The sequence below is a fragment of the Mycobacterium sp. genome (assembly GCF_035570115.1).
In the GTDB taxonomy this organism is placed as follows: domain Bacteria; phylum Actinomycetota; class Actinomycetes; order Mycobacteriales; family Mycobacteriaceae; genus Mycobacterium.
In genome coordinates this window covers 1-48,622 of record NZ_DATMLH010000134.1, presented here as the reverse complement: position 1 = coordinate 48,622, position 48,622 = coordinate 1, and the positions used below count along the sequence as shown (strand labels likewise).

Sequence of the window (48,622 nt, the reverse complement as noted above, 5' to 3'; positions counted from 1 at the left end):
GACAGCCAGTCGCGCAGTTCGGAGCGGAACTGTTCCAATTCCGCCGGGTATGAGAAATCCACTGTTCTAGGCGGTCCCTTATCGACTGTGGCCAAGGCGGACTTTACGTTGGAGCAGATATTTGGTCAACAAGCGCTGATGCGATTGACTGCAGCGACACCGGACTCTACGTTGGAACAGATATTTGGTCAACGGAGTCCCTGGGGGTTCGGTGGCAGACGACGCTCGTGACGACCGGTTGCAGGGACTCGGCATGTTTGCCTCTGCGCTTGCCGGCCGATCGGTGGCGGTCGCCGAGTTGCAAGCGGGTGAGCCTTCGTGGACGGACGGCCAGACGATTTATATCGATACTGCGGCGCGAGCCCGTGCGAGACTCGAGGCGGTTGCGGTACAGGCATCGATGATCGCCGCCGGCAGCCTGGACCCCGAGGTCGTGCGTTCCCTTCTGCGCCGTCCCCGGATGGCCAGGCGCTACCTCGCGGTCGAGGGCCATCGCGCATTGGTCAGCAATGCCGAGCTGCTACCACGCATCCTGGCGTCGGTCGGCGACCGCGATATCGCCGGGCGCACCGATTCGCCCGCCGCTTCGCTGAGCATTGCCGCCGGACGGGCTGCCATCGATGACCCGGCGCCGCAGTTCGGTGTGATACGCGCGGCGAAGCTGGTCGCGGCATCCTCCCGGGCGGCCGAACAACAGGACCAGCCGAACCCCCGGCACGTCCCGCGAGGCCGCGGCGCGCAGGAACTAGCGGAACTCGACGATGGCGAGATCGACGATTCCGACGATCCCGACCTGTTCACCAGCCCGGTTGGCGGGGGCGGCTTCATCGGCAAATGGTTGAAGAAGATGCTGTCGTCGGCGCGGAAGACCGGCAGCGGCGGCGGCCCACCTGGCGCGGACACCCCGACGCACCGCACGAACTCCGCGAACCGCGGTCCGCACGCGGTGTCGTCGCTGGCCTCAACCTCGAGCGAGGACGTCACGGGTGGTCAAGACCTCGAGACCAAAACCGCCGCGGACGGCGTGAGCTATCCGGAATGGGACTTCACGCGAAAAAGCTACCGGCCCGCGTGGTGCACCGTGCGGGAGGTCGAGCCGAAGATCAAGGCTTCTGCGACCCAGGCGATCGACGACGCAATCGCCGTGCGAAGGCCTTTATCGCGACTTGGAATGGGTCTTCACCGCCGCCATCGCCAGTACCAGGGCGACGACATCGACCTCGACGCGGCCGTTGAAGCCCGCGTCGAGGTGCGGGCCGGGTCGGTGCCCGACGAGGCGGTCTACCTCGACAGCCTTCGGCGCCGGCGCGACCTGTCGGTGCTGCTCCTCCTCGATGTGTCGGGCTCCGCGGCGGAGCCCGGAACCCTTGGGCGCACGGTGCACGAACAACAGCGCACGGCGGTCGCCAACCTGACCGTCGCATTGCACGACTTGGGTGACCGGGTTGCGCTCTACGCTTATTACTCACAGGGACGCAAAGCGGTGAACATGGTGCCGGTCAAGCGTTTTGACGACCATTTCGACGCCCGGGTCATGAGGCGATTGAACAGCCTGGAGCCCGGGGCGTTCTCGCGGCTCGGCGCGGCCATCCGCCATGGCTCGGCGGTCTTGGAGACGCGCGGAGGTACGTCACGCCGGCTGTTGGTGGTGCTTTCCGACGGACTCGCGTACGACCATGGATACGAACGGGCCTATGGTGCCGCTGATGCGCGCCGTGCTTTGACCGAAGCCCGCCGCGGGGGCATTGGCTGCGTGTGCCTGACGATCGGCGCGGGAACCGACGTGCAATCGCTGCGCAGGGTGTTCGGCAACACCGCACACGCGACGATTGCGCGCCCAGATCAACTCGCGGGTGTGATTGGACCACTATTCCGGTCCGCGCTGCGCTCGGCAGAGGTCCGCAGGAAGGTGTCGTGACGAACACGGTGATCGAGCCAAACTCTGCCCTGTTGCAAAGTCCCAGAACGCAGTTGGCGCCCCATTGGCTCGCGCCGGCCCCGTCAGGGCACTTGAAACAAACATCTGTTCCGGTTACGCTCCAATCGCCGGGAGTATCAGAAGGGAAGCTATGCCCAACGAGTCCGGGGTTGCTTGCCGGAACGGCGTGACCCCCGAGGCGGAGATGGTGCGGCCCTATTACCAGGCGATCGGCGGCGAAGAGGCCATTTTCAAGGCGGCATATCGCCAAGGCCTGGCGCTCGTCCTGAAGGGGCCGACGGGTTGCGGCAAGACTCGATTCGTCGAGGCGATGGCCTACGATCTCGGTCGGCCGCTGATCACCGTTGCCTGCCATGACGACCTCACCACCGCGGACCTTGTCGGACGGTATCTTCTGCGCGGCGACGAGACAGTATGGGTGGACGGTCCGCTGACGCGCGCGGTGCGCGAGGGTGCGATCTGTTACCTCGACGAAGTGGTGGAAGCCCGACAAGACACGACCGTGGTGCTGCACCCGCTGGCCGACCACCGGCGACAGCTGCCCATCGAGCGTCTTGGTGTCACGCTGGACGCGGCGCCCGGATTCGGCCTTGTGGTGTCCTACAACCCCGGCTATCAAAGCGTGCTCAAGGACCTCAAGGATTCGACACGTCAGCGGATGGTCGCGATCGAATTCGGTTTTCCGGCAGCTGATGTCGAAGAGGGGATCGTTGCACACGAGGCCGGCGTGGACGGTGCCACCGCCGCTGAGCTGGTGCGCTTCGGGCAGGCCATCCGCCGCCTGGAAGCCGGCGGGCTGCGTGAGGTCGCATCGACTCGCGTGCTCATCGCGGCTGCCCAGCTTGTCGCGGAGGGCCTGACCATGCGTGAGGCGGCCCGGGCCGCGATCGCCGGGCCGCTCACCGACGACGTGGCAGTGGGCAGGGCGCTGGGCGAGATGGTCGAGGTGTATCTGGGCGGAGCGGATGGATCCGATGTTTGACGCGGTATTGCGCCGCCGCTACGGTCTGAACAAATATTAGGTCAGCAGTAGATCCGTGCGAGTGAGTGCGTCACCCGGGAGGTCAGATGTCCTACGAAAGCACAGCAGAGCCGTTCAAGGTCGGCTACCTGATGGACTTCACTCTTCCTCCTGGGTTCCCCGAGGAGATGAAGGCGGACTTCACCCGATGTTTTGATCTCGTCTTCGAGGAGGCCGTTGAGCAGGCCTTGGTCGACCGGCCGGTGCAGATGATCTACCGCGAAGTGGAGGGGCTGCCCAAGGGATCGGTCAAAGCGGTGATCGATGCCTACGGCGAACTTGTCGACGAAGGGTGTCTGGTCGTTTTCGGACCGCATATCACCGACAACTGCGTGCCTACCCGGGAAGCGATCGAAGAGCGGTTCAAGGTGCCGGGCATCAGCGTCACCGGCACCGACGACTGGCTGGGTGAATGGACATTCGCCTTCCCGCAGGGATCGATGACCGACGAGCCGATCTTCATCGCGGACCTGGTCGCCAAACGTGGGCTCACCGAAATCGGCGTTCTCGTCGAGCAGAATCTCATCGGCGAGAGCTACCTCAAGAATCTGCGAAACGCGTGTCGGCGCAAAGGCATTCGGATCGTCGCGGAGGCGGCGATCGCCCAGACCGCCCAGGACATCAACGAAGCGGTGCGCACCCTGCACGACGCCAAGGCGGAAGCGATCGTGCACCTGGGCTTCGGTTTCGGGATCGTGTTCATCAACCCGGCGTTGGAAGCTGTCGATTGGGATCCGCCAAGGTTCACCACCACGGCTTTCCAGAACGCGTGGGTCAACCCGATCATGTGGAAAGCGTTCATGGGATGGATCGGGGTCGACCAGTACGACGAGGCGAACCAGATCGGCCAGGACTTTCTCGACCGCTACGCCAAGAAGTACAACGGACGGCGCCCGGAATATTGTGTGCCGCCGGTCAACCGCGACGTCGCTGCGACGTTGGTGCGGGCGTTCGCTGACGCCCACCCGCTCAGCCCACGCGGCGTGAAAGAGGCGCTGGAGCGGGTCAAGATGATGCCCGCCGCGGCGGGCGCGCCCGGCACCCGGGTGTCATTCGGCAAGTGGACCCGCCGGGCGTGGATGGGCGCCGGTTATCTGGTGGCGCGGACCCTCGACGCCGATGGCATCAACTCGCATCTGGTCGATCGCTTCGGAGAGGAAGGCTGACTCTTGAAAACGGAAAGGTCTACGGAACAATCCGCACCTCTGAAAGCAGACGAGAAGCCCGCGCGGCCCGGCGGCGAGCGCAAGGGGTGGGGCGGTTGGATCGCCGGCGCTGCCCTGGCGGCGTTCGTGCTCTTCTTCATCGCGAATTGCCGCGTCGCCCTGGACCCGCGGGTCGCCAACCCCAACGTGCACGGTCGGCCACGCCCCGTCCGTTTCCTGTTCGGGCTGGACTACATCACTTTCTTGCACATTTCCACGATCATCATGTTGCTGGTGCTGCTGGTGGTATTCATCAGGGGCTGGCGGCGGAACCCGGGCAGTCCGGTGATGCTGATGTTCCTGTGCACCACGCTGATCGTGTGGCAGGACCCGATCATGAACTGGGCGCCATTCGCGGTCTACAACCCCGATCTGATCCACTGGCCGGAGTCCTGGCCGCTGGTGTCGTTATCACCGACCGTCGAACCGTTCGTCGTATTCGGCTACGTGACTTTCTATTTCGGTCCCTACTTCCCGGCGGTCTGGGTCCTGCGCAAGCTGCAGGCCAAATACGGACCGGAGAGTTTCGTATCGCGACACCCGTTGGTCAGCCTGGGTCTGCTGACGTGTGCGATCGGCTTCGTCTTTGACGCGTGGCTTGAGATCCAGCTGGTGCACGCCGGCATGTACATCTACTCGCAGGTGATTCCCTGGGGCTCGGTATTTACCGGCACGACATTCCAATTCCCGCTGATCTGGGAGTCGTTCTCGGTGACGTTCGTGATGGTGCCCGCGGCCATACTCTGCTATCGCGACGACACCGGGAAGTCGGTGGCAGAGAAGCTGGCCGCGAAAGCGAAGATCTTCCCCAGCCGTCCGGTACTCGGCACCTTCCTGGTGATGTTCGCGATCATCAACGTGTCCTACATCGCCTACGGGGCCTGGTTCGCGGCCATCAAGGTCAGCAAAGCGGCGACCTCGGTGGCCTGCCCGTGGCCCTACCCGGAGGCCAAAGTCTATGACCCGCAGGGTTTTTACGAGAAGGCAGGCGCTCAAGGCCCGTACTCGGTCGGCATCTGGTCGACCTGGATGAGCGGGGAGCCCAATGGAAGGCCCCACGTCGATCCGCCGCCGTCGGGTACTGGCCCCTGTGCGAGCAAGAATGGTTGATCCGCGCACCGTCGTCATCACCGGTGCGTCCCGGGGACTGGGTTTCGCATCGGCCGTCCGCCTGTACCGCGAGGGTTGGCGCGTGGTCGCGGCTATGCGCACGCCCGACCACGGGGTTCCACTCCTACGGGACGCGGCAGGCGCTGGTGCAGACGACGACCGGCTGATCGGTGTGCAGCTCGACCTTTTGGACGCCGCGTCAATCACCGCGGCGGCCAAGACAATCGAAGAGGCCGTTGGCGCACCCTATGCGGTGGTGCACAACGCCGGGATTTCCGCCGCCGGAATGGTGGAGGAGACCGATACGGCGCTGTGGCAGAAGATGTTCGCCACTAGTGTCCTCGGCCCCGTCGCGCTGACCCAGGCTCTGCTGCCGTCGATGCGGGCGGCGGGTGAGGGGCGCATCGTGTTGGTATCCAGCGCGGCCGGGGTGCGCGGTCAGCCGGGCACCGCGCCGTACTCGGCGGCCAAGGGAGCGTTGGAGCGCTGGGGTGAGTCCATGGCGTGCGAGATCGCGCCCTTCGGTCTCGGTGTCACCGTCTTGGTCGCCGGCACGTATGACACCGAGATCATCACCGACGCGGGCACCACCGATGATCGTAATTTCGACGGCCCCTACGCCCGGCTGCACAACACCATGAACACCCGCGGGCGATTCGCGGTCAGTTTTGCCAGACCAGCGGAGCGGTTCACCGACGGACTGCTCAAGGCGCTGGCTGACCAGAAGTCGTTCCGCCGCCGCGGCGTCGGCCCGGACGCTTCGATGCTGTTGGCTTTCAACAGAATTCTCCCGTCTTCGGGCATGCACCACATGTCGCGGATCGTGCTCGGCATACCCAGGCAAGGTTCGATGCGGGGTGGGGCGTATCCGTCGACCGCGGGTCAACGGGCGATGGTCTTGGTCGCGCGCGTTCTGCCGCGGCCGGTGTTGCAGCGCTTGGCGTCGTTGGCGGCCAAGCGACGCCAAAGAACTGAAGGGGACTGAGAGGTAAGCATGGAACAGCTATTTGACGATCTCGAGGATTTCGGCTCTTTCGACGACGCGATATCCGGGGACGTGCGCGACCCGTACACCGAGCTGGCACGGTTGCGCCGCGAGGAACCGGTGCAGCGACTCGAGACGTCCGGAGCGCTTCCACACGAGGAATCGCTGCCGATGTTCATCGTGTATCGCCACGAGGATGTCCAGCAGATGCTGCGTGACAACGAGACGTTCTCCTCGGCGGCTGTGATCGCGGCGTTCGGCCCGGTGTTGGGTGAAGGTGTGATGCTCGGTATGGACGAGCCGGTCCACGGGCGGCTGCGTTCGCTGATATCGAAGGCGTTCACGCAGAAGTCTTTGGCGCGCTGGCAGGACGAGTTGGTCGGCCGTGTGGCAAATAGTCTGATCGACAAGTTTGCGCCCAATGGCAAGGCAGATCTGGTGAAGGAGTTCACCTTCGACTATCCGAGCCAGATCATCGCGGGCCTGTTGGGCTTGCCGGAAAAGGATTACCCACAGTTCCAGCGGTGGTCGATCTCGCTGCTGAGTTGGCTGATGAACCCGGAACGCGGGCTTGCGGCATCGGCGGCCCTATGCGACTACTTCGCCCCGATCCTCGAGGCCCGCCGGGCCGAGCCCACGGATGACTTGATCAGCGCGCTCGGTGCGGCCGAGATCGACGGCGAGAAGCTCGACAATGAGGAGATCTTCTCGTTCCTTCGACTGCTGCTACCCGCGGGCGTGGAGACGACCTACCGGTCGCTGGGCAGCCTGCTCTTCGGTCTGTTGTCGGATCCGCCGCAATTGGACGCGATCCGGGCCGACCGGTCCCTCCTTCCGCAGGCGATCGAAGAGGGTGTGCGGTGGGAACCACCCCTGCTGACCATCACCCGGGTGACAACCCGCGACACCGAACTCGGCGGGGTGGCGATCCCGGCCGGGGCAACGGTGATGCCGATGCTGGGTTCGGCGAACCGGCAAGAGGATCGCTACCCGGACCCCGACACGTTCAACATTCATCGACAAGCCAAGGCAAACCTGGGCTGGGGGCACGGCGTGCACGTCTGCCTCGGTATGCATCTGGCGCGACTCGAGATGCGCACCGCCATCAACCTTTTGCTGGATCGGTTGCCGAATCTTCGGCTGGACCCAGACGGGGACGACCCGCACATTCGCGGGCAGGTTTTCCGGTCACCGACTTCGCTGCCGGTGCTGTTCGATGCCCAGTAGCCAACCCCCCGCAGAAATTGGACGTTGCCAATCGGCTAGTTTCCAGTAAGGCTCTCCGTAGGGTGATCAGTGCCCCGCGGGCCGCCCTCTAACGAGTCAAAAGAGAGTGACAGATATGAGTGACACCGTAAAGGTCCGGTTCGAGCCGAAGATGATGATCGACGGCAAGCTGGTCGACGGCCAGGCCGGCACCTTCACCAACATCAACCCGGCAACCGAGGAGTCGCTCGGCGAAGTCGCCGACGCATCGAAAGAGGACATGCTGCGGGCGATCGACGCCGCCCGGCGCGCTTTCGACGAGACCGACTGGTCGACCAACCACAAGTTGCGTCAGCGTTGCCTCCTGCAGTTGCACGACGCGATCGAAGCCGAGAAGGAAGAACTGCGCGAGGAGCTCATCCTCGAAGTCGGCTCGCCCCGAGCCATCACCTTCGGGCCCCAGCTGGACGCCCCACTGGAAGACGGGCTGAAATACCCCGCCAGGCTGATCGACCAGTACCCGTGGGAGACCGATCTGGGCGACAAGGTGATCAGCCTCACCGGCACGTTGACCACCCGCAAGGTATGGCGGGAACCGGTCGGCGTGGTCGGCGCGATCGTGCCGTGGAACTTCCCGTTCGAGGTGACGATCAACAAGCTCGGCCAGGCGCTGGGCACCGGCAACACCGTCGTCCTCAAGCCGGCGCCGAACACACCGTTCAACGCGACCAGACTGGGCCGGCTCATCGCCGAAAAGACCGACATCCCAGCCGGTGTCGTCAACGTCGTCACCGCATCGGATCACTTTGTGGGTGAGGAGCTGACGCTGTCACCCAAGGTCGACCTCATCTCGTTCACCGGCTCGACGGTGGTCGGCAAGCGGATCATGGAAAAGGGTGCGGCCACCATGAAACGGCTGTTCCTGGAGCTCGGTGGCAAGTCGGCCACCATCGTCCTCGAGGACGCCGACTTCGGGCTGGCCTGTGCGATCGGCATCGCGCCGTGCATGCACGCCGGGCAGGGTTGCGCCAACCCGACCCGGATGCTGCTGCCGCGGTCCCGCTACGACGAGGGCGTGGCGATTCTCAAGAGCATCTACGAGAACATCACGTGTGGCGACCCGCAGGATCCCGGAACGCTGTGCGGCCCGCTGATCTCGGAAAGGCAGTTCGAGCGGGTGACGGGCTACATCAAGAAAGGTGTGGAAGAGGGCGCCACGGCGCTGGTCGGCGGTCCCGATGCGCCTACCGGTTTCGACAAGGGGTACTACGTGCGGCCAACGCTCTTCACCGATGTCGACAACAAGATGACCATCGCCCAGGAGGAGATCTTCGGCCCGGTGTTGGCCGTCATCCCCTTCGATGACGAGGAAGACGCGATCCGGATCGCCAACGACAGCGTGTACGGATTGGCCGGCAACGTGATGTCGGGCTCGCTGGAACATTCGCTGGCGGTGGCCCGCCGAATCAAGGCCGGCTTCATGGGCGTCAACGGTGGCGCACCGTACGGTGCCGACACTCCGTTCGGCGGCTACAAGGAGAGCGGCGTGGGCCGACAGAACGGTGTCGCCGGTTTCGACCAGTACACCGAGATCAAGTCGGTCGGTTATCCCGCCGGCTAGGGAGGGCGGCGCGCCTGAACAGGTGCGCTCCGTTCATCCGCAATGAAGCAGCCACGGGCTACCTTGTTTTCGTGACCACGGCGCGCAGGTTGTCGATGCAGTATGCGGCCGGGCTCGCATGCGCTCACCTGCTGGCCGTCGGCGATGCCGCCGCCATCGTGATACCGCTGCACGACCGAATCGGTACTGGCGCGTATGCATACTTCGGCGCAAAGAACATGATAATTGCGGCGATCCTTGTCGTGTTGGGCGCCGCTGCCGTCGCGGTCGGTGGCGCCGTAAACCTCGCTCCGGTACTGCGGTGGTTTGTTCAAGGCCGGCAACCTACTCCAGATGAACGACACACAGCGACGAGACTCGTCAGGCTGCAATCGCTGATCTTGGCGGCAACCTGGGCTGCAAGTGGCGTGATTTTCCTCGCGCTGAACCTTGATGGCGGTGTGACGCTTGCGGTCGCAACCCTGCTGGCGGTTGTTTTCGGCGGAAGTGCGGCGGCAGGCCTAAGCCTTCTGCTCACCCAGCGCTCTCTTCGCCCAATCTTCGTCGCCGCGACCCAGGGCTCTGAAGGCATTGTGATCGCACCACGCGTGCTCACTCGACTTGTCGGCATGTGGTTGTTGGGCTGTGGGGTTCCCTGCGCGGCAATCGCGGCTCTGATCGTGATTCGTGCCAACGGTTGGATCATTCAGAAGACGGCGTCGGTGGAGATGCCCATCTTGGTGGTCACACTTGCCGCGGTGTTACTGGGGCTGCCAATCATGATCCTGACATCCCGGTCGATATCCGACCCGGTGCGAGAGGTCGTCGACGCGATGGCGCAGGTCCAGCAGGGCCGTATTGACACCTTTGTCGGGGTCTATGAGCGCTCTGAAATCGGGCGTCTGCAAAGCGGTTTCAACCGGATGGTCGCCGGGATAGCCGAGCGCGACCGGTTGCAGGATTTGTTCGGCCGTCACGTCGGGGAAGACGTGGCCCGCCGCGCGCTCGACGGTGGCGCATCGCTGTCAGGAGACGTGCGGGAGGCGGCGATCCTTTTCATCGACCTGGTGGACTCGACGAAACTGGCGGCGAGTCGCCCGCCACGAGAGGTCGCCGAGGTGCTCAACGACTTTTTCCGAATCGTTGTCAGCGCCGTCGACGAACAACACGGCTTTATCAACAAATTTCAGGGAGACGCCGCGCTGGCCGTCTTCGGTGTACCGCTGCCCGCAGACGACGCGGCGTCGGCGGCGTTGGCCACCGCCCGCAGCCTGCGCAGCCAACTGCGTCGGTTACCTGTGGTCGATTTCGGGATAGGCGTTTCGGCCGGACCGGTATTCGCCGGGAACATCGGCGCCGAAAACCGCTATGAATACACCGTCGTTGGCGACGCGGTCAACGAGGCGGCGCGGCTGGCCGATTTCGCCAAAACGTTAGACCGGCGGATCGGGTGTTCAGCCGCTGCGATAGATCGCGCCGATGCGGCCGAGCGCCAGCACTGGGTCGCACACGGCGAGACCGTGCTACGGGGCCGCTCCGAACCCACTCGCATCTGGACACCAGAAGCCGACAGCGAGGCGTCTGCCGGGGCCGGTTTGACCTAATTTTTGTTCCACCCTAGACTACGACTGGGAGGTCAATGTCCGCGGCCGACACGGCAACTTGGAAAGCTATGACAACAGACGACATTGGCAGCGACGATTTCACCAACTGGGACCCTGACCTGACGGCACGGCTGATCAACGCTGCAGCACCGTTAGCAAAGCGCTGGTTTCGTCCCGAAGTGCGAGGCTTGGAGTCATTCCCGCCCACCAATGGGGCACTGGTGGTTTCCAACCATTCCGGCGGCATGCTCACCCCCGATGTGCTGATCTTTGCATCGGCCTTCTATAACGCTGTTGGTTACCAGCGCCCGCTATACACCCTCGGTCACGACGGGCTTTTCCTCGGACCGTTGTCCGATTGGATGACCCGCGTTGGCGTCATCCGTGCCAGCCGAAAAAACGCTGCCGCCGCAATGCGTTCGGGCGGTATCGTCTTGACGTTTCCCGGCGGAGTCTACGACGCATACAGGCCGACCCTGGCCCAGAACGTTATCGACTTCAACGGTCGCGCCGGCTATGTCAGGACCGCGATCGATGCCAGAGTTCCGATCGTGCCGACGGTGTCGATCGGTGGTCAAGAGAGCCAGCTGTTTCTGAACCGGGGAACCTGGTTGGCAAAACGGTTGGGCCTCAAACGGCTGCGATCCGATATTTTGCCGCTCACCATAGGGTTTCCGTTCGGGCTGAGCATGCTTGTGCCGGTCAACGTCCCGTTGCCGACGAAAATTGTCACCGAGGTGTTGGAGCCTGTCGACCCCTACGCGCTATTCGGCGAGCACCCCGACGTCGACCAGGTTGATGCCTACGTTCGATCGGTGATGCAAACAGCACTTAACCGGTTAGCCCGGCAGCGGCGGCTTCCGGTGCTTGGCTAAACGGCGCTGGCTCCGGGCATCGCCGTGCGAACCTCGGTCAACTCGCCGGAAAGTCCTGATGCACTGCGTATTTCAGAGAAGGAGTGGAACATCGCGTCGGTCACCTCGTGGGTGTCATCGAACGTGCGATCATCCGCGATCACCGAGATATTGAGCTGGTCGACGTAGCTCCACACCGTGATGTTGATTCCACATCCGGGCGGCAGTGGACCAGACGAATAGATCTCACTGACCGGCGCGCCGCCAAAGCGGAGGCGCTCGCGTGGGCCTGCCACGTTGGAGATCGGAAGATTGAAGAGCCTGTTGCGGCCGCTCCTTTTCGACAACCATCTCAACGCAGGGGGAGCCGCAATCGTCGGCAGATACGCAACTAGCCTGCCGTACGTCTCGGGGCCGAGTAGTTCGAAGTCTTCTTTTGCGAAGGTGTTGGCCAACGCGGTGAGCCGGACGCGCTCCACCGGATCGTCGATGTGCACCGGCAGCGACACCGCCATTCCACTCAGCTCGTTGCCGGTGATCCGGTTCAGTGATTTGTCCGTGCTGGCCAATACCGACGCGACGAGCGGGCGGTCGGCCCTACCGTCGTAGCGCAGCAACAGTTCCCGTAGGGCTCCTGCCGCTATCGCCAGCACTACGGTGTTGATGGTGATCTGCAGATGCTTCGCGGTTTCTTTCACCTGGGCGAGCGAAAGTGTCGCCGTCGCGAATCTCCGCGCCGGCGCGATCACGTGGTTGATGAATGTCGGAGGCGCCTGCAAGGGTCCAGCCAGGTCTGGTTGCTCGACACGTTGCTTTGAATGCCGCCTCATCCGCCGAAAGCCCAATACTGCGTCCTTGATGACTGCTGGCAGTGCCGCGATTTGTTGCGCGTGGTCTCGCCCCGCTGCCCGCAGCAGTTCGGCTCTCGGCGGCGCTACGCAGATGGTGGCGGTCGGATCGTCACCCCGCACGGGTTCTCTTGGATCCATAGCGCTGGCAAGCAGATTCGCCGATGCCACCCCGTCGGCCAAGGCATGATGGATCTTGCCGATGAGTGCGACCTTGTGATCTGCCATGCCCTCGGCGAAGTGAAACTCCCATAGCGGACGGCTCCGGTCTAGCGGGGTACTGGCGACTTGCCCGATGACCTGGTCGAGCTCTCGTCGCCCCCCGGGAGCCGGTACTTCCACTCGCCTCAGGTGATAGTCAAGATCAACGTCGCAGTTCTCCAGCCACATCGGGTGATGCAGCCGCCACGGAATGTCGACCAGCTGGTAGCGCAGCGGATCGAGCAGATGCAGCCGTTGGCGGAGCGTGCGCCCGAACAACTCGAAGCTGAACTCGTCTTGGTAGCGCGCGGTGTCTACGACGGCGATCTTCAACGTATGGGTGTGCAGGTTCGGTGTCTCGCTATATAGCAGCAGCGCATCCATACCGTTGAGCCGCTTCACAGCACACCCCGTCCGTCCTTCCGTAATTTTAGTCGGCCCGAGATGACATGCGAGCATTTATGGCAATCCCCATTGGGCCTGGTGGCAGCGCATGCCGTATGGCATACAGTTGTCGGGTCGGTCGGGCGTGAACGTCCGAGTATTGGTGTCACCGGGAGGGCGCAAGCATCGGTATGTCCATTCCCCGATACCCGGACGACATCACCGCCGGGTGGCTCTCGGCTGTGCTGAGCAGCGGCGACACCCCGGTGCAGGTGTCCGCAGTGGACGTGGTCGCCATCGGCACCGGGCAGACCGGCGCGACGTATCGGGTGTCGGCGAGCTATGCGAGCAATGCGGGTGGGTTGCCGGATACCTTTGTGATCAAACTGCCTGCTCAGGACGACACCGTGCGTGATCGGGTGACCATCGGCTATCGCAGTGAATGTGCCTTCTACGACGCGGTCGCGAACCGGGTACGGATACCGACGCCGGAGTGCTTCTACTGCGAGATCAGCGACGACGCTCTTGACTATGCGCTGCTGCTGGCCGATCAGGCGCCCGCGGTGCAGGGCGACCAAATCGCGGGCTGCGGCGAGCAGGAGGCACGGCTGGCCGTCATCGCGGTGGCCGGCCTGCACGGGCCCAGCTGGTGTGATCCGGTCTGGCTTGATTTCGCAGGAATTGCCTTCGCCCGACCCGACGAAGCATCGGCCAAAGGTCTCGGCGAGGTGGCACGGTTGAGCGCCGACATCACTCTGGACAAGCTCGGTGATCGCATGACCGAAGCCGACCGCGAGACCTTCATCGCCGCAATGGGTTTGGTAGAGCCCTGGCTGCTTGCCGAGCAGGATCGGTTTGCCTTGCTGCACGGTGACTACCGCCTCGACAACATGCTGTTTTATCCGGACGCCAGCCGGGTCGCGGTGGTGGATTGGCAGACGCTTGGGGTAGGGCTGCCCGCACGTGATCTCGCCTACTTCACCGCAACCAGCCTCAGGCCAGAGCTGCGCTCGGCGATCGAGAAGGATCTTGTCGACGAGTACTACCAAGCTCTTTCCGGCTTCGGTGTGACCGACTACGACGGCGAAACGTGTTGGCGCGATTACCGGCTCGGCATGCCGCAGGCGCTGCTGATCTCCGCTCTGGGATTCGCGTTCGCCACCGCCACCGACCGCGGTGATGACATGGTGCTCACCATGTTGTCTCGCGGCTGCCGGGCGATCCGCGACCTCGGCACATTGGATCTCATCGGCCAGTACGCGTCTGGCGAAGCGCAGACGCCATCAACCGAGCCATAGACGCGAATCAGTACTGCGTGGAGCCTTGATCGACCGAGATCGCCGCGGCGGTGACGTTGCGTGATTCGTCGCCGGCCAACCAGCACACCGCGTCAGCGATGTCTTCGGGCTGTGCCACCCAATTCGGCAGAAACGGCGTGAGCACATTCGCCAGCTGCGGATAGGTTTCGGTCGCCCTGGCCACCGCGGCGACCATCTCTCCGCTGCCCATCGCGGAGTTGACCGGACCGGGGTGCACGCTGTTGACCCGGATCGAATGCCTGCCCAACTCGGCGGCGAACGCGCGAGCCATCCCGGTCACGGCGTGCTTGCTGGCGGTGTAATGCACCATGAACGGCTGCATCTTGATGCCGGCTGCGGAGCTGATCAGGATGATGGACCCGCCGCGACCGCCGTCGATGATCTTCTGCGCGCCGGCCATCACCGTGTTCCACGTTCCCGTCACGTTGACGTCCATCACGTCCCGAAACGATTCGGGAGTGATCTCGTTCCACGCCTGTGGAGCCGAGATGCCGGCGTTCGCGACGATGATGTCCAGCCGCCCGAGCTTGGTTACCGCGGCGTTCACCGCCTCGCGCAGACCGTCGAAGTCACGAATATCGATTGCTGAAGCCACAATTCGACGGTTGGTGGCTTCGACGAGCCTTGCGGTTTCGGCCAGGTCTTCCGGGGTTGCCGAATCGTAGGGCACACAGGACGGGAGCTTGCCCGCGATGTCCACGGCGATGATGTCGGCGCCCTCGCGGGCCATGCGGACGGCGTGCGCGCGGCCTTGGCCCCGTGCCGCTCCGGTGATGAATGCCACCTTGCCCGTGAGCCGGCCACTCATGCGTGCTCCATATCGTAAACGTCACTGTAATGCGAACGATAGCAGCGTCCAGCGGCGCTTGCGTCGTCGCACACCCGATCATGACCGCTTGCGCTGCGCCGCCTTGACCAGGTTCGACCCGATGATCAGCCGTTGAATCTCGCTGGTTCCCTCATAGAGTCGCAGCACCCGAACGTCGCGATAAATGCGTTCCACCGGCACGTCGCGCATGTATCCGCTCCCGCCGTGAATCTGGACGGCGAGGTCGGCGACCTTGCCGGCCATTTCGGTGCAGAACACCTTCGCTGCCGACGGCGCGATCCGCCGGTCCTGGTCGGTGATCCACAGCCGGGCCGCGTCACGGACGAGGGCGCGACCGGCCATCACCCCGGTCTGCTGGTCCGCGAGCATCGCCTGCACGAGTTGGAAGTTCCCGATCGGGGTGCCGCCCTGCGTGGCGGTGGCCGCGTACGTCACGGATTCGTCCAGTGCCCGCTGAGCGGTTCCCACGGCGAGTGCGGCGATGTGGATCCGCCCGCGTGCCAGAGAGGTCATCGCCGCCCGATAGCCGACGTCCTCACTGCCGCCGACCAGCGCGCCGGCCGGGACACGCACATCCGTGAAGCGCACGTCGGCGGTCCAGGCGCCTTCCTGGCCCATCTTGGCGTCCTTCGCCCCGATCTCGACACCGGCGGTGTCCGCGGGAACCAGGAAGACGGCGATGCCCGGTCCGGCGTTGTCGGCGGGGCGGGTCCGGGCGAAGACCACAAACAAATCCGCGACCGGTGCGTTGGTGATAAACCGCTTCTCGCCGGAGATCAGCCAATCTGCGCCGTCCCGAATGGCCTTGGTGCGCAACCCTGCCGGGTTGGATCCCGCCCCGGGTTCGGTCAGCGCGAACGAGGCGACCTTTCCGGATGCCAGCGCTTCCAGCCAGCGGGCCTTCTGCTCATCGGTGCCAAATCCGACCAGGACTTGACCGGCGATGCCGTTGTTGGTGCCGAACATCGAGCGAAGCGCCAGCGAGGTGTAGCCCAACTCCATCGCCAGCTCGACGTCTTGGGTGATATCGAGCCCGAGTCCACCCCACTCCTGGGGAATGGCATACCCGAACAAACCCATGTTCTTAGCCTGGTCGCGCAGATCATCCGGCACCCGGTCGGTGGCAAGAATTTCCTGCTCCCGTGGGACGACCACAGTGCGGACGAACTGCCGGGTCTGGGCGAGGATCTGCTGAAAGTCGTCGTCGTCGACGACCGCAGTAGCCATGAATCAACGCTCCTTCCGGGTAACCCGATGGCGGCTAACCCGCGCGATCATATATGAAATACGATGTGTGATGATGTCTGGGGTTCGGGGTCTAGAAGGAAGACGGTGATCAGGTGTCGTTGTTGAAGGGTCAGACCGCGGTTGTCACCGGCGGTGCCCAAGGTCTGGGTTTCGCCATAGCGCAACGGTTCGTTGCCGAAGGGGCACGGATAGTGCTCGGTGACGTGAATCTCGAGGCAACTGAGTCCGCGGCGAAGCAACTCGGCGGCGATAACGTCGCCGTGGCGGTCAGCTGCGATGTGACTTCCGCGGCCGACGTCGACGCCCTGGTCGCCGCCGCCGTCGACCGATTCGGCGGGCTGGACATCATGATCAACAACGCCGGCATCACCCGCGACGCGACGATGCGCAAGATGACCGAAGAGCAGTTCGATCAGGTCATCGCCGTGCATCTGAAGGGAACCTGGAACGGGCTTCGCAAGGCCGCAGCGATCATGCGGGAGAACAAGCGCGGGGCGATCGTGAACATGTCGTCGATCTCCGGAAAGGTCGGCATGGTCGGCCAGACCAACTATTCGGCGGCCAAGGCCGGCATCGTCGGCATGACCAAGGCGGCTGCCAAGGAACTCGCCCATCTCGGTGTTCGGGTCAACGCGATCCAGCCAGGGCTGATCAGGTCGGCGATGACAGAGGCCATGCCGCAACGGATCTGGGACGAGAAGCTGGCCGAGATACCGATGGGACGAGCCGGCGAGCCCGAAGAGGTCGCTAAGGTCGCACTGTTCCTCGCGAGCGATCTGTCGTCCTACATGACCGGAGCCGTCCTCGAGGTGACCGGCGGGAGGCACCTGTGAGCACGCGCCACGCCGTGATCTGCGAGCCGGTACGGACACCGATCGGCCGCTACGGCGGAATGTTCAAATCGCAGACCGCTGTCGACCTGGGCGTGGCCGCTCTCACCGGGCTGCTCGACCGAGCCGGCATCCCACCCGAATCGGTGCAGGACGTCATCCTCGGGCACTGCTACCCCAGCAGCGAGGCACCGGCGATCGGGCGTGTCGTCGCACTGGACTCGGGGCTGCCGGTAACGGTGCCCGGCATGCAGGTAGACCGCCGCTGCGGATCGGGCCTACAAGCGGTCATCCAGGCGTGTCTACAGGTCAGCGCTGGCGACAACGATCTCGTCGTCGCCGGCGGCGCAGAGAGCATGAGCAACGTCACCTTCTATTCCACCGACATGCGTTGGGGCGGTGCCCGCGGTGGTGTGCGGGTGCACGACGGGCTGGCCCGGGGACGTAGCACCGCCGGTGGTCGTCACTATCCGGTGCCCGGCGGGATGTTGGAGACCGCGGAGAATCTGCGGCGCCAATACGGCATCTCGCGGCAAGAGCAGGACGAGCTCGCGGTGGCGTCGCACCAGCGGGCAGTGGTCGCGCAGAAGGACGGCATTCTGGCCGAAGAGATCATTCCGGTTACGGTGCGCAGCCGGCGGGGCGAGGAGCTGATCGACACCGACGAGCACCCGCGCACCGACACCACGGTCGAATCGCTGAGCAAGCTCAAACCTGTTCTGCTAGAGCATGATCCAGATGCGACGGTGACCGCTGGAAACGCCAGCGGACAAAACGACGCGGCATCCATGTGTCTGGTGACGACGCCAGAGAAGGCGGGCGAACTCGGCCTGACCCCACTGGTCCGGCTGGTGTCGTGGGGCGTCGCGGGTGTGGCGCCCGACGTGATGGGCATTGGCCCGGTACCGGCCACCGAGGTCGCCCTCGCCAAAGCGGGACTGCAAATGAGCGACATCGACGTCATCGAACTCAACGAGGCATTCGCCGCGCAAGCTCTGGCGGTAATGCGGGAGTGGCATTTCGGCGCCACCGACCGGGAACGGACGAACGTGCATGGCTCGGGAATCTCACTGGGTCATCCGGTCGGCGCGACCGGCGGCAGGATGCTGGCCACGCTGGCCCGCGAGCTCACTCGGCGGGACGCGCGCTACGGGCTGGAAACCATGTGCATCGGCGGCGGACAAGGTCTGGCCGCGGTCTTTGAACGGGTCGGGCCGCGGTGACCATGCCCTTGGCCGACCTCACCGTCATCGAAGTTTCCAGCTTCGTCGCGGCGCCGCTGTGCGGCGTGACGTTGAGCCAACTGGGCGCGGAGGTGATACGAGTCGACCCGATCGGCGGCGCATCCGATGTTCGTCGCTGGCCACTGGCCGCAAGCGGGACATCGATCTACTGGACCGGTCTCAATAAGGGAAAGCGTTCGGCCACCATCGATTTGCGCTCATCCGAAGGACAGGAGCTGATTCAGCGGCTGATCGTCGAGGGCGACGGCGTCGTAGTGACCAATGCTGCGGGCTTGTCCTGGTTGTCATTTGAAGCGCTCGCCGCGACACGCGCCGACGTGATCCATGTCCAGCTGCTCGGCCGTCGTGACGGTTCCACCGGCGTGGACTACACGGTCAACGCGGCAATCGGATTTCCGTTGGTTACCGGGCCGGCGAACCACGCCGGTCCGATCAATCATGTGCTGCCGGCCTGGGATGTGTGCTGTGGCCTGTATGCCGCGCTTGCCGTTGTCGCCGCGGTGCGTCGCCGAGACCAGTCCGGAGTCGGCGCCAAAATCAGCATCGCGCTGGAAGATGTCGCGCTGGCCACCGCGGGCAACCTGGGATGGTTGACCGAGCCGCAGGTGAACGGCACCGAACGCCAACGCTTGGGCAACGCGATCTATGGTCAGTACGGCCAGGATTTCACCAGCCGCGACGGCGTCGGATTCATGGTTGTCACGCTGACGAAACGGCACTTTCACGACTTTGTCGAGGTATCGGGAACCGGCGCAGCCGTTTCGGCGCTCGCCGAGTCGCTCGCCGCCGACTTCAGCGACGAGGGCGAGCGCTATCGGTACCGCGACGTGCTGAGCGGACTATTCGCGACCTGGTTCGCCGATCACACCGCCGAGGAGATCACCAAGGCGCTGTCGGGCACCAGCGTATTGTTCGAGCGCTACCGGACTTTCGCGCAGGTCGCCGAAGACGAACGGGTGACAGCGAATCCGCTGTTTTCTCGGCTGCACCAAGACGGCCTCGGCGACTATCTTGCGCCCGGGAACCCGGCCGTCTTCGATGGTGGCTATCTCGCGGCCGAACCGGCGCCCAGACTCGGCGGCGACACCGCCGATCTGCTCACCGGGCGGTTGGGGCTGAGCGCAGCCGACGTCACACGACTGACCAGCGCCAAAACGATCGCCTGCTGACCAAGGAGATGGGCGCCATATGACCAAACTCGCAGAGACGTTCGGCCTCAACGAATTCCAGACCGAGATCATCGCTACGGTACGGCAATTCGTCGAGAAGGAAGTCATTCCCAACGCACCGGAGCTGGAACGCACTGACACCTACCCGCAGGCGATCGTTGATCAAATGCGGGAGATGGGCCTATTCGGCCTGATGATCCCGCAGGAGTACGACGGCTTGGGTGAATCGCTGCTGACCTACGCCTTGTGCGTCGAAGAATTGGCACGCGGGTGGATGAGCATCTCGGGGGTGCTCAATACGCATTTCATCGTCGCGTACATGCTGCGTCGGCACGGCACCGACGCGCAGAAGCAACGCCTGTTGCCGCGCATGGCAGTCGGCGAGGTTCGCGGTGCATTCTCGATGTCCGAACCAGAGCTGGGCTCCGACGTCGCCGCGATCCGCACCCGCGCGGCTCTCAACGCCGACGGCACTTACACCATCAACGGCCAGAAGATGTGGCTGACCAATGGCGGCAGCTCGACTTTGGTGGCGGCGTTGGTTCGCACCGACGAGGGCGCCGACACACCGCACCGCAACCTGACCGCATTCCTCATCGAGAAGCCGGCCGGCTTCGGCGAGGTGAAACCCGGTCTGCTGATACCGGGCAAGATCGACAAGTTGGGCTACAAGGGGATTGACACCACCGAGCTCATCTTCGACGGATACGTGACCGGCGCCGACGACGTCCTGGGTGGTACCCCGGGGCAGGGTTTCTACCAGATGATGGACGGTATCGAGGTCGGACGGGTCAACGTGTCGGCCAGGGCTTGTGGGGTGGCCCTGCGTGCGTTCGAGCTCGCCGTGCGTTACGCGCAGCAGCGTCACACCTTCGGCAGGCCGATCGCCGAACACCAGGCCATCGCATTTCAAATCGCGGAAATGGCAACGAAAGTCGAGGCTGCGCATCTGATGATGGTCAATGCCGCCCGACTGAAGGACTCCGGTGAGCGTAACGACGTCGCCGCGGGCATGGCAAAATACCTCGCCAGTGAATTCTGCTCGGAGGTCACCCAACAGAGCTTCCGCATCCACGGCGGCTACGGGTACTCCAAGGAGTATGAAATCGAACGGCTGATGCGCGACGCCCCGTTTCTGCTCATCGGCGAGGGGACCAGCGAGATACAGAAGTCCATCATCAGCAAGCGCTTGCTCGCCGAGTACCGGATTTGACCGTGAGCGTTCCGGATTTCGCCGCGCGTCCGCAGCTCTCGGAAGATGTTGCGCGCTTTGTCCGTAAGCGGATCTTCGACGGCACCTACTCTGCGGGCGAGTACGTCCGGCTGGACCAGTTGGCTGCGGAGTTGGGGATCAGCGTCACGCCGGTGCGTGAGGCTCTGTTCGAACTCCGCGCCGAGGGTCTGCTCGCCCAGCAGCCGCGCCGTGGCTTCGTGGTGTTACCGGTGACTGGACGAGATCTCACGGATGTGGCCAACGTCCAGGCGCATGTCGGTGGCGAGCTCGCCGCTCGGGCCGCGACCAACATCGACGACGACCAGCTACGCGAGCTCAAGGAGATCCAGGCCCAGCTGGAGGAAGCCTATGCCGGTGGCGACGACGAACGAACCGTCCGGCTCAATCATGAGTTTCATCGGGCGATCAACGTTGCCGCCGAGTCGCCGAAGCTGGCTCAATTGATGTTGCAAATCACCCGCTATGCACCGGAATCCGTATTTCCCACCGTCGCGGGCTGGCCACGCCAATCGATAAAAGACCATCGCCGGGTGTTGACGGCGCTGGCCAAACGCGACGGCGAGCTTGCCCGCAAAGCCATGTCGGAGCACCTCGCCGCTGGTGCGGCTCCGCTGATCAACCACCTCGTCGAGCATGGCGTGGTCGAACCGGGTGCCGGCTAGCCGGCGGGAGGCGCGGTCACTCAGGTGGGACGACGGCCAGTAGCTCGCGCAGCCGCCGCGCATCGACCTTGCCGGTCGGACCGCGTGGAATCACGTCGTCAGAGTCGACGAGCAGCCACAGTTTGGGCACCTTGAACGAGCTGAGTAGCTCGCGGGCGCATCCACGGAGCTGCTCGGCGGACTTCCTGCTGGTGTCGCACACCACCACCGCGCCGACCTGATCTCCTTGCGCGCCGGACACATTGGTGACGAAGGCGTTATCGACGCCGTCGATTTCCCGCAGCGCCTGCGCTACCTCGGCGGGATAGACGGTGGCACCGCTGACCTTGAACATGTCGTCGGATCGGCCGTGGTAGAACAGGAAACCATCGTCGTCGAGCTGACCAAGGTCACCGGTGGGGTAGAACCCGTCGGAAGTGAACAGGTCGTCGCGGCTACGCCGGCATGTCCCGCGAAGGGTGTGCGGTCCCCGAAGCTCGATCATCCCAATGGTTCCCGTCGATACCGGCTGTCCGGAGTCGGGGTCGGTGATCCGCACCTCCATTCCGGGGAACGGCTTGCCGCAGCTGCCCCAGGCGGAGTGCGGCATGTCGGTGTCGGCGGGGTAGCCGCAGTAGGGTCCGAAAGCTTCGGTCATGCCGAACAGCCTCGCCCGCGCACCGGGCTTCCCACGTTGCTCGGGGGGTAGCAGCGCTTCCAGACTGCCAGGACGCAGCGCCGACAAATCCGTCTCGCGGCGGGACGGATGGCGCGCCAGGGCCTCGGCTTGATCGGGCCAGCCCCGGAACAACGTCACCCGCTCACGCTCCAACAGGCGCAGCGTGGTCTGCGGTCGAGGGATTTCTTCGGTCACCAGGGTGGCATCGGCCAGCAGCGCGGACAGCACACCACTGCCGAAGCCACCGACCCAGAAAAACGGCATCGGCAGATACAGCCGGGTGTCGGAATCGATGCAACGGCTTGCCAAGCTCGCTGCGACGGCGCCCAGCGCACTGCCATGTGAATGGATGACGCCCTTGGGCGGGCCGCTGCTGCCGGAGGTGAACATGATGACCAGCGGATCACTGGGCGTCACCGTCGCCGCCAGCGCGTCGACGATAGCTGAGGTTGACTCGCGGGCGTTGGGCTCTGCTAACTGATCGGCCATCCAAACCCGGCGCAGCGCAGGAAGTTCGGGATGCTGCAGCGCGCCGCCCAAATCACGCACATCGAGAACCGAGCGGAGGTCGTCAAGGTATCGGTGGCCGCGAAACTCCTCCACACTGACCAGGAACTGCACGGATGCGGCCTGCAGTTGCGCCCCCAATTCCCGTGCCGGCAACAGCGTGCTCAGCGGAACCAGCACCGCGCCGATCCGAGTGACCGCGATCGCGATCTGCACCCAGCGGACACCGTTGGGCATGATCAGCCCCACTCGTGCGCCTTTGACAATCCCGGCTTCGATGAGCACCGCCGCCAAATCACGTGTGGTTGTGTCAAGTTCGTGGTAGCTGAGCCGACCGGCAGGGTCGATCACCATCCGTTTGACCTCGCCGCGGGCGGAGCGAAGCCTGATCAGCTCGTCGATGGTGCGGCCGGTCGGCACTTCATCCGGCATCGAACACTCGCCTCAGTTGCCGCATATCGACTTTGCCGCTGGGCAAAAGCGGAACCTCGGCAGCGGGTAGCGCCGCGAACCGCATGGGGATCTTGTAGGCCGAGAGTTCGGCCGCGAGCTTGCGCCGCAGCGCGGTTTCGTCGAAGTGGTCGCCGTTTTCCAGCACGACGACGGCGGCGACCAGCTGTCCGCGCTCGGCGTCGGGGATGCCGAGTACGTGAGCTACGGCGCCGCCGGTGACCTTGGCGATCGCCTGCTCGACCTCGGCGGGCGAGACGTTCGCGCCAGCGGTCTTGATCATCGAACCTCGGCGGCGAATGTAGTAGAAGAATCCGTCACGGTCGGCTGCAACCAGGTCACCGGTGTGGAACCAGCCGTCGGCGTCGAAACATTCTTCCCGGCTGCGTTTGTAGTACCGCTGCATCAGGCACGGCCCGCGGATGCACAGCTCTCCGAGTGCGCCGTCCTCGACTGGCGTTCCGGTCGCGGGTTCGACGATCTTGGTTTCCAAGCCTGGCGCGGGCTTGCCGAACGAGCCACGCCGCTGCTCCGGCTGGTCGCCCTCGTCGCCGCTGATCAGGACCACACTGCCGGCCTCGGTCAATCCGAGCATGTTGTGCCGCAACTCCGGATCAGCCGGCCGCGCCTCGGGTGCCATAATCGGATACAGGTTGCCGCGCCGCATCGACGAGACGTCGCGTCCGTCGAAACTCGGGTGTCGCGCCAGGTGCGCGATCCCGGCAGCGAAACCGTTGGTGATGGTTACTCTTTCCGCCTCGAGCAGATCGAGGGTCTGGCCGGAATCTTCGGCATCGGAACACACGAGTGTCGATCCGGCGAGCAATGTGGCAAGCAAGGCGAACCCGAATCCGCCGATCCAGAAGAACGGCGAATTGCAGAACAGCTTGTCGGCGGCGGTCAGGCCACGGATCGCGTTGAGATTTTTCTGGTGGTTGAGCAGTGCGGCGTGGGTATGCAGGACCCCCTTGGGAGCGCTGGTTGTGCCCGAGGTGTGGACCAGCGACAGCGGATCCGAGCCGTCGACGTCGTCTTCCATCGCCATCAGCAATTCTTCATCGACGGTCCCGCTCAGCCGACGGAGGCGTGGGACATCGAAGATCACATGCCGCAATTGTGGTGCGGCGCTGTTGAATAGCGGATCATCTTCGTCGAGTCTCGAGCCCGACAGTACGTCGGTGAGCTGCTGCACGTAATCGTGAGAGCGGTAGGACGGGGCGGCAAGCAGAATCTGGGTGTCGCTGTTCACCAGTTGGTCGCGCAGCTCGCGTGTAGTCGCGAACGTGGAAAACGGGACAACGACGGCGCCGACTCGCGCGGCTGCCAGCATGCCGACGACAAATGCCACCCCATTGGGGTAAAGCAATCCGACATGGCTGCCTTTACCCGCGCCGAGCGCGACGAGCCCACGCGCCAATTGCGCGGAGCGACGGTCGGCTTCGGCGTAACTGATGCGTTCGGTGTCGCAGATCAGTAGCGGATGATCACCTCTGCCGCGGGCTTGCTGCCGCAGGATTTCGCCGACCGTCGGCGATTCAGTCGGCATGGTCGCCCTGCGCCGCGGAGACGGCCTGGCTGAAGAAGCGCCGGACCGCGCTCAGGTCCGGCTTGCCTGACGGTGTTCTCGGGAGTCGGTCGACGACGGCGATGTCGGTGGGAATCTCATAGCGTGCCAACCGCGTCCGCAGAAAATCAGCGAGTCGACCGACGTCGACCGATGCTGACTCTCGCAGTTCCACCATCGCGACCGGTGTCTCCCCGAGGCGTTCATCGTGCCGCCCGACCACCGCGGCACCTGCGACCGCGGGATGGCTCTCCAGCGCCGTGCGTACATCATCGGGCATCACCTTGAAGCCGCCGCGGATGATCGCTTGATCGGCTCGGCCGATGATCCACAAGAAGCCGTCGGTATCGATGCGTGCCATGTCGGTGGTGCGCATCCACTGCGCGGAGGGTCCCAGCTGTCCGGGCTTGACCTCGAGCAACCCGACCTGGTCGGGCCCGAGCGGGGTGCCGTCGTCGCCGACCACCCGCAATTGGGCTCCCAGGTTTGCGCGCCCGACGCTGCCGCGCTTCGCCTGCCAATACGTTTGGTGGTCGGGCAACGTCCAGCCCGCGACGCCGCCGCCGAATTCGGTTGCAGCATAGGAAGTCAGGACTGGAATTCCATATTTTTCGGTGAACGCGTCGGCGTCTTCAGCGGACAGCGGCGCGGTACCCGAAGTCACCGCACGGATACTCGCCAGATCCTCCCGACGCAGGTCGGAATGCAACACCATGCGTAGCGCGGCCGGCACGAGCGATACCGTGCGTGGTCCATACCTGCGCACCGCTTCGGTCCAGCGGCTGAGCTCGAATCGCTCCAGCAGCACAAACGGTCGCCCGTCGGCGACACATTGCAGTACTCGGAACACCCCGCCGATATGAACCAACGGCGAGTTGACGATCGCGACACCACGACGCAGCTCCCTCGGTGCGGCCGACCGGTCATCCTCCGGACCCATCACGCTGTGCGCGAGCATGTCGTAAGTGAGGTCCACGCGTTTGGGTGGTCCGGTCGTTCCACTGGTCAGCATCCGGACCGCGACGCCGGGCCGCACATCGTTGCCGGTGCGATCCTCCTCGCCCGCAACAACTTGCGGCGCGGCGGCAAGGTCCGAGACTGATATCACTGCCGTGCCGGACGGCCCGTCCAGCGTCGCCAAGTCGCCGGGTTCGCCGACGATCAACGGGAGTCTCAGCTGGTTGACGTCGGTTTGGGTGCGCTCATCGCCGCGGGCCGGGTTGATGACGACCACTGTCGCTCCGGACTGCAGCACGCCGAGCAGGGTGGCCACTTGCACCGGACGATTCCGCAGTAGGATCCCGATCTGCCGGTCTTGGTTGCCATCACCAACGAGCGAACAGATCCGGTCGGCCAACGCGCGCAGCTCGCCCCACGACACCCATCGGCCCTCATACTCCAGAGCCGGCGCATCGGGCTGCAAGCCCAGAACGTCGGCGATCCGCCGACTGAGCGGATGCGTCGTCACCGGATCCTCGGATCCGGCAGAGGACCACTCGGACCGCTGGGATCTGAGTCGCGTGCTGCCAGCTCGGCGGTCCCGATCGGATTCCCCAGCCGGGTGTAGATCAGGCCTTGATCGAGTGCCGCCCGGTAAGGCTTGTCCAGCGATTCCCAGATCGCCTTGACCGTGCCCTGGGTGGCCGACGGCGGCTTGGCTGCAATCGTCGCGGCGATCTCGTGCGCCCGGCTCCACAAGCGTTCGGGGGAGACCACTTCCGACACCAACCCAACGCGAAGGGCGGTGTCGGCACCGACCCGTTCGTCATTCCCCATCAGGGCTATCCGCAACGCTTCGCCCAGGCCGACTTTGCGCATCAGCCCGATCGGCTCCAACGCGCAGACCAGCCCCGCCGACACGTGGGAGTCGAAAAACGTGGCGTCGGTCGAGCAGATGACCACATCGGATTCGTTAATGAAGTAGAAGGCGCCCGCGGTGCAGATACCTTGCACCGCGCATACCACCGGCTTCCACATCTTCTGCCACTTCGGGCTGAGTGCCTCGCCGGGATCCTCGTGATTCCAAACGTTCTCGGGTTGACCGTAAGGTGTCTTGATGTCGAGTCCGGCACTGAACGCTCGGCTACCGGCAGCGCGCAGCACCACGGCATTGACCGAATCGTCCGACTTGACGATCCGCCAAGCGCGGGTCATCTCGTCACACATCGTTCGGTTGAAAGCGTTGAGCTGGTCGGGCCGGTTCAAGGTGATAGTGGCGACCCGGTCGGCGCCGTCCACCTGAAGCTGGATCGTCTGGAAGTTCATCGGCACTGCCATTCCGGTGGTCGCTTTTCGACGAACGCCTTGGGCCCCTCGAGGGCATCCTCGGTGTGCAGGTTGCGTTCGCGAAATGCTTCGGCCAGCATCTCGGCTTCGTGCAACGGTAGGTCGAGGCCCTTGAGAATGGCCAGTCGAGTGCCCCGGACGGCGAGGGGCGCATTGGAGTTGACCGTGTCGGCGATCTCGTGGGCGCGTTCCAGTAGACGGTCGTGCTCGACGATCTCGCTGATCAAGCCGAGCTCGTACGCCCGCTGGGCGCTTATCCGCTCATGCTTGCCCATCAAAGCCATGCGCAGCGCAATCGAGCGCGGTAGCACTCGGGCCACCCGGACCACCTCACGTGCGGCCACCAGGCCGATGCTGACATGCGGGTCGAAGAAGGTCGCCTTGTCGGATGCGATGACGATGTCGCCAGTGGTGACCCAATCCAGTCCCGCGCCACAACAGATTCCGTTGATCGCGGCGAGCACCGGTTTGGCCATGGTGCGAAAGGGCGGAGTGCCTTCTTGTGGTGCCTCCCACTGTTCGTAAGTGGACAGATAGGGCCGCTCGTTGATCACCTTCCCGTCACCGGGAATCGCCTTGACATCAGCGCCGGTACAGAACGCCCGGCCGGTGGCGGTGACGATGAGAATCCATACCGCATCATCGTTTTCGGCCTCGCTGTATGCGCTGCGCAGCTCGGTGACCATGTGCGGGCTGAGTGCGTTGAGGGCGTCGGGCCGATTCAAGGTGATGGTGGCCTTGTGTCCGTCGACTTCGTACTTGATGGTGTCGTATGACCGAGCAGAGCTTGCAGACATCAGCGTTCCTTGTTGTTGAGTGTCATCGGCCATGGAACTGCGGCGGGCGCCGTTCGCGGAACGCGGCGAGGCCCTCTTTGAAATCCTTGGTTCGACAGGAGAGTTCGAGGTCGAAGAGTTCTTGCGTCATCGACTGGCTCAGCGTTGCGTGCTGGCCGTAATGCAGGGCTTGCTTGGTCAGGCCGAGCGCCACGGTGGGCCCGGCGGCCAACCGTTCCAGCAGTTCGTCGCCGGCGTCGTCGAGCTCTGTCGGGCGGACCGCTCGGTGGATCAAACCCCAGTCCGCAGCATCTGTTGCGCTGACTTTGTCGCCGAGCAGCAGCATCTGCTTTGCGCGGGCCAGCCCGATCAGCCGGGGGAGTAGCCAGGTCGCACCGGAATCCGGGCTGAATCCGCGGGTGACAAATGGCTCCCAGAACACCGCGTCGGTCGCAGCCACAGTGAAGTCGGCGGCCAGTGCCAGGTTGCACCCGAGGCCGACGGCGAATCCCCGGACGCTGCAGACGACCGGCAAGTGGATGCTGTGCACCAGTTCGATCACGCGATGGGCGGCGTGCGGAACGCGGCGAACGAGATCGCCGGTGCGGGGCCGCGAGTCGCCGTCGCTGTTGGTGGCAACCCAGTCGGCGCCCGCACAGAAGTGGTCGCCGGCGCCCTGGATATGGATGGCCCGCACCGTGTCATCGGTGGCGGCGTCGGTCAGCGCGGCGACGAAGGTCTCGATCATGTTATGACTCAACGCATTGCGCTGCGAGGGCCGATCGAGCGTGAGCCGCAGCACCGCGCCGTCACGGCTCGTGGTGAGAGAGCCGCCGTCGGCTTTGGAGTCCAGGTCATGACTCACCGTCGAACCCGCCCTTCCCCGCCGATACGGTTACCCCTACAGTAGGCAATACGATTGCTACGCTGTATAACTTAGCAAGGAAAGCCCGGCGACGGAACAGCTGCATGGGGAAGAGGGCCTATGGGCGAACAACAAACGGGGGCTGTTCCCGCGCGGCCCAGCTCGCGATTCGGCGAAGCGCCGCTCGCCCAGACCGTCGCTGCCGCAGGCGCCATCCGCCGACTTAGCTCGCTGCTGCTGTCCCTGGAGCATGCCCACCCGACGGTGGACGCGATCCTGACGCAGATCAGCGATTGGGAAAGCGAGCTGAGCGCGGCGGTTCCGCCGGACAGCGCCCCCCGAATCGGTTCCGACGACGATGGCAGCCGGCGCATCTATCTCGACCACGCGACCGACATCGGTGCGTTCAACCCCTGCTTTCCGGAATACCATTTCGACCAGTTCGACGCCGAGAGCGCGTCCGGCCGCGTCGCCTTTCCGCTGGTGTACGAGGGCCCGCCGGGATTGGTTCACGGCGGCTTCCTCGCGGTGTTTTTCGACTGCGTCATGCAGCACCAGAATTGTCTTGCCGGACTCGCCGGCAAGACCCGTTCGCTCAAGGTCACTTTCCGCCGTCCTACGCCGGTACTGGCCGACCTGCGTTTCGACATTGCGCGCTCGGAGGTAGAGCGCGGGATCACCTCGACGGCCAGGTTGCTGCTTGACGACGAGGTGCTATGCACCGGTGAGGTCAACACACTGGCGCAGACGCCGGACAAGTTGACCGGGTTTCGATTCGGCAAGCGACGAGCCGAGCAGACCTGACATGGCCTCGCAGCGTTTTCGTCAACCCCGCGTCGCGGAAATTGTCGCCTCGAAGTTGCGGGACGACATCCTGTCCGGCCGCCTGCAGGAAGGCGATGTGTTGCCCTCTCAGGAACGGCTTTTCGGCGAATTCGGCGTGAGCCCACCCGCGTTGCGAGAGGCAATCCACATCCTGGAGACCGACGGGCTGATCTCGGTGCGTCGCGGCAATGTCGGTGGAGCGGTCATCCAGCGGCCGACGGCCGAGCGGACCGCGCACATGATCAGCATGGTTCTGCAGGCCAGGTCCGCGACACCGGTGGACGTCAGCGAGGCGCTGACGCATCTCGAGCCAATTTGCGCAGGGATGTGCGCTGCCCGCGACGACCGGATGACCGAAGTGGTGCCGTATCTGCAGCGTGAAATCGATTTTCAAACAGCGCAATTCGACGACGTCTCACAGTATGTGACGAATGCCCGCCGATTTCATGAAACGCTGGTGTCTCGATGCGGCAACGAGCCGATGATCCTGCTGATCGGCTCGCTGGAGCTGATCTGGTCTGCGCACGAGTCGTCGGTGTGGGGTGACTCTAGTGACCCAGCCGAACCCGCGCCGATGGTGGACAAGACCAGGCGAGCCGCGCTGCGTGACCATCAGCGCCTGCTCGACGCTATCCGCGATGGCAATTCGGCGAGGGCGGTCCGGCTGGCGCAGGATCACCTGGCCGCGGCTCGCCACAAGACGCTTGCCTTCGGCACTGACAAAACCATTGAGGCGAAGCTGATGTCGGAAATCGGTTCGCGACTGGACTCGCGCTTCCGACACAACGGCCGACCCTCCGCCGCAAGCGGGTGGGGGTACCCCCAGCCGCGCAGCGGCGAGGGGGCGTACGCCCAGAGCAGGAAGGAGTCTGGCGCATGACGGTTTCGGACGCTTCAGATGATCGGGTGCTGTTCGAAGTCGAACCCGAAAAACGAATCGCCACGATCACGTTGAACAACCCCAAACAGCGCAACTCCTACGACGCCGCCATGCGTGACGCCCTCGCCCGCTGCCTGGACCGGGTAGCCGAAGACGACGATCTCACTGTGGTGCTGCTGCGTGGAGCGGAAGGTGTTTTCAGCACCGGGGCGGACATGAACAACGCCTACGGCTGGTACGGCGAGCAGGGCGCCCAAGAAGTCAAAAGCCGTCCCAGTCAACGTCGCCGGCTCACGGTGGACCGTAAGTCGTTCGGCTTCTACCACAACCTGATGGGCTTCCCGAAGGTCACCGTGGGAGAGATCAGCGGCTACGCGCTCGGCGGCGGGTTCGAGATCGCTTTGATGACCGACATCGCGGTGATTGCACGCAACGCGCAGATCGGCATGCCCGCCACTCGCTTCCTCGGGCCTGCGCTGGGCAGCCTGCACATGTTCTTCCATCGGTTGGGGCCGGTGCTGGCGCGGCGCCTTTTGCTGACCGGCGACATCATCGAGGCCGGTGAAATCGAGCACCTGGGAATCTTCACCGACACGTGCGATCCCGGCCTGGTTGCGGCCCGGGCCAGGTACTGGGCGGAGAAGGCCGCGAAAATGCCGGCCGACGGCGTCGTGATCGCCAAAGAGGCTTTTCGCCTTGTCGAGCAGAGCCAGGCCTACCAGGGTGAGGAAGTGGCCAGTTATCTGTTCCACGCGTTCGGGACCAACCTGCAATTCGCGCCGGGGGAGTTCAACTTCGTCAAGACGCGGGCGCAGCACGGCACGAAAGAGGCGTTCCGGCTTCGGGACGAGCATTTTGACGTGCCTGAACCCGAGTCGCCTTAACGGTTTTCGCGGGCGCTAGCGCGCTGTCTTGGGCCGTCCGCCGGAGGGACTCGACTTGGTCGACTTGCGTTGACGGACAGTCGATTTCGATCCCTGCTCAATCAGCTGACTGGCGTGGTCGAGGATGCAGTCCAGGCCGTATTCGAAGTTGTTGTCGTCCGGGGCGCCGATGTGGTGGCCCTTACTGGTCATTTGGGCCAGCAGAGGTGTGCTCTCGGGATCGATGACCATCGCGTCCTCGATTGTGCGTGCCCCGTTCTCCGTCGCCTGGTTCTTCTCCTGGAGCCGATGCAGTACCACCGAACCTCGCACGTGAACCGACACCGCGGAGTAGGTGTCGAAGGCTTCCTCCGGCGACAGTCCCGCCTCGACCAGACCGCCGATGGCCTTCTCGATCTCCTGAACTCCGAGGCGGGCCGCCCTGGGGCTAAGCGCCGACCTGATCAAAATCAGGTCGCACAGTATCGGGTTGCCCATGAAGGTTTTCCGCATCGAGCGAGCGTGATTGCGCAGTGTCTCGCGCCAGTCTTTGGCTTCGACGTACGGAGTGGCGAACACATACTTGCGCAAGGCGCGGTCGGTCATCGCGTTGAGTAGATCGTCCTTCTTGCGGAAGTACCAGTAAATGCTGGTGACCCCCACGCCGAGATGCTTGCCGAGCAGCGGCATGCTGAGGTTGTCGATCGACACCTGCTCTGCGAGCTCGAAGGCGCCGCTGATGATGTCATCGGGATTGATGGACCCGCGTTCGCGCCGCTGACGCTTCTCGGCGGTTGCTTGCTTGGCCACTGCGGGCACCTCCATCGAGATCCATGCTGCGCATGCCGTTCCGGCCTCGCGGCCGCTTGCGTCGAATCTACCGTCAGTTGCCCGGTGATCTGCGGTAACGCAGCCGTGTCGCCGTCCCCGTCTGCTACTGTAATACCTATAGTAAACTTTTTGATACGCATGGCGGCAAGCGAAAGATAACCGGGCATTTGCCATGGATCTAGGGCTGACAAACGCCACCGCAGTCGTCGTCGGCGGTGGCCGCGGCATGGGGTTGGCCGCCGCGCGCTGCCTAGCGGACGACGGCGCCCGCGTCGCGATCCTCGCCCGGTCCCGGGCCGACCTGGACCGCGCGGCAGCAGACCTGACTGATCGTGGCAGCCCCGATGCCCTCGGGCTGGTAGCCGACATCGGCGACGCCGAACAAGTCAGCGGTGTATTCGGCGAGCTTGGTGAGCGATGGAACGGCGAACTCAATGTGCTCATCAACGCGGTCGGGCCAGGCGCCGTCGGCAGCTTCGACGACCTGACCGACGAGCAGTGGCGCCAGGCTTTCGACGACGGCGTGATGGGCATGGTGCGCTGCGTGCGTTCGGCTCTTCCGCTACTTCGGAAGGCGGCGTGGGCACGGATCGTCAACTTTTCGGCGCACTCCACCCAGCGTCAAAGCGTCATACTCCCGGCGTACACAGCGGCCAAATCGGCGCTGACGAGTATCTCCAAAAACTTGTCGCTGTTGCTGGCCAAGGACGAGATCCTGGTCAACGTGGTCTCCCCGGGCAGCATCGCGTCCGAGTCGCTGGTCGGCTGGGCCAAGTCGGTCGGGGTCGACGGTGATGACCCCTACCGGCTGATGGACGCCATCGCCAAGCACTTCGGGCATCCTGCCCACCTGCCGCGGGCCGGGCTGCCCGACGAAATGGGTTCAGTTGTGGCGTTTTTGGCATCGCGCCGCAACTCATACATGACCGGAGCGAATATCAATGTCGATGGCGGTTCGGACTTCACCTGACCGTCACCGACTGGGAAGGAGTCGATGATGGCCACCGCACGCGAGGCACGCGCTTGGGCGCGCAGCGCTCTACGGGGAATCGGCGATTCTCTGTACACACCGTTCTGCGGCACTGACGGTGACGACATCGACTGGGACGCATATCGGACGCTGGTCCGTTACTGCGTCAGCGATCTCGGGCACCCGATGTTGTGGTGCACCAGCGGCATCGCGGAGTTCTGGTCATTGACGCTCGACGAACGAAAGCGCCTGCTGGAGGTGGCGATCGAGGAAGCCAGAGCCGCTAACCCGGACATCGTGGTGCAGGCCTGCACAGCCGCCATGTCGGCCAAGGACTGCCTGGATCTCACCCTGCACGCCCAGCGCGTCGGTGCCGACATCGCCTACATCCAGACCCCGATGATGGAGGCGCACGGCGGCGAAGGCGTGCTGCGGTTCTTCAAATACATCGGTCAGCGCACCGATATCGCACTGGGCATGTTCAATTCACCGTCCTCGGGATACGTGCTGACGGCAGCCGAGGGCGCGCGGATCCACCACGAGGTCCCCGCGGTCTGCGCAACGAAGGAGGGCGCCTTCCGCCCGGCGAACAGCCGTCTGTTACATGAGTTGGCGCCCGAGCTGGTGATCTGGGAGTGCGAAAAAACCGTCTACCGCGCCGGGTGGCTGCGCCACGGGATCGTCTGCCCGGCCCAGCTGGGCACGGCCGGCTACCTGTTCGAGACCCCGCGGCGGCCGCTGCTCTCCGAATATTGGGACCTGGTGTTGAGCGACAAGCTCGTCGAGGCGATGGATTACGGTCGTGAATCGGGTCTCGACCAACTCGAGGTCGACCTCGGATCGTGGTTCACCTGCTATCCCGGTCGCGCCGATTACTTCACCCACTGGGGGGGCGCGTTCAAATACGCAGCGTCGGTACTCGGCCTGCCCATCGGTGCCTATCCGCATTCCCGACCGCCGCAAGCGGAGCTGCCGCCGGAGGGCAAGGCTCAGATCGAAAACGCCTATCGGCGCATCGGGCTTGTCGATGCGTCGTCAATGGCGCTGGCATCACATGTCGGGCAGTGAATTTTGGCTGTTCGCACCCCATTGTGTGGTGTGCAACGGCAGTTGCGGAATGCAGTACCGATAGGTATACAGTATGGATACAAACTTCGCCGAAGTTGCTGCCTGAGATCGGGGAGGAGTGGCGCAGATGAGTACCGCCGACGACGTCGTCGCCCACTCCGCCCAGGACGACGCAGTCATCTATGAGGTGACCGCGAGCGGTGTCGCTGTCTTGACGTTGAACCGGCCGGATCGTCTCAACACGTGGGGCGGTGACATCGCGACCGCGTTTTACGCGGGATTGGACCGGGCCGAAGAGGACCCGGCCGTTCGGGTCATCGTGCTGACCGGTCGCGGTAAGGCGTTCTGCGCCGGCGCTCAGCTCGGTTCGATGGGAAGCGTGGCGCAGTCGATTGAGCAGACCGACGAAGGCAAGTTGGCAAGCCTCGTCGGGGAACGGCAACCGCACTATTTGACGACGCTGTGCAAACCAGTCGTCGCGGCCGTCAACGGATCCTGTGTCGGCATCGGCCTGACCCAGGCGTTGATGTGCGACGTGCGGTTCGCCGCCACCGGAGCCAAGTTCGCGGCGTCGTTTTCGCGGCGCGGCCTGATCGCCGAATACGGCGTCTCATGGATACTTCCGCGGCTGACCGGCTGGGGTGTCGCGCTCGACCTGTTGTTGAGCGGCCGAACCTTCCTTGCCGACGAGGCGGCAGACCTGGGGCTGGTCAAGGAAGTGGTCCCGCCCGAACGGCTGATGAAACGCGCGATGGAATACGCCGAAGACATCGCCCAGAACTGCTCGCCGGCATCGATGGCCGTCATCAAACGTCAGACCTACGGTGATGCCATGCGCGAGGTGGTGCAAGCGAGTTCGCGGGCCGAAGCTTTACTGCACGAGTCGCTGCAACGTCCCGATGTCATCGAAGGGATTACCAGCTTCCTCGACAAGCGAGCGCCGAGCTTTCCCGGGCTGAGCGCTTCGACGATCACGAATGACTCTTGCGGTCCCGGAAAGGATGATCATGGCGAACTTGGGCTATAAGGCGATCGACGTCGACAATCACTACTACGAACCGCTGGACGCCTTCACCCGGCACCTGGACAAGAAGTTCCGCCGACGTGGCGTGCAGATCTTCAGGGACGGCAAGCACACCCAAGCGGTCATCGGGGACCGGGTGAATCGCTTCATCCCCAACCCGACGTTCGACCCGATCATCGTGCCCGGGTGCCTGGATTTGCTGTTTCGCGGCGAGATTCCGGAAGGCGTCGATCCGGCATCGCTGATGAAGGTCGACCGGCTCGAGGCGCACCCCGAATACCAGAACCGCGAGGCCCGCATTACGGTGATGGATACCCAAGGCATTGAAACGGCGTTCATGTTGCCGACATTCGCGTGTGGCGTCGAGGAAGCGCTCAAGCACGACGTCGACGCGACGATGGCGTCACTGCATGCGTTCAACCTCTGGCTGGATGAGGACTGGGGCTTCGATCGGCCCGACCATCGGATCATCGCTGCGCCGATCATTTCGCTGGCCGATCCCGCCGCGGCCCTCGACGAGGTGGAATTCGTGTTAGGGCGCGGTGCGAAGCTGATCCTCGTCCGGCCCGCGCCGGTGCCCGGTGTGGTCAGGCCACGGTCGTTGGGCGACCCCGCCCATGATCCGGTATGGGCCGCGTTGGCCGAGGCGGGCGTTCCGGTTGGCTTCCACTTGAGCGACAGCGGTTACCTGCAGGTGGCCGCGATGTGGGGCGGCAAGTCGACGTTCGAGGCGTTCGGCGGTTCAAATCCGTTGGACCAGGTACTCGTCGACGACCGCGCGATTCACGACACGATGGCCTCGATGATCGTCCACGGGGTGTTCACTCGCCACCCGCGATTGAAGGCGGTCAGCATCGAGAACGGTTCATACTTCGTGCACCGGCTGATCAAGCGCCTTAAGAAGGTGGCCAACAATCACCCCAGCCTGTTCCCCGAGGATCCGGTGGAGCAGCTGCGCAACAATGTCTGGATCGCGCCCTACTACGAGGATGACTTGCCGGATTTGGCGTCAATGATCGGCGTCGACAAGATTCTGTTCGGATCGGACTGGCCGCACGGCGAAGGCTTGGAGGATCCGGTGTCGTTCACCGAGGAGTTGGTCGGATTCAGTGACGCTGACATTCGAAAGGTGATGCGCGACAACGCATTGGATTTGCTGGACGTCAAGGTTGGATCGGCCGCTTGAACGTTCAAGGCCGCGTAAATCCATGAGCGAGTGGACCATCGGTGCGGTCCTGGACGCGATCGCCGAGGTCATCCCGGACCGGACGATCACCGTCTGCGGCGATCGTCGCAGCACCTTCGCCGAGACGGCTGACCGCACCCGCCGACTGGCTAACTTCCTGGCCGGCGGGGGTTTCGGTGCTCACCGGGAACGGGCCGGTCTGCAGAACTGGGAATGCGGACAGGACCGTGTTGCGCTTGTCATGCACAACGACCTCTACACCGACATGGTGATCGGTTGCCTGAAGGCCCGCACCGTTCCGGTGAACGTCAACTACAACTACACGCCGCGCGAAGTACAGGAACTGCTCGATTACGTGCGGCCGCGCGCCGTCATCTACCACAAGTCGCTGGGCGCGAAGTTCGCCGATGTGTTTCCGCCCGACAGCGCCGACCTTTTGCTGTCGGTCGACGACGGAAGTTCGGTACCGGAACTGCCCGGCGCGGTGCCGTTGGATACCGCGCTGGCGCAAGGGAACAGCGACCGCGACGTCACCGCGTCACCGGATGACCTGCTGATGATCTGCACTGGCGGCACCACCGGTCGACCCAAGGGCGTGCTCTGGCGGCAGTCCGACATCTACGTATCGTCGATGGTCGGGGCCGATCATGCGTCCGCCCAAGAGATCCATGACAAGGTGCGCGGAGTCGCCGGTCCGGCGTGGTTCGCCGTTTCACCGCTGATGCACGCCGCCGGTATGTGGACCGCGTTCTCGGCGATCATGGCGGGCACGCCTGTGGTGCTGTACGACACCGGCCGCAAGCTCGATCCGCGATCCGTATGGGAGACGGCCGAGCGCGAGCAGGTCGGCTTGATGACGATGGTCGGGGATGCCTATGCCGCGCCCCTGGTTGAGGAGTTGCGGCGCGGTCAGTACGATCTGTCGTCGCTCAACGCGATCGGAACGGGTGGCGCCGCGACGAATCCGAAATACCAACGGGCGCTGCTGGAGTTGCTGCCCCACATCACGCTCATCAACGGGTATGGCTCGTCGGAAACCGGCAACATGGGGTTCGGGCACAGCCGGGGCGACACCCGGACCGACACCTTCACACTGCGCGAGGGCGGACTAGTCCTGTCCGAGGACTACAGCCACTTTCTTCGGCCGGGTGAGCGCGAAATCGGTTGGGCCGCCCGAGAAGGCCGGATCCCGCTGGGCTACTTCGATGATCCCGACGCCACCCGTAAGACCTTTCCCGAGGTCGATGGTAAGCGGGTGGTGATCTCTGGTGACCGCGCCAGTCTCGACCAGGACGGCACTTTGCGGCTGTATGGCCGCGATTCGCTGGTCGTCAACACCGGCGGGGAAAAGGTCTTCGTCGAAGAGGTCGAGGAAGTACTGCGCGCGCATCCCTCGGTCGCCGATGCATTGGTGGTGGGCCGCCCGAGTGGTCGCTGGGGTGAGGAACTTGTCGCGCTCGTCGAGCTGCGCGACGAAGCCGATACGGCACGTGAGCCGCTGCATGCGCATTGCACATCGCAGCTGGCACGGTTCAAGGCGCCCAAGGAGTACATCTTCGTCGAGCACGTCCATCGCCTGGGCAATGGCAAGGCCGATTACCGGTGGGCGAAAACTCAAGCGACAGAAAAGGCGCCGATGTCGACATGAACGCAAGCCCAGTGATCGATTGCTTGGTCAATGTGCACTTCGGTGAGACCGACAAGCAGCCCACGTGGATGCTGAAGGTGCGCGATGACTACTTCAAAGGACCGGAGTCGATGTTCGCGCCGGTTGACCTGGCGGAGTTGCTCGACGAGATGGACGAGCAGGGTGTGCGTAGGGCCGTGCTGATGGATAACCTCGCGAAGCCATCGGTAACCGCGCGCAAATTCGCCGAAGCCAAGCCGGATCGGTTCGCGCTCGCGATGGGTGGTGTCAACTTACTGCGGCCGATCCCGTCGCTGCGGGAGCTCAGTGCTGTCGTCAAGGAGCTTCCGGTCGCGTATGCCGTTGTGGGGCCGAGCTTCTGGGGCGACGGCCAGTACCCGCCCAGCGACGCCGTCTACTACCCGCTCTACGCCAAATGTGCCGAGCTCGAGCTGCCGCTGTGCATCAACACCGGTATTCCCGGACCTCCCATCCCCGGAGAGGTGCAGAACCCCATTCACCTCGACCGGGTCTGCGTGCGATTCCCCGAGCTCAAGCTCTGCATGATTCACGGCGCGGATCCCTGGTGGGACATCGCGATCCGACTGTTGATCAAGTACTCCAATCTGCGCTTGATGACGTCAGCCTGGTCGCCCAAGCGGCTGCCGGAAAGCCTGCTGCACTACATGCGCACCCGCGGAAGCAACAAGGTGATCTTCGCCTCCGACTGGCCGGTGCTGAAAATGCGCCGCGTCGTCCCCGAAGCTCAATCTCTGGACCTGCCCGCCGACGTCCTCGAGAACTATCTCTACAACAACGCGCACGAATTCTTCTTTCAGGGTCAGGAGGAGCACTGACGATGGACCGCTACGAATTGCGCAGGCTTGACTACAGCCTGACCGAAGATCACCTGGCATTGCAGGCTGCGTACCGAGACTTCTTCAAGACGCACTGCCCGATCGAGACTGTCCGTGCCGCAGAGGAATCCGGGTTCGACAAGAGCCTGTGGGAGCGGCTGTGCACGATGGGTGCGACGACGATGGCGTTGCCCGACACCGTCGGGGGAGACGGTGCGACGCTGGTCGACCTGACGTTGGTAGCTGAGGAGATCGGGCGCTCGCTGGCACCGGTGCCGTGGATCGACCATGTTTGCGCGGCCCGGTTGCTGGCCAGGCTCGGCTCGGCGGAATCCGACGTCGTGAACGGCAAGCAGCTCGCCGCGTTTGACCCGCAACACGACAGCGTCAGCGGGGTTCGGCTGATCCCGACCGGATCGATCGCCGACCAGATCATCGTCCGTGATGGCGAGGGTCTGGTGCGGCTGACGTTCGATACCCGCCCGACCAAGGTGGACAACATTGGCCGACTGCCGATGGCATGGGTCGATCCGGCGGCCGCCGACACCAGCGTCGTGCTTGCACGCGGATCCGACGCCTTGGCGCACTACCAACGGGCACTGGACGAATGGCGGGTGCTGACCGCTGCGGCATTGACGGGCCTGGTGGAAGAGACCATGACCATCGCGGCGGAGTTCGCCAAGACCCGCTACACGCTGGGTGTGCCGATCTCGACGCTGCAGGGGATCTCCCATCCACTCGCCAACATTGCGATCACCGTGCAGGGCGGCCGCAATCTGGCCCGGCGCGCCGCGTGGTTTTTGGACAACGAACCCGACGAGCGCCCGGAGTTGGCACCGGCGGCGTTTGTGTTCATGGCCGAGGAAGCGGCGAAGGCCGCGACCATGGCGGTGCATGTGCAAGGTGGTCTCGGCGTGTCGGCGGAGGCGGCCGCGACGGCATATCTGGTGCGCGCCCGTGGTTGGGCACTGGCCGGGGGAGACCCCGGTGCCAGCGCCAAATACATCGCCGAGATCGTCGCCGAACGCGAAAGCCGTTCAGGGAAGGATGCATAGGTGGATTTCTCACGAGTCACTCTTTCCGATGACGATCAGGCCTTTCTCGACGAGGCCCGCCAGTTCTTGAGAACTCATGTGACGGACGATGTCAAACGTCGAGACCGGGAAACCGGCGACAACTTTGACGAAGGTGTGCATTTGGCACTGGGCGACGCGGGCTATCTCGAACGCGAATGGAAGCCGCATGCCGAAGGCGGATTCCCTCGGGTACGCCGCCGCATCTGGGAAATGGAGAAGCGTCGGGCGCATGTGCCCTGGGTGACCTGGGGGACCACCGCGATGATCGCGCGTTCGGTGGCCAAGTTCGGGTCACCGGAAGTGCGGGATGAGGTGCTGCCGAAGGTTTTCAGCGGACACGTCCGGCTGTGCTTGGGCTACACCGAACCCGAAGGCGGTTCCGACATCGCCACCTGCAAGACGCGCGCGGTGCGCGACGGGGACGGCTGGATTATCAACGGCTCGAAGATGTTCACGACCGGCGCGCACAAGTGTCAGTACGTCTTTCTGATCACCAACACCGATCCGGAGGCACCAAAGCATAAGAGCCTGACCATGTTTCTGGTGCCGCTCGATTCCCCCGGCATCGAGATCCAGGGCATGCGCACCATCGACGGCGATCGCACCAATATCGTCTATTACAGCGATGTACGCGTCGACGACAAGTACCGGCTCGGGGAGGTCAACGCGGGGTGGACAGTGCTGCGGGAGCCGCTCAACACCGAGCACGGCGCCGTCGCCGCGGCGCCCGATGGGTTGCAGGACGTGTCGATCATGATGCACCAGGCCGGCTTCATGGCCGATGCCCTGGACAAGGCCGCCGGCAAGGTCGCGGAGCGGGATCCGAACGGGCGCAGGCTCATCGACGACCAGGCCGTGGCATACCGGCTGGGTCGCAGCGCCGCACGGATGGAGGCGGCGTTCAGCGCGCCGAGCATCTTCGGCCGGGTAGCGCTGGCGCAGACGATGCGCGACATCTCACCGGAGCTGATGGACATCCTCGGCGCGGCGTCGACGCTGCCGAACGGCACCGACGGCGCGGCCGACGACGGCGCGTCGGAGTACGTGTACCGCTTCGCGCCGCTGGTCGGGATCTACGGCGGCACCCTCGAGGTGTTCCGCAACATGATCGCGCAATACGTGCTCGGCCTGGGCAAGCCGAATTATTCGGCGCCTAAAGCGACGAAAGTGGGCTGACCTTTCATCGAACGTGCAATGACGGCGGTCGCCATCGGCGTGTCGTCGCAATGGTTGCACGCTCGGCGAAAACTTCAGGTCGTCAGGATGGTCGCAGCTGCCGTGCCGGGCGCCCCGTACACCTGGGCAAAGCCGACCCGCGGAGTTCCGGGGACTTGGCGGTCGCCGGCCTCGCCGCGCAGTTGGCGCACCAACTCATGCATCTGACGCAGCCCCGAGGCCCCGATCGGTTCGCCGTTGGCGATCAATCCCCCGTCGGTGTTGACCGGCATCGCGCCGATGATCTCTGTGGCGCCGTCAGCCAGCAGCTTCTCTTGCTCGCCGTCGGCGCAGAACCCCGCCTCGGCCATGTGGATGACTTCCGCGCCGGCGTCGGTGTCCTGCAACTGGATAACGTCGACATCCGACGGTGCCACACCCGCTTTCTCGAAGGCGGCTTTCGCGGCGTAGACGGTCGGCGACACATCTTCCTCGACGGGTGCGTACGTCGTGTTCACCTCGTAGGCGCCGTAGCGGCGGGTGCGGACTTCGACTGCACGCACATACACGGGCTTGGTGCTGAACCGGTGCGCGATGTCGGCACGGCACATCACCACGGCGGCCGCGCCTTCGTCGGGAGCACAGAACATGTACTGGGTTAGCGGATAATTCAGCACCGGCGAAGCCAGAATCGCTTCCTCCGATATCGGCTTGCGGCGAAAGGCGTTGGGGTTCAATGCGCCGTTGCGAAAGTTCTTGGCGGCCACCTTGGCCAGCGTGTCGGTGGATATGCCGTGGTCGTGCAGATAACGGTTGGCCTTCATCCCAAAGAACTGGGTGGTGAGGTATTGGCCGTTCTGGGCGTACCAGCTCGGCATGCCGACCAGTGCGGGATCTTCGGTGAATGCGCCGCGCGGGTGCTTGTCCATGCCGACCGCGATGCCGATGTCGTAGTCGCCCAGCCGGATACCGTCGGCGCACGCCTTGGTCGCGCTGGCCGCGGTCGCGCAGGCGTTGAACACATCGGTGAACGGAATGCCGGTGAGACCCACCATGCCGACAATCGCGTCCGGGTTCGCGACCGTCCAGCTGCCGCCGACCGCGAATTGGATGTCTTTCCACTCGACGCCGGCATCGGCCAGCGCCAGCCCGATCGCGTCGGCCGCCATCTCCATCGCGGACTTACCCTCGAAGCGACCGAACGGGTGCAGACCCGCGCCGATGATGGCGACCTCGTTCATGGGCGCCGCTCCTCTCCCCCGCAAGCGGGAGGTGTCCCCACATCGCTCTCTTGCTCTGCATCGTCGCCGGCGCGGTTCTTGCTATCGGTCACGCTATAGCTCCCGATTCCTTGAGTTCGGCAATGCGATCCCAGTCCATGCCGATCTCCATCAGAACTAGCTCGGTGTGCTCCGACGCCTGCGGAGCCCGGGTGGTCACTAACGGTTCGTGGTTGAACTGAACGGGACCGCGCACGACTTTGAACGGCGCGCCGCCGCTGGCGAGCTCGACCTCGACGATCATGTCGTTGGCGATGGCCTGATCATCGTCGGCCAGGTCGATCAGGCTCTGGAACGGCGCCCACTGGCCTTTCATCGTCTTCAGGTGCTGCCGCCAGTAGTCAAACGGCTTGGCGGCGACGGCCTTCGCGATCAACTCGGCGGCCGCGTCCGCGTTCTGGATCAACGGGAGCACGTCGGAGAAGCGGGGATCGTCGGCGGCCTCGGGGATACCGAGATGCTCGAAGGTGTCGCGGATCAGCCCGGTCGGGCTGATGATGCACAGGTTGATCGTTCCGCCGTCGGAGGTCAGGTAGTTGCCCATGAAGGGGTTCACCGACACCGCGGTGGCGGAGCCCGGCATGGGTGTGCGCATGACCTCACCCGTCTCCATGCCCTGCGTCACACTCGCACCCGCCGCCCACCAGGCGGTGCTCAGCAACGACACGTCAAGTTCGACGGCCTCGCCGGTCCGCTCGCGATGCAGCAGCGCCGCCGAGATGCCACCCGCGATGAACATGCCGCCGATGGAATCGCCGAATGCGGGAATGCCCTGTCCCAGTGCACCGCCCAACTCCTCGGGCGTCAGCGCGTACCCGACGCCGCTGCGGGTCCAGAACGCCGTCCCGTCATAGCCGCCGACGTCGCGCTCGGCACCCTTGTCGCCGTACGCCGAACCGCGGGCATAGATGATGTTGGGGTTCGCCGCGCGAATGTGCTCCACGTCGAACTTGTGCTTCTGCCGCTGCGCGGGCATGTAGTTGGTCAGGAACACATCGGAGGTCTTGGCCAGTTCGTAGATCACTTCCTGGCCGCCCGGTGTGGAAACGTCGATCCCGACGCTGCGCTTGCCGCGGTTGGGATGTTCCATCAGCGGATGCCGATCCGGGTTGACCTGGATGCCACCCATATTGAGGAAGCCGCGTTGGGTGTCACCACGCACCGGGTGCTCGATCTTGAGGACGTCGGCGCCCCAGTCGGCGAGGATGGCGCCCGCTGCCGGGACGAACGTGAACTGCGCAAGCTCCAGGACCCGAAAGCCCTCCATCACCTTGACCAATTTCAGCCTTCTTCCGATGTTCGAAAACCTCTGCAACCGCGGACGCTACGTGGGGTCGAACGTCACCGGAAGCGCGTTCGGCGAGCGGAAAGGCTGGCCGTAGATATGCGGGTCGTCTTCGGTGACAAGCTTGACATTGGTCACCCGGCTCAGCAGGCATTCCAGCGCGACCCGGGTCTCCATACGTGCCAAGTGAAGCCCTAAGCACGTGTGTTCGCCGGCCGCGAAGGAGATGTGCGGCATGTGCTTGCGAAAGATGTCGAATTCCTGCGAGAGCTCCCATCGATGCTCGTCGCGATTGGCCGAGCCGACGCACAGATCAACTGCCGAACGTGCTGGAATCTTGAGTCCTTCCAGCTCGGTGTCTTCGGTGGCGAACCGCTGCACCGTGGTCAATGGCGTTTCGAAGCGCAGCGCCTCTTCGATCGCCGGCGGGATCAACTCGTGATTGGCGTGCACCGCATCGAACTGGTCTGGGTGGGTGAGCAACAAGAACAAAAGGTTGCCCGATGACCGGTATGTGGTTTCCAGTCCGGCGGGCAGCAGCAGTCGCAGGAAGGAGTAAATGGCTTCGTCGCTGAGCTTTTCGCCGTCGATCTCCGCGGTGACCAGATCACCGATGACGTCTTCGGTCGGCTTCGCCTTGCGCTGCTCGATCTGGTCGAGGAAGTAGTCTTTCAGAGCCGACGATGCTTCGAAAGCGCGCTCGTACTTGACGGTGTAGTTGATCAATTGCACTGCGCGGCGGCGAAACGTGGGCAGATCCTCGGCGGGCAGGCCCAAGAGCTTGGCGATGACCCGAGTAGGGAACTCGAACGTGAAATCGCGGACCAGATCCGCTTCGCCGGCGTCGATGAACTCGTCGATCAGCTGATTGCAGATTGGCCGCACGATCGCGGGTTCCCAGCGCGCGAGCGCCTTGGATTTGAACGCCGCCGAGACCAGGTTGCGGTGTTCGCGGTGTTTCTTGCCTTCCATCGCCAAGATGGTGGGGCCCATGAACAGCCCGATTGTATTGTCGTAGTACGTCGAACTGAAAGCCTCGGCGTCGCGGAATGCCTTGTTTACCGCGTCGAACGACATCGCGGCGAAGGAGTTCTTCGGGCGCAGCGATTCGGGGGTTTTGGAGTAGTCGACGACGGTCCCGTGGAACACCCCGCCTTCGCTGCGTTTCTGGGTGAAGTACGGGTACGGGTCACGGATGAAGCCGGCAGGCAAGGCGGCGTTGACGGCAGCGTCCTGAACTCGACTTTCCACAGCTGCACTCCGGCCTCGGCTACATGATCGTACTGTAAAGATTACAGTAGCCTACATCGGCGCGGCTGGCGGTCTCTCTCGCACGGGTGTCCAAATGGTGAGCTGACGGCCGGTTGGTGGTTAGGTCGGGATTGTGAATTCCCTGGTGAAGTTGTTCCGCGACACCGTCGCGGTTCGGATATTTGTCGCGGTGTCGCTCGGAGTCGTCGTCGCCCTCGTGGTGGGCAACACGGTCGGCTGGCGATTTGGGCTTGCCGGTTGGATTGTTGCCGCCGGAGTGTACGTGGCGTGGACGCAGTTCATCCTGCGCGAAATGGATGCCGAGCAGACCTGCAGGTGGGTGACGCGGGAGGATCCGACGCGGTGGGTCGCCGACGTGGTCGTCCTGTCGGCAAGTATCGCGAGCCTGGTTGGGGTCGGCTACGTGGTTGCCGCCGGGTCGCGTTCCGGCGCCGAGTCCGTAGAGGCCGCCATTGTCGGCATCCTGACCGTCGGGGCGTCGTGGTTCGCGGTGCACACCCTGTTCACCGTGCACTACGCGCGGCTCTACTATTCCGACGACCCGGGCGGTATCAACTTCCACGCACCGGAGCCGCCACGCTTTCGGGATTTCGCGTATCTCGCCTACACCGTCGGCATGACTTACCAGGTGTCAGACACCGAGATCGGATCGACATCCATCAGGGCGACGGTGTTGCGGCATGCGCTGCTGTCCTACCTTCTGGGGGCTGTTGTCCTGGCGGTCACGATCAATTTGATCGCGGGGCTTGGCTCCAAGGCCTGATCGAATCGGGACGCGTCGAGCCTGCGCGCCGCGGACTCAAGTATTGCGACGCGAATTCCGCCTGGCCAGCTGCACGCCGAGCTCCTCCGGTGGCACTGGATGACCGGCAGTGCAACGGATTTCGACTGACGCTTCCGCTCCGCAATCCAGGTGGATGAGGCGCAACCGGCTGCGGCCCGGCAAGTGGCGTTGGCCCCACTCGAACATCGCCCACACCACCGGCATGAAATCGGTGCCGGCCTCGGTGAGCACGTACTCGTCGCGGGTGCGCTGCCCCGGCTGACGATACGGCCGCCGCGTCAGTAACCCGAGGTCGACCAATTCGGCGAGCCTCGCCGAGGTGGCGGCCTTGGTGATTCCCACCCGCTGAGCGAAGTCGTCGAAGCGGGTGGTGCCGTAGTAGGCCTCACGCATGATCAGCATCGCCGATTTGGTGCCCACGACCGACATGGTCTTCTCGATCGGGCACTCACCGACCGCCGACCAGGCGTCGCGATCCGCCAGCGCGCCCTGTAAAAGTGTCACGCAAATCACCTCCGGTCTGGGTTGTTCTCAGTATACCCAGGTGTTTAGCTAGGTATAGCTATAGATACTTAGCATTCGGCTCAAGGAGGAGTCATGGCATATCAAGGTCGAGACGCCGTCATCGTGGGCGCGGTGCGCACGCCCGTCGGCAAGGGCAAGGCCAGCGGCGCACTGCACGACGTGCTGCCGGCAGATCTGCTGGCCCACAGCTTGCGAGAGCTGGTGGCACGCACCGGCGTGGAACCGGGCCAGATCGATGACGTCATCGCTGGTGCCGTAACGCAGGTGGGTGACCAGGCGGTCAACATCGCGCGTAACGCCCTGCTGGGTGCGGGGTTCCCGGAGTCGGTCCCCGGCACCACGGTTGACCGGCAGTGCGGCAGCAGCCAGCAGGCCATCAGCTTCGCCGCTCAGGGTGTCGTCGCCGGCGCTTACGAGCTGGTTATCGCCGGCGGCGTGGAGTCGATGAGCCGCGTCCCGATGGGCAGCTCGGTGTTGCCAGGCAGCAACCCATTCGGCAACGACATGACCAGCCGGTACCCCGAGGGCCTGGTGCCGCAGGGCATCAGCGCGGAACTGATCGCCGCGAAGTGGGGTTTCTCGCGTAGCCAGCTCGACGAATTCTCGGCAGGCAGTCACGAGAAGGCGGCACAGGCCACCAAGGACGGACTCTTCGACAACGAGCTGGCTCCGGTCGCCGGGCTGAGCACCGACGAAATCATTCGGCCCGGTACCACCGTCGAGACCCTGGCCGGGCTGAAGCCGGCCTTCTACGACCCAGCGGTCCAAGCCCGCTTCCCCCAGATCAATTGGTCGATTACGCCGGGCAATTCGTCGCCGCTGTCCGACGGCAGCGCCGCGGTCCTGATCACCAGCGGCGAGGCCGCCAAGAAACTGGGCCTGCGACCGCTGGCCCGGATTCACACCGCCACGGTGGTGGGCTCGGATCCGCTGTACATGCTGACCGGCGTTATTCCCGCCACCGAGAAGGTGTTACGACGCGCCGGTCTCACGCTGGCTGACATCGACCTGTTCGAGGTCAATGAGGCGTTCGCACCGGTCGTGCTGGCATGGGCGCATGACACCGGGGCCGATCTTGCCAAGACCAACGTCAACGGCGGCGCCATCGCGATCGGTCATCCGTTGGGCGCAAGCGGCGCTCGCATCATGACCACGATGGTCAACGCGCTTGAGCAACGCGGCGGTCGGTACGCGCTGCAGACGATGTGTGAAGGCGGCGGCATGGCCAACGCCACCATCATCGAGCGTCTGTGACGCTCGCAGAACAGAAAGCCGCCAACAATGTCATCTCACAGCGCCTCCAAAATCTTTGTCATAGGCGGCACCGGAGCTCAAGGCAGCCCCGTCATCCGCGCCCTGGTCGCCGACAAGAAATACTCCGTTCGGTTCCTCAGCCGCGACTCCGCCTCTCGACGAGCCACGGACCTTCTAGCACTCGGCAACGTCTCCATCCTGGAAGGCTCATTCGCCGACGAAGCCATCCTGCGGGAAGGATTTCGTGGTTGTGACGGAGCATTCGTCAACATCGACGGGTTCAACACCGGCGAGAAAACCGAGATCTATTGGGCGATCCGTAGTTACGAGATAGCCATCGAAGAAGGAATCAAATTCTTCGTGTATGGAAACCTAGACTACGGGCTCAAGAAATCAGGATATGACTCCAGATTCCGCACCGGCCATTATGACGGCAAGGGTCGTGTGGGCGAGTGGATCTTGTTTCAGAATCAGGTGAATAGTGATCGGATGGCAGCAGCGGTCTTCACTACGGGTCCGTATATCGAGATGGCGATCTCGCCCCGGACACCGATGACCCCGACCGTCGAGGATGGTGTCGTAACTTGGCGAGTCCCGCTCGGCGGGGGAGCCGTGCCACACGTGTCACTTGAGGATTGCGGATACTACGTCCGTTGGCTCTTCGACCATCCGGAGCGCGCCAGTGGCATGAACCTCGAAGTCGCTATCGACCACATTGCCTACGCCGATCTCGCTGCGGCATTCGAGAAGGTCACAGGGCATCCAGCGCGCTACATCGACACCGATCTAGAGACGTACTGGAAGAACGGTCCGCTCAGTCCGCTCGCACATGCGCCTGCCGGATACAATTCGGACCCAAATGACAAAAGCACCATGAGCATTCGCGATAACTTCACAGGATTCTGGAATCTGTGGAAGCACGGGATCGTCGAGAGAAATTACGCTCTGCTCGACGAGATACACCCGAATCGGATTAGGAGTGCCGGGGAGTGGTTCAGGAGAGAAGACCAGTTGGGACAAAAGCTAGGCAAGGGCAGCCTGTGGGAACGGGCTCAGCCGGAGAACCAGACTCCGATCCTCAAGATCGGTGAGGATATGAGGACAGGGAAGCTGTAGACGGGTTAAATCTTCGGATCAACAGCAACGCTGTCAACGCGCTGGAGCAGCGCGGCGGTCGGTACGGGCTGCAGACGATGAGCGCCTGAGCTAGGCCACGACAACAGACCCTCGTGCCTTCGTTTAAGCCTGGGGGGTTCTGCGTC

43 protein-coding genes are annotated in these 48,622 nt (G+C 64.0%); 29 read left to right on the top strand and 14 right to left on the bottom strand.

What is annotated here, in order from left to right:
• Positions 1-211 precede the first annotated feature (211 nt).
• The 9 genes from VNW74_RS12960 to VNW74_RS12920 all read left to right on the top strand — a co-directional run bounded on the left by VNW74_RS12960 (position 212) and on the right by VNW74_RS12920 (position 11,545).
• Positions 212-1,918: a nitric oxide reductase activation protein NorD gene (locus VNW74_RS12960; RefSeq protein ID WP_325677360.1), complete on the top strand. Its 1,707-nt coding sequence runs from the start codon at positions 212-214 to the stop codon at positions 1,916-1,918.
• A gap of 151 nt (positions 1,919-2,069) precedes the next feature.
• Positions 2,070-2,921: a CbbQ/NirQ/NorQ/GpvN family protein gene (locus VNW74_RS12955; RefSeq protein ID WP_325677358.1), complete on the top strand. Its 852-nt coding sequence runs from the start codon at positions 2,070-2,072 to the stop codon at positions 2,919-2,921.
• A gap of 86 nt (positions 2,922-3,007) precedes the next feature.
• Complete coding sequence (locus VNW74_RS12950; protein WP_325677356.1) at positions 3,008-4,126, top strand: ABC transporter substrate-binding protein; 1,119 nt, start codon at positions 3,008-3,010, stop codon at positions 4,124-4,126.
• Between the two features lie 3 nt (positions 4,127-4,129).
• A complete protein-coding gene (locus tag VNW74_RS12945) occupies positions 4,130-5,275 on the top strand; it encodes a spirocyclase AveC family protein (RefSeq protein ID WP_414686673.1) in 1,146 nt (381 codons plus the stop codon).
• On the top strand, positions 5,268-6,260 hold the full coding sequence (locus tag VNW74_RS12940) for an SDR family oxidoreductase (protein WP_325677354.1): 993 nt from the start codon (positions 5,268-5,270) through the stop codon (positions 6,258-6,260). Before VNW74_RS12945 ends, VNW74_RS12940 begins: the two co-directional genes overlap by 8 nt.
• A gap of 9 nt (positions 6,261-6,269) precedes the next feature.
• A complete protein-coding gene (locus VNW74_RS12935) occupies positions 6,270-7,487 on the top strand; it encodes a cytochrome P450 (protein WP_325677352.1) in 1,218 nt (405 codons plus the stop codon).
• Between the two features lie 115 nt (positions 7,488-7,602).
• Positions 7,603-9,087, top strand: coding sequence for an aldehyde dehydrogenase family protein (locus VNW74_RS12930; RefSeq protein WP_325677350.1), 1,485 nt, complete (start codon positions 7,603-7,605; stop codon positions 9,085-9,087).
• Positions 9,088-9,182: 95 nt separating this feature from the next.
• The gene (locus VNW74_RS12925) at positions 9,183-10,670 is read left to right on the top strand and encodes an adenylate/guanylate cyclase domain-containing protein (RefSeq protein WP_325677367.1); all 1,488 of its coding nucleotides are present in this window, start codon (positions 9,183-9,185) and stop codon (positions 10,668-10,670) included.
• 68 nt (positions 10,671-10,738) lie between these two features.
• The gene (locus VNW74_RS12920; protein WP_325677348.1) at positions 10,739-11,545 is read left to right on the top strand and encodes a lysophospholipid acyltransferase family protein; all 807 of its coding nucleotides are present in this window, start codon (positions 10,739-10,741) and stop codon (positions 11,543-11,545) included.
• Here the strand turns inward: VNW74_RS12920 and VNW74_RS12915 are convergent.
• Positions 11,542-12,975, bottom strand: a complete 1,434-nt coding sequence (locus VNW74_RS12915; protein WP_325677346.1) for a wax ester/triacylglycerol synthase family O-acyltransferase — start codon at positions 12,973-12,975, stop codon at positions 11,542-11,544. The two genes, VNW74_RS12920 and VNW74_RS12915, sit on opposite strands and share 4 nt — an antisense overlap.
• Before the next feature lie 173 nt (positions 12,976-13,148).
• Between VNW74_RS12915 and VNW74_RS12910 the strand changes: the two genes are divergently transcribed.
• The gene (locus VNW74_RS12910; RefSeq protein ID WP_325677345.1) at positions 13,149-14,255 is read left to right on the top strand and encodes a phosphotransferase family protein; all 1,107 of its coding nucleotides are present in this window, start codon (positions 13,149-13,151) and stop codon (positions 14,253-14,255) included.
• Between the two features lie 7 nt (positions 14,256-14,262).
• On the opposite strand, the gene VNW74_RS12905 is transcribed toward VNW74_RS12910, so the two are convergent.
• Together VNW74_RS12905 and VNW74_RS12900 are read right to left on the bottom strand one after the other, a co-directional pair.
• A complete protein-coding gene (locus VNW74_RS12905) occupies positions 14,263-15,084 on the bottom strand; it encodes a mycofactocin-coupled SDR family oxidoreductase (RefSeq protein ID WP_325677343.1) in 822 nt (273 codons plus the stop codon).
• 78 nt (positions 15,085-15,162) lie between these two features.
• Positions 15,163-16,332, bottom strand: a complete 1,170-nt coding sequence (locus tag VNW74_RS12900; protein WP_325677341.1) for an acyl-CoA dehydrogenase family protein — start codon at positions 16,330-16,332, stop codon at positions 15,163-15,165.
• Positions 16,333-16,445: 113 nt separating this feature from the next.
• Here VNW74_RS12900 and fabG point away from each other — a divergent pair, with 113 nt between their 5' ends.
• The 5 genes from fabG to VNW74_RS12875 are packed head-to-tail and all read left to right on the top strand — an operon-like array spanning position 16,446 to position 21,492.
• The gene (gene fabG, locus VNW74_RS12895; RefSeq protein ID WP_325677339.1) at positions 16,446-17,186 is read left to right on the top strand and encodes a 3-oxoacyl-ACP reductase FabG; all 741 of its coding nucleotides are present in this window, start codon (positions 16,446-16,448) and stop codon (positions 17,184-17,186) included.
• Positions 17,183-18,406, top strand: coding sequence for an acetyl-CoA C-acetyltransferase (locus VNW74_RS12890; RefSeq protein ID WP_325677337.1), 1,224 nt, complete (start codon positions 17,183-17,185; stop codon positions 18,404-18,406). Before fabG ends, VNW74_RS12890 begins: the two co-directional genes overlap by 4 nt.
• A gap of 2 nt (positions 18,407-18,408) precedes the next feature.
• Positions 18,409-19,596 carry a CoA transferase gene (locus VNW74_RS12885; protein WP_325677366.1) on the top strand — a complete coding sequence of 396 codons (1,188 nt, stop codon included), beginning with the start codon at positions 18,409-18,411 and terminating at the stop codon, positions 19,594-19,596.
• 19 nt (positions 19,597-19,615) lie between these two features.
• Positions 19,616-20,809, top strand: a complete 1,194-nt coding sequence (locus tag VNW74_RS12880) for an acyl-CoA dehydrogenase family protein (protein WP_325677335.1) — start codon at positions 19,616-19,618, stop codon at positions 20,807-20,809.
• Between the two features lie 2 nt (positions 20,810-20,811).
• The gene (locus VNW74_RS12875) at positions 20,812-21,492 is read left to right on the top strand and encodes a GntR family transcriptional regulator (protein WP_325677333.1); all 681 of its coding nucleotides are present in this window, start codon (positions 20,812-20,814) and stop codon (positions 21,490-21,492) included.
• A 16-nt stretch (positions 21,493-21,508) separates the two neighbouring features.
• On the opposite strand, the gene VNW74_RS12870 is transcribed toward VNW74_RS12875, so the two are convergent.
• From VNW74_RS12870 to VNW74_RS12845, 6 genes are read right to left on the bottom strand one after another with little or no spacing between them, the layout of a single operon-like run.
• A complete protein-coding gene (locus VNW74_RS12870; RefSeq protein WP_325677331.1) occupies positions 21,509-23,089 on the bottom strand; it encodes a class I adenylate-forming enzyme family protein in 1,581 nt (526 codons plus the stop codon).
• The gene (locus VNW74_RS12865; protein ID WP_325677329.1) at positions 23,079-24,653 is read right to left on the bottom strand and encodes a class I adenylate-forming enzyme family protein; all 1,575 of its coding nucleotides are present in this window, start codon (positions 24,651-24,653) and stop codon (positions 23,079-23,081) included. Before VNW74_RS12865 ends, VNW74_RS12870 begins: the two co-directional genes overlap by 11 nt.
• Positions 24,643-26,139 (bottom strand): class I adenylate-forming enzyme family protein, encoded by a 1,497-nt coding sequence (locus VNW74_RS12860; protein ID WP_325677327.1) that lies wholly within the window; start codon positions 26,137-26,139, stop codon positions 24,643-24,645. Before VNW74_RS12860 ends, VNW74_RS12865 begins: the two co-directional genes overlap by 11 nt.
• The gene (locus VNW74_RS12855) at positions 26,136-26,936 is read right to left on the bottom strand and encodes an enoyl-CoA hydratase/isomerase family protein (RefSeq protein ID WP_414686672.1); all 801 of its coding nucleotides are present in this window, start codon (positions 26,934-26,936) and stop codon (positions 26,136-26,138) included. Before VNW74_RS12855 ends, VNW74_RS12860 begins: the two co-directional genes overlap by 4 nt.
• Entirely contained in the window at positions 26,933-27,754 is an 822-nt protein-coding gene (locus tag VNW74_RS12850; protein WP_325677323.1) for an enoyl-CoA hydratase/isomerase family protein, read from the bottom strand. Before VNW74_RS12850 ends, VNW74_RS12855 begins: the two co-directional genes overlap by 4 nt.
• 22 nt (positions 27,755-27,776) lie before the next feature.
• Positions 27,777-28,598, bottom strand: coding sequence for an enoyl-CoA hydratase/isomerase family protein (locus VNW74_RS12845; RefSeq protein ID WP_325677321.1), 822 nt, complete (start codon positions 28,596-28,598; stop codon positions 27,777-27,779).
• A 120-nt stretch (positions 28,599-28,718) separates the two neighbouring features.
• On the opposite strand from VNW74_RS12845, the gene VNW74_RS12840 reads away from it, so the two are divergent.
• Genes VNW74_RS12840 through VNW74_RS12830 form a run of 3 tightly spaced genes read left to right on the top strand, consistent with a single transcriptional unit; the run spans position 28,719 to position 31,187 of the window.
• A complete protein-coding gene (locus tag VNW74_RS12840; protein WP_325677319.1) occupies positions 28,719-29,402 on the top strand; it encodes a hypothetical protein in 684 nt (227 codons plus the stop codon).
• Position 29,403: 1 nt separating this feature from the next.
• Entirely contained in the window at positions 29,404-30,303 is a 900-nt protein-coding gene (locus tag VNW74_RS12835; protein ID WP_414686671.1) for a FadR/GntR family transcriptional regulator, read from the top strand.
• Positions 30,300-31,187, top strand: a complete 888-nt coding sequence (locus VNW74_RS12830) for an enoyl-CoA hydratase/isomerase family protein (RefSeq protein ID WP_325677317.1) — start codon at positions 30,300-30,302, stop codon at positions 31,185-31,187. The genes VNW74_RS12835 and VNW74_RS12830 overlap by 4 nt, the downstream gene beginning before the upstream one ends.
• A 15-nt stretch (positions 31,188-31,202) precedes the next feature.
• Here the strand turns inward: VNW74_RS12830 and VNW74_RS12825 are convergent, their stop codons facing one another.
• Complete coding sequence (locus VNW74_RS12825; RefSeq protein ID WP_325677315.1) at positions 31,203-31,976, bottom strand: TetR/AcrR family transcriptional regulator; 774 nt, start codon at positions 31,974-31,976, stop codon at positions 31,203-31,205.
• 193 nt (positions 31,977-32,169) lie between these two features.
• On the opposite strand from VNW74_RS12825, the gene VNW74_RS12820 reads away from it, so the two are divergent.
• The 8 genes from VNW74_RS12820 (at position 32,170) to VNW74_RS12785 (ending at position 40,981) form a co-directional block, all read left to right on the top strand.
• Complete coding sequence (locus tag VNW74_RS12820; RefSeq protein WP_325677313.1) at positions 32,170-32,967, top strand: SDR family NAD(P)-dependent oxidoreductase; 798 nt, start codon at positions 32,170-32,172, stop codon at positions 32,965-32,967.
• Positions 32,968-32,994: 27 nt separating this feature from the next.
• Positions 32,995-34,035: a dihydrodipicolinate synthase family protein gene (locus VNW74_RS12815; RefSeq protein WP_325677311.1), complete on the top strand. Its 1,041-nt coding sequence runs from the start codon at positions 32,995-32,997 to the stop codon at positions 34,033-34,035.
• A gap of 127 nt (positions 34,036-34,162) precedes the next feature.
• Complete coding sequence (locus VNW74_RS12810; RefSeq protein ID WP_325677309.1) at positions 34,163-35,062, top strand: enoyl-CoA hydratase; 900 nt, start codon at positions 34,163-34,165, stop codon at positions 35,060-35,062.
• Positions 35,043-36,245, top strand: a complete 1,203-nt coding sequence (locus VNW74_RS12805) for an amidohydrolase family protein (RefSeq protein WP_325677364.1) — start codon at positions 35,043-35,045, stop codon at positions 36,243-36,245. The genes VNW74_RS12810 and VNW74_RS12805 overlap by 20 nt, the downstream gene beginning before the upstream one ends.
• Positions 36,246-36,267: 22 nt before the next feature.
• A complete protein-coding gene (locus VNW74_RS12800) occupies positions 36,268-37,893 on the top strand; it encodes an acyl-CoA synthetase (RefSeq protein WP_325677307.1) in 1,626 nt (541 codons plus the stop codon).
• Positions 37,890-38,729, top strand: coding sequence for an amidohydrolase family protein (locus VNW74_RS12795; protein ID WP_325677305.1), 840 nt, complete (start codon positions 37,890-37,892; stop codon positions 38,727-38,729). The genes VNW74_RS12800 and VNW74_RS12795 overlap by 4 nt, the downstream gene beginning before the upstream one ends.
• 2 nt (positions 38,730-38,731) lie before the next feature.
• Complete coding sequence (locus VNW74_RS12790; protein ID WP_325677303.1) at positions 38,732-39,784, top strand: acyl-CoA dehydrogenase family protein; 1,053 nt, start codon at positions 38,732-38,734, stop codon at positions 39,782-39,784.
• Positions 39,785-40,981, top strand: coding sequence for an acyl-CoA dehydrogenase family protein (locus VNW74_RS12785; protein ID WP_325677301.1), 1,197 nt, complete (start codon positions 39,785-39,787; stop codon positions 40,979-40,981).
• Between the two features lie 74 nt (positions 40,982-41,055).
• On the opposite strand, the gene VNW74_RS12780 is transcribed toward VNW74_RS12785, so the two are convergent.
• The 3 genes from VNW74_RS12780 to VNW74_RS12770 all read right to left on the bottom strand — a co-directional run bounded on the left by VNW74_RS12780 (position 41,056) and on the right by VNW74_RS12770 (position 44,776).
• Complete coding sequence (locus VNW74_RS12780; RefSeq protein WP_325677299.1) at positions 41,056-42,201, bottom strand: thiolase family protein; 1,146 nt, start codon at positions 42,199-42,201, stop codon at positions 41,056-41,058.
• Positions 42,202-42,289: 88 nt separating this feature from the next.
• Entirely contained in the window at positions 42,290-43,507 is a 1,218-nt protein-coding gene (locus VNW74_RS12775) for a CaiB/BaiF CoA transferase family protein (protein WP_325677362.1), read from the bottom strand.
• Positions 43,508-43,564: 57 nt separating this feature from the next.
• Entirely contained in the window at positions 43,565-44,776 is a 1,212-nt protein-coding gene (locus tag VNW74_RS12770; RefSeq protein WP_325677297.1) for a cytochrome P450, read from the bottom strand.
• A gap of 133 nt (positions 44,777-44,909) precedes the next feature.
• On the opposite strand from VNW74_RS12770, the gene VNW74_RS12765 reads away from it, so the two are divergent.
• Positions 44,910-45,560, top strand: coding sequence for a DUF1345 domain-containing protein (locus tag VNW74_RS12765; RefSeq protein WP_325677295.1), 651 nt, complete (start codon positions 44,910-44,912; stop codon positions 45,558-45,560).
• Positions 45,561-45,596: 36 nt separating this feature from the next.
• Here the strand turns inward: VNW74_RS12765 and VNW74_RS12760 are convergent, their stop codons facing one another.
• On the bottom strand, positions 45,597-46,085 hold the full coding sequence (locus VNW74_RS12760) for a helix-turn-helix domain-containing protein (protein ID WP_325677294.1): 489 nt from the start codon (positions 46,083-46,085) through the stop codon (positions 45,597-45,599).
• A 93-nt stretch (positions 46,086-46,178) separates the two neighbouring features.
• Between VNW74_RS12760 and VNW74_RS12755 the strand changes: the two genes are divergently transcribed.
• Together VNW74_RS12755 and VNW74_RS12750 are read left to right on the top strand one after the other, a co-directional pair.
• Positions 46,179-47,360, top strand: coding sequence for a thiolase family protein (locus VNW74_RS12755; RefSeq protein WP_325677292.1), 1,182 nt, complete (start codon positions 46,179-46,181; stop codon positions 47,358-47,360).
• A 27-nt stretch (positions 47,361-47,387) separates the two neighbouring features.
• Positions 47,388-48,476: an NmrA family NAD(P)-binding protein gene (locus VNW74_RS12750; RefSeq protein ID WP_325677290.1), complete on the top strand. Its 1,089-nt coding sequence runs from the start codon at positions 47,388-47,390 to the stop codon at positions 48,474-48,476.
• Positions 48,477-48,622: the final 146 nt, after the last annotated feature.

Excerpts from the sequence above, each read along its gene's own strand:
- VNW74_RS12955 (WP_325677358.1), top strand. The coding sequence starts at position 2,070 with ATGCCCAACGAGTCCGGGGTTGCTTGCCGGAACGGCGTGACCCCCGAG.
- VNW74_RS12950 (WP_325677356.1), top strand. The coding sequence starts at position 3,008 with ATGTCCTACGAAAGCACAGCAGAGCCGTTCAAGGTCGGCTACCTGATG.
- VNW74_RS12940 (WP_325677354.1), top strand. The coding sequence starts at position 5,268 with ATGGTTGATCCGCGCACCGTCGTCATCACCGGTGCGTCCCGGGGACTG.
- VNW74_RS12935 (WP_325677352.1), top strand. The coding sequence starts at position 6,270 with ATGGAACAGCTATTTGACGATCTCGAGGATTTCGGCTCTTTCGACGAC.
- VNW74_RS12930 (WP_325677350.1), top strand. The coding sequence starts at position 7,603 with ATGAGTGACACCGTAAAGGTCCGGTTCGAGCCGAAGATGATGATCGAC.
- VNW74_RS12925 (WP_325677367.1), top strand. The coding sequence starts at position 9,183 with ATGCAGTATGCGGCCGGGCTCGCATGCGCTCACCTGCTGGCCGTCGGC.
- VNW74_RS12920 (WP_325677348.1), top strand. The coding sequence starts at position 10,739 with ATGACAACAGACGACATTGGCAGCGACGATTTCACCAACTGGGACCCT.
- VNW74_RS12910 (WP_325677345.1), top strand. The coding sequence starts at position 13,149 with ATGTCCATTCCCCGATACCCGGACGACATCACCGCCGGGTGGCTCTCG.
- VNW74_RS12905 (WP_325677343.1), bottom strand. The coding sequence starts at position 15,084 with ATGAGTGGCCGGCTCACGGGCAAGGTGGCATTCATCACCGGAGCGGCA.
- VNW74_RS12900 (WP_325677341.1), bottom strand. The coding sequence starts at position 16,332 with ATGGCTACTGCGGTCGTCGACGACGACGACTTTCAGCAGATCCTCGCC.
- VNW74_RS12885 (WP_325677366.1), top strand. The coding sequence starts at position 18,409 with ATGCCCTTGGCCGACCTCACCGTCATCGAAGTTTCCAGCTTCGTCGCG.
- VNW74_RS12880 (WP_325677335.1), top strand. The coding sequence starts at position 19,616 with ATGACCAAACTCGCAGAGACGTTCGGCCTCAACGAATTCCAGACCGAG.
- VNW74_RS12870 (WP_325677331.1), bottom strand. The coding sequence starts at position 23,089 with ATGCCGGATGAAGTGCCGACCGGCCGCACCATCGACGAGCTGATCAGG.
- VNW74_RS12865 (WP_325677329.1), bottom strand. The coding sequence starts at position 24,653 with ATGCCGACTGAATCGCCGACGGTCGGCGAAATCCTGCGGCAGCAAGCC.
- VNW74_RS12855 (WP_414686672.1), bottom strand. The coding sequence starts at position 26,936 with ATGAACTTCCAGACGATCCAGCTTCAGGTGGACGGCGCCGACCGGGTC.
- VNW74_RS12850 (WP_325677323.1), bottom strand. The coding sequence starts at position 27,754 with ATGTCTGCAAGCTCTGCTCGGTCATACGACACCATCAAGTACGAAGTC.
- VNW74_RS12840 (WP_325677319.1), top strand. The coding sequence starts at position 28,719 with ATGGGCGAACAACAAACGGGGGCTGTTCCCGCGCGGCCCAGCTCGCGA.
- VNW74_RS12835 (WP_414686671.1), top strand. The coding sequence starts at position 29,404 with ATGGCCTCGCAGCGTTTTCGTCAACCCCGCGTCGCGGAAATTGTCGCC.
- VNW74_RS12830 (WP_325677317.1), top strand. The coding sequence starts at position 30,300 with ATGACGGTTTCGGACGCTTCAGATGATCGGGTGCTGTTCGAAGTCGAA.
- VNW74_RS12820 (WP_325677313.1), top strand. The coding sequence starts at position 32,170 with ATGGATCTAGGGCTGACAAACGCCACCGCAGTCGTCGTCGGCGGTGGC.
- VNW74_RS12815 (WP_325677311.1), top strand. The coding sequence starts at position 32,995 with ATGGCCACCGCACGCGAGGCACGCGCTTGGGCGCGCAGCGCTCTACGG.
- VNW74_RS12810 (WP_325677309.1), top strand. The coding sequence starts at position 34,163 with ATGAGTACCGCCGACGACGTCGTCGCCCACTCCGCCCAGGACGACGCA.
- VNW74_RS12805 (WP_325677364.1), top strand. The coding sequence starts at position 35,043 with ATGGCGAACTTGGGCTATAAGGCGATCGACGTCGACAATCACTACTAC.
- VNW74_RS12800 (WP_325677307.1), top strand. The coding sequence starts at position 36,268 with ATGAGCGAGTGGACCATCGGTGCGGTCCTGGACGCGATCGCCGAGGTC.
- VNW74_RS12795 (WP_325677305.1), top strand. The coding sequence starts at position 37,890 with ATGAACGCAAGCCCAGTGATCGATTGCTTGGTCAATGTGCACTTCGGT.
- VNW74_RS12790 (WP_325677303.1), top strand. The coding sequence starts at position 38,732 with ATGGACCGCTACGAATTGCGCAGGCTTGACTACAGCCTGACCGAAGAT.
- VNW74_RS12780 (WP_325677299.1), bottom strand. The coding sequence starts at position 42,201 with ATGAACGAGGTCGCCATCATCGGCGCGGGTCTGCACCCGTTCGGTCGC.
- VNW74_RS12775 (WP_325677362.1), bottom strand. The coding sequence starts at position 43,507 with ATGGAGGGCTTTCGGGTCCTGGAGCTTGCGCAGTTCACGTTCGTCCCG.
- VNW74_RS12755 (WP_325677292.1), top strand. The coding sequence starts at position 46,179 with ATGGCATATCAAGGTCGAGACGCCGTCATCGTGGGCGCGGTGCGCACG.
- VNW74_RS12750 (WP_325677290.1), top strand. The coding sequence starts at position 47,388 with ATGTCATCTCACAGCGCCTCCAAAATCTTTGTCATAGGCGGCACCGGA.